Annotated in this window: 36 protein-coding genes and 1 pseudogene (1 of these 37 running past the window's edge); 19 read left to right on the top strand and 18 right to left on the bottom strand. The window is 74.6% G+C overall.

The genetic code is table 11. The features are described from left to right. Positions 1 to 342, bottom strand: the 5' portion of a protein-coding gene (locus tag C229_RS31640) for a DUF1707 SHOCT-like domain-containing protein (RefSeq protein WP_240487379.1). 318 nt of this gene lie to the left of the window's left edge; only the first 342 of its 660 coding nucleotides appear in the window; the start codon lies at positions 340 to 342; the stop codon falls past the left edge of the window. Between the two features lie 189 nt (positions 343 to 531). Between C229_RS31640 and C229_RS0123895 the strand changes: the two genes are divergently transcribed. The 7 genes and pseudogenes from C229_RS0123895 (at position 532) to C229_RS31635 (ending at position 5,348) form a co-directional block, all read left to right on the top strand. Next, positions 532 to 1,131 (top strand): TetR/AcrR family transcriptional regulator, encoded by a 600-nt coding sequence (locus tag C229_RS0123895; protein ID WP_018657642.1) that lies wholly within the window; start codon positions 532 to 534, stop codon positions 1,129 to 1,131. Continuing rightward, positions 1,128 to 2,756, top strand: a complete 1,629-nt coding sequence (locus C229_RS0123890; protein ID WP_018657641.1) for an acyl-CoA dehydrogenase family protein — start codon at positions 1,128 to 1,130, stop codon at positions 2,754 to 2,756. Before C229_RS0123895 ends, C229_RS0123890 begins: the two co-directional genes overlap by 4 nt. A gap of 603 nt (positions 2,757 to 3,359) precedes the next feature. Further along, positions 3,360 to 3,665 (top strand): ArsR/SmtB family transcription factor, encoded by a 306-nt coding sequence (locus C229_RS0123880; RefSeq protein ID WP_240487383.1) that lies wholly within the window; start codon positions 3,360 to 3,362, stop codon positions 3,663 to 3,665. Continuing rightward, positions 3,662 to 4,147 carry an SRPBCC domain-containing protein gene (locus C229_RS0123875; protein ID WP_018657638.1) on the top strand — a complete coding sequence of 162 codons (486 nt, stop codon included), beginning with the start codon at positions 3,662 to 3,664 and terminating at the stop codon, positions 4,145 to 4,147. The genes C229_RS0123880 and C229_RS0123875 overlap by 4 nt, the downstream gene beginning before the upstream one ends. Continuing rightward, positions 4,144 to 4,767 carry a dihydrofolate reductase family protein gene (locus tag C229_RS0123870; protein WP_018657637.1) on the top strand — a complete coding sequence of 208 codons (624 nt, stop codon included), beginning with the start codon at positions 4,144 to 4,146 and terminating at the stop codon, positions 4,765 to 4,767. Before C229_RS0123875 ends, C229_RS0123870 begins: the two co-directional genes overlap by 4 nt. A gap of 231 nt (positions 4,768 to 4,998) precedes the next feature. Next, positions 4,999 to 5,241: pseudogene (locus tag C229_RS36100) on the top strand (hypothetical protein); the annotation flags it as partial. Further along, a complete protein-coding gene (locus tag C229_RS31635; protein ID WP_420804680.1) occupies positions 5,163 to 5,348 on the top strand; it encodes a pentapeptide repeat-containing protein in 186 nt (61 codons plus the stop codon). The pseudogene C229_RS36100 and the gene C229_RS31635, both read left to right, overlap by 79 nt. 115 nt (positions 5,349 to 5,463) lie before the next feature. On the opposite strand, the gene C229_RS0123860 is transcribed toward C229_RS31635, so the two are convergent. Further along, positions 5,464 to 5,793, bottom strand: coding sequence for a histone-like nucleoid-structuring protein Lsr2 (locus tag C229_RS0123860; protein WP_018657635.1), 330 nt, complete (start codon positions 5,791 to 5,793; stop codon positions 5,464 to 5,466). Positions 5,794 to 6,209: 416 nt separating this feature from the next. Then, positions 6,210 to 6,707: a GNAT family N-acetyltransferase gene (locus C229_RS31630; protein WP_033424756.1), complete on the bottom strand. Its 498-nt coding sequence runs from the start codon at positions 6,705 to 6,707 to the stop codon at positions 6,210 to 6,212. A gap of 337 nt (positions 6,708 to 7,044) precedes the next feature. On the opposite strand from C229_RS31630, the gene C229_RS35875 reads away from it, so the two are divergent. Genes C229_RS35875 through C229_RS33160 form a run of 6 tightly spaced genes read left to right on the top strand, consistent with a single transcriptional unit; the run spans position 7,045 to position 28,239 of the window. Beyond that, positions 7,045 to 12,057, top strand: a complete 5,013-nt coding sequence (locus tag C229_RS35875) for a non-ribosomal peptide synthetase (protein ID WP_051109077.1) — start codon at positions 7,045 to 7,047, stop codon at positions 12,055 to 12,057. Then, the gene (locus C229_RS34740; protein ID WP_018657633.1) at positions 12,054 to 20,120 is read left to right on the top strand and encodes a type I polyketide synthase; all 8,067 of its coding nucleotides are present in this window, start codon (positions 12,054 to 12,056) and stop codon (positions 20,118 to 20,120) included. Before C229_RS35875 ends, C229_RS34740 begins: the two co-directional genes overlap by 4 nt. 44 nt (positions 20,121 to 20,164) lie before the next feature. Continuing rightward, positions 20,165 to 21,673, top strand: a complete 1,509-nt coding sequence (locus C229_RS0123840) for an ABC transporter substrate-binding protein (protein WP_026314109.1) — start codon at positions 20,165 to 20,167, stop codon at positions 21,671 to 21,673. After that, positions 21,670 to 22,611, top strand: coding sequence for an ABC transporter permease (locus tag C229_RS0123835; RefSeq protein WP_018657631.1), 942 nt, complete (start codon positions 21,670 to 21,672; stop codon positions 22,609 to 22,611). Before C229_RS0123840 ends, C229_RS0123835 begins: the two co-directional genes overlap by 4 nt. Then, complete coding sequence (locus C229_RS33165; RefSeq protein ID WP_018657630.1) at positions 22,605 to 25,646, top strand: ATP-binding cassette domain-containing protein; 3,042 nt, start codon at positions 22,605 to 22,607, stop codon at positions 25,644 to 25,646. Before C229_RS0123835 ends, C229_RS33165 begins: the two co-directional genes overlap by 7 nt. Further along, a complete protein-coding gene (locus tag C229_RS33160) occupies positions 25,630 to 28,239 on the top strand; it encodes a methyltransferase (protein ID WP_018657629.1) in 2,610 nt (869 codons plus the stop codon). Before C229_RS33165 ends, C229_RS33160 begins: the two co-directional genes overlap by 17 nt. A 59-nt stretch (positions 28,240 to 28,298) precedes the next feature. Here the strand turns inward: C229_RS33160 and C229_RS0123815 are convergent, their stop codons facing one another. After that, on the bottom strand, positions 28,299 to 29,225 hold the full coding sequence (locus C229_RS0123815; RefSeq protein ID WP_018657628.1) for an NAD(P)/FAD-dependent oxidoreductase: 927 nt from the start codon (positions 29,223 to 29,225) through the stop codon (positions 28,299 to 28,301). 27 nt (positions 29,226 to 29,252) lie between these two features. On the opposite strand from C229_RS0123815, the gene C229_RS0123810 reads away from it, so the two are divergent. Further along, complete coding sequence (locus C229_RS0123810) at positions 29,253 to 30,017, top strand: thioesterase II family protein (RefSeq protein ID WP_018657627.1); 765 nt, start codon at positions 29,253 to 29,255, stop codon at positions 30,015 to 30,017. On the opposite strand, the gene C229_RS33155 is transcribed toward C229_RS0123810, so the two are convergent. From C229_RS33155 to C229_RS0123735, 14 genes are all read right to left on the bottom strand, one after another. Continuing rightward, the gene (locus C229_RS33155) at positions 29,968 to 30,708 is read right to left on the bottom strand and encodes a class I SAM-dependent methyltransferase (RefSeq protein WP_018657626.1); all 741 of its coding nucleotides are present in this window, start codon (positions 30,706 to 30,708) and stop codon (positions 29,968 to 29,970) included. The two genes, C229_RS0123810 and C229_RS33155, sit on opposite strands and share 50 nt — an antisense overlap. Positions 30,709 to 30,725: 17 nt before the next feature. Next, positions 30,726 to 31,790, bottom strand: coding sequence for a saccharopine dehydrogenase NADP-binding domain-containing protein (locus tag C229_RS0123800; protein WP_018657625.1), 1,065 nt, complete (start codon positions 31,788 to 31,790; stop codon positions 30,726 to 30,728). Then, positions 31,787 to 33,799: a phosphopantetheine-binding protein gene (locus C229_RS0123795; protein ID WP_026314107.1), complete on the bottom strand. Its 2,013-nt coding sequence runs from the start codon at positions 33,797 to 33,799 to the stop codon at positions 31,787 to 31,789. The genes C229_RS0123800 and C229_RS0123795 overlap by 4 nt, the downstream gene beginning before the upstream one ends. A gap of 14 nt (positions 33,800 to 33,813) precedes the next feature. Continuing rightward, a complete protein-coding gene (locus tag C229_RS31595) occupies positions 33,814 to 34,914 on the bottom strand; it encodes a class I SAM-dependent methyltransferase (protein ID WP_018657623.1) in 1,101 nt (366 codons plus the stop codon). Further along, a complete protein-coding gene (locus C229_RS0123785) occupies positions 34,911 to 36,245 on the bottom strand; it encodes an NAD(P)/FAD-dependent oxidoreductase (RefSeq protein ID WP_018657622.1) in 1,335 nt (444 codons plus the stop codon). Before C229_RS0123785 ends, C229_RS31595 begins: the two co-directional genes overlap by 4 nt. After that, complete coding sequence (gene rpsR, locus C229_RS0123780; RefSeq protein ID WP_018657621.1) at positions 36,242 to 36,499, bottom strand: 30S ribosomal protein S18; 258 nt, start codon at positions 36,497 to 36,499, stop codon at positions 36,242 to 36,244. Before rpsR ends, C229_RS0123785 begins: the two co-directional genes overlap by 4 nt. Beyond that, a complete protein-coding gene (locus C229_RS0123775; RefSeq protein ID WP_155885018.1) occupies positions 36,496 to 37,638 on the bottom strand; it encodes a GTP-binding protein in 1,143 nt (380 codons plus the stop codon). Before C229_RS0123775 ends, rpsR begins: the two co-directional genes overlap by 4 nt. Before the next feature lie 121 nt (positions 37,639 to 37,759). Further along, positions 37,760 to 38,731: a purine-nucleoside phosphorylase gene (locus tag C229_RS0123770; RefSeq protein ID WP_018657619.1), complete on the bottom strand. Its 972-nt coding sequence runs from the start codon at positions 38,729 to 38,731 to the stop codon at positions 37,760 to 37,762. Positions 38,732 to 39,254: 523 nt separating this feature from the next. Further along, positions 39,255 to 39,656, bottom strand: coding sequence for a Fur family transcriptional regulator (locus tag C229_RS0123760; protein WP_026314106.1), 402 nt, complete (start codon positions 39,654 to 39,656; stop codon positions 39,255 to 39,257). A 217-nt stretch (positions 39,657 to 39,873) separates the two neighbouring features. After that, entirely contained in the window at positions 39,874 to 40,038 is a 165-nt protein-coding gene (gene rpmF, locus C229_RS0123755) for a 50S ribosomal protein L32 (RefSeq protein ID WP_018657616.1), read from the bottom strand. Positions 40,039 to 40,047: 9 nt separating this feature from the next. Next, positions 40,048 to 40,353, bottom strand: coding sequence for a 30S ribosomal protein S14 (rpsN, locus tag C229_RS0123750; protein WP_018657615.1), 306 nt, complete (start codon positions 40,351 to 40,353; stop codon positions 40,048 to 40,050). After that, entirely contained in the window at positions 40,353 to 40,589 is a 237-nt protein-coding gene (rpmB, locus tag C229_RS0123745; protein WP_026314105.1) for a 50S ribosomal protein L28, read from the bottom strand. The genes rpsN and rpmB overlap by 1 nt, the downstream gene beginning before the upstream one ends. After that, positions 40,589 to 40,753, bottom strand: coding sequence for a 50S ribosomal protein L33 (rpmG, locus tag C229_RS0123740; RefSeq protein ID WP_018657613.1), 165 nt, complete (start codon positions 40,751 to 40,753; stop codon positions 40,589 to 40,591). The genes rpmB and rpmG overlap by 1 nt, the downstream gene beginning before the upstream one ends. A gap of 752 nt (positions 40,754 to 41,505) precedes the next feature. Beyond that, positions 41,506 to 41,835: a histone-like nucleoid-structuring protein Lsr2 gene (locus C229_RS0123735; protein ID WP_018657612.1), complete on the bottom strand. Its 330-nt coding sequence runs from the start codon at positions 41,833 to 41,835 to the stop codon at positions 41,506 to 41,508. A 581-nt stretch (positions 41,836 to 42,416) separates the two neighbouring features. Between C229_RS0123735 and C229_RS0123730 the strand changes: the two genes are divergently transcribed. The 5 genes from C229_RS0123730 to C229_RS31580 all read left to right on the top strand — a co-directional run. Further along, positions 42,417 to 42,677 (top strand): MbtH family protein, encoded by a 261-nt coding sequence (locus tag C229_RS0123730; RefSeq protein WP_018657611.1) that lies wholly within the window; start codon positions 42,417 to 42,419, stop codon positions 42,675 to 42,677. Between the two features lie 22 nt (positions 42,678 to 42,699). Then, positions 42,700 to 43,113: an aspartate 1-decarboxylase gene (panD, locus tag C229_RS0123725; RefSeq protein WP_018657610.1), complete on the top strand. Its 414-nt coding sequence runs from the start codon at positions 42,700 to 42,702 to the stop codon at positions 43,111 to 43,113. Beyond that, positions 43,113 to 44,744: a (2,3-dihydroxybenzoyl)adenylate synthase gene (locus C229_RS0123720; protein WP_018657609.1), complete on the top strand. Its 1,632-nt coding sequence runs from the start codon at positions 43,113 to 43,115 to the stop codon at positions 44,742 to 44,744. Before panD ends, C229_RS0123720 begins: the two co-directional genes overlap by 1 nt. Positions 44,745 to 44,761: 17 nt before the next feature. Further along, the gene (locus C229_RS31585) at positions 44,762 to 51,769 is read left to right on the top strand and encodes a non-ribosomal peptide synthetase (protein ID WP_018657608.1); all 7,008 of its coding nucleotides are present in this window, start codon (positions 44,762 to 44,764) and stop codon (positions 51,767 to 51,769) included. 34 nt (positions 51,770 to 51,803) lie between these two features. Next, positions 51,804 to 57,671: non-ribosomal peptide synthetase (locus C229_RS31580; RefSeq protein WP_155885016.1), on the top strand; the 5,868-nt coding region annotated here is incomplete at its 3' end.

Here is a 57,671-nt window from a genome sequence, read left to right as displayed (position 1 = left end):
CAGCGCTTCCAGCTTGCGGTCGACGCGGCCGGACACGCGCTCGCGGCAGTCACCGAGGATGGCGGTGAACCGCTGGGCCGACTGCGAGGGCGCCGGGCCCGCCGAGGGGGCGCCCATGGCGGGCAGATCCTGGGTGACCCGGTCGAGTTCGGCGCGGGTGCGAGCGGCGTAGGCGGCGTCGGTGCGCTCGCTCAGCTCCTCGAACGTGAGCCGTCCCTCGACCGACGCGACGCGAAGCCGCTCCACCACCGCTTCGCGTTCGGCGTCCGACACGCGCACGGACGACTCGTCCAGATGCGGAGCCGACGGCCTCGGCTCCTGCTGCGGGGTGGGTTGGTTCATGATTCAAAGGTATGCCCGCCGCCGTCCACAACAATCCGCCCTCCGGATGAGATGAGCATCCTCCGCAGGACGCGTCGCGCGGGCGTTCCCGTCCTTCCCGGAGAATGCCGAAACGACCGGCGCCCGCGTGCCCGCCGCCGGGCGGTCCGGGGGTTGCGCGCAAGGAGTGAACCGGGATTCAATCCTTGCATGGCCTACCGGAGGACCCCCGGCGTCGAGGCGCGGCTGACCGCCTCGCGCGACCGCGTCGTGCGCGCCGCGCTGGAACTCGTCGCCGAGCACGGCTACCGGGGGTGCGTCGTGAGCGCGGTGGCCGAGCGGGCGGAGATGGCGACCGGCAGCGTCTACCGGCACTTTCCCGGCAAGGCCGACCTGATGGCCGAGGTGTTCCGGACGGCGTCGCGGCGCGAGGTCGACGCCGTCGCCCGCGCCGCCGCCCTGGAGACCGACGCGCGAGCGCGCGCCGCCGCCGTCGTCGAGACGTTCGCGGGCCGCGCCCTGCGGGCGCCGCGCCTGGCGTACGCGCTGCTGGCCGAGCCCGTCGACCCCGCCGTCGAGGCCGAGCGCCTGGTGTTCCGCCGCGCCTACGCCGACGTCTTCACCGCCTTCATCGCCGCCGGCGTCGCCTCCGGCGAGCTGCCCCCGCAGGACGCGGCGCTCACCGCGACCGCGCTCGTCGGCGCCATCGGTGAGGCCCTCGTCGGCCCGCTCGCCGCCGGGACGGCCGACACCGGCACCGTGCCCGACCTGATCGCCTTCGTCCACCGCGCGCTGGGAGTGCCCCGATGACGACCCACACCGTGTTCAACCAGGTCCCCCCGCTCGTCGGCCACGACCTCGCCGACGACCCCGCGCTGCTCGCTGGCCTGGCCCGCGAGGGCGCGGGCTGGGCGGCCGACGAGGTGCACGCCCTCGGCCGCCTCGCGGGCACCGAGCAGGCGCAGGAGTGGGGGCGGCTCGCCAACGAGTACCCGCCCGTCCTGCGCACCCACGACCGCGTCGGCCGCCGCGTCGACGAGGTCGAGTTCCATCCGGCGTGGCACGAGCTGATGAACGTCGCCGTCACGCACGGCCTGCACGGCGCGCCGTGGGCCGACGACCGTCCGGGCGCCCACGTCGCCCGCGCGGCCAAGTTCTACTCCTGGCGGGTGGACGCGGGCCACGGCTGCCCGATCTCGATGACGTACGCGGCCGTCCCGGCGCTGCGCCGCTCCCCCGAGCTGGCCGCGCAGTACGAACCGCTGCTCACCCGCCGCGAGTACGACTTCGGCCTCCGCGCCCCGCTGGGCAAGACCGCGCTGCTGGCGGGCATGTCGATGACGGAGAAGCAGGGCGGCTCGGACGTCCGCGCGAACACCACACAGGCGACACCGCAGGCGGACGGCACGTACCGCCTCGTCGGGCACAAATGGTTCACCAGCGCGCCGATGTGCGACGTGTTCCTCACCCTGGCCCAGGCGCCGGACGGCCTGACGTGTTTTCTCGTCCCCCGCGTCCTCCCGGACGGCGCCTTGAACCCGATGCGGTTGATGCGGTTGAAGGACAAGCTCGGGAACAAGTCGAACGCGTCCTCGGAGGTCGAGTACGAGAACGCCATGGCCTGGCGCGTCGGCGACGAGGGGCGCGGCGTCCGCACCATTATCGAAATGGTCAACATGACCCGGCTGGACTGCGTCATCGGCGCCGCCGCCGGCATGCGCCAGGGCGTCACGACCGCCGCCCACCACGCGACGCACCGCCAGGCGTTCGGCAAGTACCTCATCGACCAGCCGCTCATGCGCAACGTTCTGGCCGACCTCGCGATCGAGTCCGAGGCCGCCACCGTCCTCATGACCCGTCTGGCGGGCGCCACCGACCGGGCCGTCAACGGCGACGCCGAGGAGAACTCCTTCAAACGCCTCGCCCTGGCCGTCTCCAAGTACTGGCTCTGCAAGCGCTGGCCCGCCCACGCGGCAGAATCCCTGGAATGCCTGGGCGGCAACGGCTACGTCGAAGAATCAGGAATGCCCCGCCTCTTCCGCGAAAGCCCCCTGAACGGAATCTGGGAGGGCTCAGGAAACGTCGCCGCCCTCGATTCCCTGCGCGCCATGATACGCGAACCTCAGACGATCGAGGCGTTCTTCACCGAGGTGGAACTCGCCCACGGCGCCAACCCCGCCTTGGACGCCGCCGTCCAGGAGGTAAAGGACTCCCTCACCGACGTCACCACCCTGGAGGTCCGCGCCCGCCGCGTCGTCGAACGCATGGCCCTCACCCTCCAGGCATCGCTGCTGGTCAGACACGGCCACCCCGCCGTAGCCGACGCCTTCTGCACCACCCGCCTGTCCGGCGACTGGGGCCACGCCTACGGCACCCTCCCCACGGGCTTGGACCTCTCCTCCGTAATTGAGCGAGCGACCCCGAAAACTCCATGACGAGTCGACTGGAGAAGGGAGCACAGCCCTCACCCGGTCCACATCGCCACGCTCAATCAAAATCATCGGTTGAATAGCTCGTCAAAACAGCCCTTCGACCGAACCGGTACGGTCCTGTGGCGTCCTGCGCACTGGCGTGGAGGGTGACTCTCTTTCGTCAGGCGGCGAGAGCCGATGGCACGCCCACCCAAGCGAGGCCGCCAGAGCCCCTGGCGCGGTGAGGTACTGACAGCCCAAGCCCTTTATGTCACCACCATCCCCCGACCCACCGCTCCCGGCGCACGCCGGTCGATGAGGGGTGTCGCGTACTCCAGGAGAAGGTCGAGGGGGCGGGGGTCTCGAAGAAGCTGGGGAGGTCGTCGCCCGCGCCGCGCGCGGACAGCAGTGTCGCGAAGGCCGCCTGGACGCCGAAGCGCACGACCTCACCTACGTCACTCCGAGTCGCGCTCGCGCGACAGCGGCCGTCGCCATGACGGGCCGGCCTTCGGTCGGTGACCGCAACTCCAGGACGGGACGGTGACGCCGACCAACACTTTCCTCTTGCGCTAAGTGTTACGCCGTGCGATGCTATGCCTTGTGGCAAAGTATGGTGCATTGGACGAGGTGTTCGTCGCTCTCGCTGATCCAACCCGGCGTGCGGTGATCCGACGGCTCGGGGAGGGCGCCGCGAGCGTGGGCGAGCTGGCCGAGCCGTTCACGATCACGTTGCCGTCGTTTATGAAACACGTGCGCATGTTGGAGAGGAGCGGCCTGATCCGCACGAGCAAGTCCGGCAGAGTGCGTACCTGCGTGCTCAACCGCGACCGTCTCTCGCTCGTGGACGACTGGCTCGCCGAGCAACGTCGCCTCTGGGAAGAGCGCACCGACCGCCTTGACCAGTTCGTCACCCATCAACAGGAGGATCAATGACCTCGATCAACCCCCGGCTCGACCTCACGCTCCAACGGATGATCCGCGCACCACGGTCCGCGATCTGGCGGGCGTGGACAGAGCCGACCCAACTACAACAATGGTGGGTGCCCGCGCCGACCGTTGCCCGCATCGACCGGCTCGATGTGCGGCCGGGCGGCGGTTTCGTCTCCAGCATGAGCGATGATGGCCAGGCGTTCGTCCCTCACACGGACTCGATCTTCCTCGTCACGGAGCCGGAAACCCGCCTCGTGTTCACCAATGCCATCAACAGCGCGTGGCGGCCCGCTGCTCCCGCCCCTGTCGCGATGACGGCTGAGATCACGCTTGCCGATCACCCCGAGGGCACCGACTACAGGGTCGTTGTACGACATGGCGACCCCGCCAACCGTGACCGTCACGAACAACTCGGCTTCTTCGACGGATGGGGTTCGGTGACCGCCGCCCTCGCCGCCCTCGTTGAGGGAGAGGAGACGACATGAAGGTCGTCATCACGCAGTTCGTGACGCTCGACGGAGTCTCCCAAGGGCCGGGATCGGCCGAGGAAGACCCGAGCGGCGGCTTCACCCATGGCGGTTGGTTCGTGCCGTACCTGGACGAGGCGTTCGTGCGGCAGGCATCGGACTGGCTCGACCGAGCCGACGCGCTCCTGCTCGGGCGACGCACCTACGAAGCATTCGCCCGCGACTGGCCCGGGATCACCGAACCCGATCCCTTCACGGTGCGTATGAACACGCTGCCGAAGTACGTTGTGAGCAATACCCTCGATCACGGGAACTGGAACCCGACCACCGTGTTGCGCGGTGAAATCTCCCAGACGGTCAAGGCGCTCAAAGAAGCGCCGGGGCGAGAAGTCCAGGTGCATGGCAGCTCCCGCCTTGCCGCTTCACTCCTCGACGCGGGCCTCGTCGACGCACTCCGGCTCGCCATCGCTCCCGTCATCGTCGGCCAGGGCAGACGGCTTCTCACCGGCCAGGCCGACGCCGGACTGCGGCTCAGCGAACATCGGACAACACCATCAGGGATCACCATCCTTGAATTCGAGGTCACCGGAACCGCACCCCTCGCCGACTATCAAGGCGTTGAACCACCTGCAAAGTGACACTGGGCTTCTCGATCGTCCAGGTATCGCACTGTCGAGTCGAGGCCAGTTCACCTCCGATCCCGTCGTTGGGCGCTGTCACCGCGTCATCGCCCACACCGTGCCCCGGTGAACCCGAACTGACGTGCCGGCGTCTTCACGCCGATCCCTTGCTCACGGGCTGTTCGCATAGCGTCCACTTCCTCGTCCGCGATCGGCGAAGCACCCGCGAATCCGACTCACGCCGACATCGTGCCCGCCCATCCGAGCACCGGCCCGGAGCCCACGCCGTGCCCGAGGGACGCGGACTGGTTTCGGTGGTCGGAACCGACTTGGCCTGGCCCATGCCGCGCCCGCTCGTCGCTGCCTTGTTCAGCGCGCACCTATCCGGCGTGGACCCACGCGGTGACGCGGACCTGCCCGGCGCGGATCTGCCCGGCGCGGACCTGCCCGGCGCGGACCTGCCCGGCGCGGACCTGCCCGGCGCGGATCTGCCCGGCGCGGATCTGCCCGGCGCGGACCTGCCCGGCGCGGACCTGCCCGGCGCGGACCTGCCCGGCGCGGAGCCGCGCGGTGTTGTGCGGGATGGATTTCGGGCGTGAACGGCACGGCTCGGCCGACGGGGCACTTTGGGGAAGTGTCCTGTCGGCCGAGCCGTGCCGTGCCGTGCCGTGCCGTGCCGTGCCGTTGGAGGCCGTCCGCGCGTCGCGCGGGTGGCTAGTGCGCCGCCTCGAACCGTTCGATGACGATCGCGGGGATGCGGCCACGGTCGTTGAGGTTGATCCCCTGCCGTCTGGCCCACGCGCGGATGTCGGCCGACCGCTCGCGGTTGTCCTGTGTCCGGGCGTTTCGCGCGCTCTTCACCGCACCGGGCCGGGCGCGGCGTCCGGCCCGGACGAACGGCTTCAGGCCGGCCCGAAGCCGCTCCGCGTTCTCCTTGTTCAGATCGATCTCGTACGAGACGCCGTCCAGTGAGAACGTGACGGTCTCGTCCGCCTTTCCACCGTCCATGTCGTCGACAAGGAGGACCTCGACCCTCTGCACCATGCGGGAGCTCCCTTTGTCATGTATCCGGCTTGATCCGTAATCCGCTTTCGATGAACGCGTTCCCGACCTTACCAATGGTTTCCGCCCCCGGAGGCGTCACCACCGAAATTCACCCGCACCGCCACCCCCGACCCCGGCGCGACCCGGATAACAAGCCCCTCTTGCGGGCAGATTATCCCGATTAATACTCCCACGGTGATCAAACCCGCCCATCCCAGCGGCACCAGATGACGAGGACGCCCGAGTAGCTCAAGCAGGTCGCACCGGGCATCCCGCACACCATCGGCAAACCACCATGGGCCCCACCACCGGCACGACCCGGCCCCGCCCGAATCTCCGTTCCCAGCGGTGCCCCGTCGCCTTCCCGACCCGCGACCCGGCGCCGCCCGGCCCGCGATCCGGCGCCGCCCGGCCGCCTACCGGGCCTCTGCCGTGAGGTCGATGTACGCCGTCAGGGCGTCCGCATCACGAACGAGACTCACGCCCCTGCGGGCCATCAGCGCGCGCACCGCCGCGTTCTGAGGGTCGGTGCTCACATACAGCGAAGTGAACCCTTCTTCGCGGGCTTCGGCCAGGAGAAGTTCCAGCACCGCGCCGCCGACGCCGATCCCGCGATGGGAACGCCCGATCCACACTCCCGCTTCGGCCGAACCCGCACGCTCCAGCGGAAACAGGCGCGCGGCTCCCACCACTTTCCCGGCCGCGACGATCGTAAAAGTGATCTCCACCGGGTCGGCCGCGAGCGATCGCGAGCGGTGGAACCGCAAGAATGCCGCCTGACGGTCGGCCGTCCAGCCGTCGGGCCCCTCGACGGGCGGCATGACCTCCGGCGGATCGGCGTCCTGGATCGCGGTGTGCAGCAATTCCGTGAGCGAAACCTGATCAAGTCGGCGCAACGCGACGTCAGAGCGCATGACCGCATTCTGCCGCACACTCCGCGCGGACCGAGGCCCGACGAAGACGCGCGCGACCCGGACGCGGAGCCCGTTCCGCCCTTCGTCCCGGTTCGTGCCGAGCCGGTCAAGCCCGCCCACGCCGTTCGCCGCCGCGTACGAGGTGCTGGACGTGCTGCCGCCCGCCGCCTCTCGACCGGAGGCCGCCCGTGGCCGACCCGGCCCTGAGCCAGACCTCGCGGCCTCCCCTCCCGCACGGCCCGCCATCGTCCGCCGCCACGGACCGCCCCCCGCTCTTCCAAATGATTATGATTACCGTTATCTTCGAGACTCCTGATCCTTCCCTCCGAGGAGACTCATGCGTGACGTGCCGTCCACGCCCCTGACGGTCGATGACGTGGGCAAGGTGGTGGCCGAGGTGCTGGGGCTGCCGTCCGTGCCCGACGCCGACGCGACGCTCACCGTGCTCGGGCTGGAGTCGTTCACCGCCGTGCGGTTGCGGCGGCGGTTGCTGGAGCTCGGGGTCGACCTGCCGATCTCGGAGTTCCTCGGTGCGGCGACCGTGCGCAGCGTCGTCGAGGCCGGGGTGTCCGGGGCCGGGGCCGGGGGTGACGACGGGTTCGCGTTGACGCCGCTCCAGACCGCCTACTGGATCGGGCGCGACGCGGCGTTCCCGCTCGGTGGCGTCGCGACGTTCTACTACCGGGAGTACGACCGGGTGCCGGAGGGCGAGCCGTCCGGCGACCTCGCCCGTCTGGCCGACGCGTGGAACCGGCTCGTGGCGCATCACGCCATGCTGCGGATGGTCGTCGACGGCGACGGGAGGCAGCACGTCCTGCCGTCGGTGGAGCCCTACGTCATCGACGTGACGGACCTGCGCGAAGCGGGCGACGATGCGGCCGCCGCGCGGCTGGACGAGATGCGCCGCGTCTGCTCGCACCAGGTCCGCGACGCGTCGCGATGGCCGCTGTTCGACATCCGCGCCGCGTTCCTGCCCGACGGGCGCACCCGGCTCTTCCTCGGCATCGACGTGCTCGCGCTGGACCTCGCCGGATGGATGCAGGTCCTCGCGGAGTGGGGCGCGCTCGTCGCCGATCCCGGCACCGCGCTCCCGGCCGCGCCGCTGACGTTCGCCGAGGTGGTGGAGCGCCGCGCCGCCGACCCCGAGGAGGCGAAGCGCCGCGAGCGCGACCGCGCCTACTGGGACCGGATCGGCCCGGACCTGCCCGCCGGACCCGCGCTCCCGTGGGCCGCCGACCTGGCCGGACTGCGCTCCCACCGGTTCACGCGCCGCTCGTCCGAGCTGGACGCCGAGAGCTGGCGCGCGCTGCGGGAACGGGCCGCCGAGCACGGGCTGAGCGCCACCGGCGTGCTGCTGGCGGCGTTCGCCCTGGTCCTGGCGCGGTGGGGCGCGGACGCGCCGTTCGCGCTCAACACGACGCTGTTCGACCGTCCGGACGACCCGGACCTGGCCCACCTGGTCGGTGACTTCACGTCCACGATCCTCGTGGAGATCCCCGACGCCGATCCGGCGGCCGGTTTCGCCGCCTACGCGGCGCGGGTGAACCGGCGGTTCTGGACCGACATGGACCACCGCACCGTGTCCGGCGTCGAGGTGCTGCGCGAGCACGGCGACGGCGGGCTCGTCCCGACGCATCCGGTCGTGTTCACCAGCGGCCTCGGGCTCTCCGAGCCGGGGTCGGCGCCCGCCGCCTGGCTCGGAGAGGAGGTGTTCGGCGTCTCGCAGACACCGCAGGTCGCGCTGGACCACATCGTGCACGACGAGGGCGGGCGGCTGCGCGTCGCCTGGGACACCGCCGACGGCGCCCTGCCCGGCGACTACGTGGACGCGCTGCGCGACGCGCACCTGCGGCTGCTGCGCCGCCTCGCCGCCGACCCGGACGCCTGGACCGATCCGGCGTTCGGGGCCGACCCCGCCTTCCTGCCGGACGAGCCCCTCACCGCCCGCCCGTTCGGCGACGTCGGCCCGCTGATGGACGCGCCGCTGCGCGCCGCCGCCCGCGAGCACCCCGACGCCCCGGCCCTCCTGGACGCCGCCACCGCCCTGACCCACGCCGAACTCGACGAGCGCGCCCGCCGCATCGGGCGGCTGCTGTCCGGGCTCGGCACCGGCCCGGGCGACCTGGTGGCGGTGGCGTTCGAGAAGGGCGTCGAGCAGGTCACCGCGCTGGTGGGCGTGGCCGCGAGCGGCGCCGGATACGTGCCGGTCGAGCCGTCCTGGCCCGCCGAGCGGATCGCGTCGGTGTGCGAGCAGGCGGGCGTCGCGCGGGCGCTCGTCCCGGCGGGCTCGGCCGTTGCCTGGCCGGACGGCGTGACCGTCCACGCCGTGGACCCGTCCGGCGCGCTCGACGGCGCGGACGACGAGCGCGAGCCGCAGAGCGCGGCGCCGGACGACCTCGCCTACGTCATCTTCACGTCCGGCTCGACCGGCCGCCCGAAGGGCGTGGCCATCGAGCACCGCGCCGTCCGGACCACGATCGACGACCTCGTCGACCGCTTCCCGGTCGGCCTGGACGACCGGGTGCTCGGCCTGTCCGCGTTCAGCTTCGACCTGTCCGTGCACGACGTCTTCGGCGTCATGGCCACGGGCGCCGCGCTCGTCCTGCCGGACGCGGACCGGCAGCGCGACCCCGGGCACTGGCTCGACCTGATGGAACGGCACCGTGTCACCGTCTGGAACACCGCGCCCGCGCTGATGGAGATGCTCGTCGAGTACGCCGAGATCGAGCCCGAGCGGGCGCGCGCGGTGCTGGCGCCGCTGCGGGTGGTGTTCCTGTCGGCGGACTGGATTCCGGTGACGCTGCCCGACCGGGTCCGCGCGCTGGCGCCCGAGGCGACGCTCGTCAGCCTGGGCGGCGCGACCGAGGCGTCGATCTGGTCGATCTGCCACCCCATCGGTGACGTGTCGCCGGACTGGGCGAGCATCCCGTACGGGCGGGCGCTGCGCGGGCAGTCGTTCCACATCCTCGACGCGGCCGGGCGGCCCGTCCCGGCGGGCGTGCCCGGTGAGCTGCACATCGGCGGGGCCGGGCTGGCGCGCGGCTACATCGGTGACGAGACGCAGACGCGGGAGCGGTTCGTGCACGACCCGCTGCTGGGCCGCCGCGTCTACCGGACCGGCGACCTGGGCCGGTGGCGGACGGACGGCACCATCGAGTTCCTGGGGCGGCTGGACCGCCAGGTGAAGATCCGTGGGCACCGGATCGAGCTGGGGGAGGTCGAGTCGGCGCTGAACCGGGCGCCGCGCGTGCGGCAGTCGGTGGCGTCGTCGGTGCGGGGGCCGGACGACCGACCGCGCCTGGTGGCGCACCTGGTCGCGTCCGACGCCGGTCGGCCGCCGTCGGACGACGAGCTGATCGGGCACCTGCGCGAGCGCCTGCCGGACTACATGGTGCCGACCCGCCTGGTGTGGCTGCCGGAGTTCCCGGTGACCGACAACGGCAAGATCGACTACAGGGCACTCGGCAACCCGTTCCGACGCGCGAACGACCCGACGACCGCGCAGCCCGCCCCGACAGCGCCCGCGACTCTGACCGAGCCACGGCGCGCGACGGCGGCCACGGACTCGACCGGCCCGTCACGCGCGGCGGCGACCAAGGACCTGACCGACCCGCTCCCCGCGACCTCGGCCGGGAACCTGACCGGCCCGCCTCCCGCAACGGCGGCCACGGACCTGAACGCCGCGCTCCCCGCGACGGCGACCGGGAACCTGACCGACCCGTCGCACCCGGTGGGGACCAGGAACCTGACCGACCCGCTGCGCGCGGCGGCGGCCAACGGCGTATCCGACATGCTGCCCGCGACCTCGGCCGAGGATCTGGCCGACCCGCTGCCCGCAACGGCGGCCACGGACCTGAACGCCGCGCTCCCCGCGACGGCGGCCGGAGACCTGACCGACCCGTCGCACGCGGTGGCGGACGAGGATCTGACCGACCTGTTGCGCGCGGCGGCGGCCGAGGGACTGGACGTCTCGCTGCGGCTGTCGGGCGGCGCGCTGGCGGCGGTCGAGGCGCTGGACGCGGCCGGGACGTGGGCGTCCCGACTCACGAGGTTCGCGGAACGGCAGGGCCTCGCCGTTCAGCCACTGCTCCCGGCCGACGCGCTCGTGGAATTCACCGTGCTCCCCGACCCGAGCCCAGGCGTGACCCCCCACCCACGCCCGCTATCGGCGGCTACGCCCGCGCCGGACACGTTCGGCCCGAGCGCGACGAACGTCCCCGGCTCGGACGCGATACCCGGGCCGGACGCGATGAGCACGCCCGGGTCAGGCGCGATGCCCGCGCCGACACCAGGCACGGTGAACACCACCGGCTCGGACGCGATGAACACGAGCGGATCGCGCGCGATGCCCGGACCGCGCGCGGCGCATCCCGCTGGCCCGGGCGCGATGGACACGGCCGGAGCGGGCCCCACGTCCGCGCCGGGCGCGGTGAACACCACCGGGCCGGACGCGAAGCACCTGACCGGGCTGGGCCCGATATCCGCGCCGGGCGCGATGAACACCACCGGGCCGGGCGCAGTGGACACCGCCAGGCCGGGCGCGGTGGGCACCGCCAGGCCGGGCGCGGTGCACGCCGCCGGGCCGGGCGCGACGGACGCCGCCAGGCCCGGCTCGACGGACGCGGGCGGGGCGGGCTCGACTTCCGCGCCGGGCGCGGTGCACGTCGCCGGGCCGGGCTCGATGGGCACGGCCGGGGCGGGCTCGATGTCCGAGCCGGGTGCAGTGGACGCCGCCGGTACAGGGGCGACGAGCGCGGCCGGGGCGGGCTCGATGTCCGAGCCGGGTGCAGTGGACGCCGCCGGTACAGGGGCGACGAGCGCGGCCGGGGCGGGCTCGATGTTCGCGGCGGGTGTGGTGGGCGGTGTCGGGTCGGTCGGGATGGATTCGGGTGAGGGTGGCGCGCTGGGGGGTGGACTGGCCGGAGTCGGGGCCGGAGTCGGGGCCGGAGTCGGGGCCGGAGTCGGGGCCGGAGTCGGAGTCGGGGCCGGGGTGGGCGGGGGTGGGGTTGATGTGGCGATCGAAAGGTTGGTCGTGCGTACGTTGAGTGAGTTGCTCGGGGGTGCGCCTGTCGATGTCAGCACGCCTTTTCTGCGGCTCGGTGCGACCTCGTTGACTCTGGTGCGGGCTCACGCGCGGATTGTCGCGGCGCTCGGGGTCGAGCTTTCGGTCGTCGAGTTGTTCACGCGGCCCACCGTGCGGCAACTGGCGGAGTTCCTGACCGGGCTCGTCCACGGCGCCGCGCCGCCCGTCGACGCCGCGCCCGAACCCGAACCCGTCGAGGACGGCTCCGCCCGCCGTGCCGACGCGCGGCGTCGTGCGCGCCGGCGTGCCGAGGAGGTCGCCCGATGAGCGGAGCCGACGAGAACGCGGTGGCCGTCGTCGGCCTGGCGTGCCGTTTCCCCGGCGCGCCGGACGCCGAAGCCTTCTGGGACCTGCTGACCGAGGCCCGCAGCGGCCTCACCCGGCTCACCGACGACGACCTGGCCGCGCGCGGCGTCGCGCCGGGCCTGCGCCGCGACCCCGCGTACGTGCCGGTCGCCGGGCTGATCGACGGGCAGGACCTGTTCGACCCCGTCCCGTTCGGCCTGACCGACGCCGAAGCGGCGCTGCTCGACCCGCAGCACCGGCTGTTCCTGGAGTGCGCCTGGCGGGCGCTGGAGCAGGCGGGGCACGGCGGCGGGCGCGGCGCCGGGGCGGTCGGGGTGTTCGCGGGCGCGTCGCAGAGCGCGTACCTGGCCGCGAACCTGGCCGGACGCTGGGACACCACCGGCGGCGGCGCCGACCCGGCGGGCAGCCTCCAGACGGCGATCGCCACGCAGACCGACTACCTGCCGTTGCAGACCGCGTACCGGCTCGACCTCACCGGCCCGGCCGTCGCCGTCAACACGACGTGCTCGACGTCGCTGGTCGCGGTGCACATGGCCGCGCAGTCGCTGCTGTCGGGCGAGTGCGACACCGCGCTCGCGGGCGGCGTCTCGCTGATCGTCCCGCAGGGGCACGGCTACCTGTCCACGCCGGACGGCATCTACTCCGCCGACGGCACGGTCCGGCCGTTCTCCGCGCGCGGCACCGGCATCGTGTACTCGCAGGGCGTCGGCGCGGTCGTGCTGCGCCGCCTGGGCGACGCGCTGGACGACGGCGACCCCGTGCTGGCCGTCGTCCACGGCTCCGCGATCAACAACGACGGTGCCGCCAAGGCGGGCTTCACCGCGCCGTCCCTCCCGGGGCAGGCGCGGGTGATCGCCGAGGCGCACGCGGTCGCGGGCGTCGAGCCCCGGCAGGTCGGCTACGTGGAGGCGCACGGCACGGCCACGCGCATCGGAGACCCGATCGAGGTGGCCGCGCTGCGCCGCGTCTTCGGCGGCACCGGCCCGGCGTGGTGCGGGCTGGGGTCGGTGAAGAGCAACATCGGCCACGCCAACTCCGCCGCCGGGATCGCGTCGTTCATCAAGACGGTGCTGGCGGTGCGGCACGCGACGCTGCCCGCGTCCCTGCACGCCCGCCCGGTGAACGACCTGCTGGGGCTGGACGGGTCGCCGTTCGAGGTCGTGGCGGAGACGCGGCCGTTCGACGGGCCGCCGTTGGCGGGCGTCAGCTCGTTCGGCATCGGCGGCACCAACGCGCACGTCGTCGTCGGGCCCGCGCCGGAGCGAGCGCCGTCGCCACCGGACCGGCGTCCGCACCCGGTCGTGCTGTCCGCGCACAGCGCCGCCGCCCTACGACGCGCCGCCGCCGACCTGGCAGCCTGGCACGACACCGCGCCCCACCAGACGCCGACCGCCGCCACCGCGCCGCCCGGCGCGCAACCCGACCTGGCGCACACGACGCAGGCGGGCCGGACGGAACTACCCCACCCGACCTCGATCGCCGCCGGGGGCGGGCTCGCGGAGACGCAGCGCACCGCCGGCGTCACCGGGCCGCCATCGGTGGCGGCCGAGCCGGCGCGCAGCACGCGGGCGGGCCGTGCCGAACCGGTCCACCCGACGTCGATCGCCGCGATCGAGGGCGGCGGCCTCGCGGAGGCGCAGTGCGCCGTCCCCTTCACCGGGCCGCCGTCGGCGGCGGGGGCGTTGGCTGATTTGGCGTATACCTCGCAGATAGGGCGCGCGGAGTTGCCGTATCGGATGGCGGTCGTGGCCGCTGAGGGCGCCGATCTCGCGGAGGCGCTGCGGACGGGGTCCGTCACCGGCCCGGTGACCGGCCCGCCGCGCGTGGTGTTCGCGTTCCCCGGCGGCGGCAGTGCCCGGCCCGGCATGGGCGCGGGACTCTACGCGGCCGAGCCGGTGTTCGCGGCCGTCGTGGACGAGTGCGCGAAGCTGTTCGACGACCTGCTCGGCCTCGACCTGCGCGACGTCGTTCAGGGCACCGCCGGTCCCGAGCGGGCGCACGGGCCGGTGCACGGGCTGCCCGCGCTGTTCGCGGTGTCGCTCGGCACGGCGCGGCTGCTGGAGTCCTGGGGCGTCGCGCCGTCCACCGTGCTCGGCCACAGCCTCGGTGAGTACACGGCGGCGGTCGTCGCCGGGGTGCTGCCGCTCACCGACGCGGTCCGCCTCATCGCCGCGCGGTCCACCGCGATGCGGGACGCCGCCGGGGACGGCGCGATGCTCGCCGTCGCGCTGCCCGAGGACGACGTCCGCGCCCTCCTGGACCGGCACCCGGACGTGGACCTGGCGGCCGTGAACGCGCCCGCGTCGTGCGTGGTGTCGGGGCCGCGCGCCGCCGTCGCCGCGCTGGACGCCGCCGCCCGCGCGGCCGGTGCCGAGACGACCCGGCTGCGGTTCGACGGCGCCGCGCACTCGCGGCTCATCGACGGCGCGCTGCCCGCGATGCGGGCGGCGGCGCGCGGGCTGGCGACCGGTGCCGCGCCCCGCGTCCCGATGATCAGCACGGTCACGGGGGCGCCGATCGGCGCGGAGGCGGGCACGGGCGAGCACTGGGTGCGGCAACTCCGCGACCCCGTCCTGTTCTCCCCCGCCGTGCGCGCCGCCGTCGGGGACGCGCCCGCCGTGCTCGTCCAGGTCGGGCCGGGCGCCGCGCTCGCGACCCTCGCCCGCGCGCACGGCCTGCCCGCCCTCGCCGGGACCGTGCCCGCGCTGGCGGTGGACGACGGCGACGACCTCACGGCCGTCCGCGCCGCCGCCGGGCGGTTGTGGGCGCACGGCGTCCCGGTCGAGTTCGGCGCGCTGCACGCGCCCGGCCGCCGCCGCATCGCCGCGCCCGGGTACGCGTTCCAGCGCCGCCGGTTCTGGATCGACCCGCCCGGACCGGCCGCCGACACCGGCGGCCCGGTGCCCGACGCCGCCGAGCCGTTGCAGGTGCCCGTCTGGCGGCAGGTGCCGCCGCTGGACGCGCCCGGACGGTTCACCGGCCGCTGGCTCGTCACCGGCGCCGGCGCCGAACCGGTCGCCGCCGCGCTGCGCGCCGCCGGGGCGCGGGCCGAGACGGCCGTCGAGCCCGGTGAGTGGACGGGCGTCGTCGTCCTGATGGGCGAGGACGCGGACGTGACCGAGGACGTCCTCGCCCACGCGCGCCTGGCCGCCGCGCTGACCGTCCCGCCGGACGTCCTGCTCCAGGTGACCCGTTCGGCGCAGCGGGTCGAGAGCGGCGACCGCCCGGACCCGGCCCGCGCCGCCGCGCTCGCGCTGCCGCGCGTCCTGGCCCAGGAGCATCCCGGCCTGCGGTGGCGCACCCTCGACCTGGACGGCCCCGCCGACCCGGCGACCGTCCTGACGGAACTGTCCGACCTGCACCGCGCGGGCTCGGGCCAGGACGTCGCCCTGCGCGGCGGCGTCCGCCGGTTGCGCGGCCTCCGGGCCTGGCAACCCGCACGCGAGGCGCCCGGAGACGGCGCCGCAATGAGGGACGCCGCGACCGCAGAGCACGACGCGGCAACCGAGCACAGCACGACGGCCGGGCGCAGCGCGGCGGCCGGGGGCGGCACGGCAGCGGAGCACGGCGCGGGAACCGAGCACAGCACGCCAGCCGGGGACGGCCCGGCGGCCGGGCACAGCGCGGCAACCGGGCACGGTGCGGCGGTCGGGGACGGCGCGGCAGCGGAGCACGGCTCAGCAGCCGGGCACAACACGACGGCCGGGCACGGCGCGGCAGCGCCGGACCCCGACGCGCTGCGGGCGCTGCGCGTCGCGGACGAGCGGCACCCCGGCGCGGAGCACGGCGCAGCAACCGGGCACAGCATGGTAAGCGGCCACAGCGCAGCGGCCAGGGAAGGCACGGCAACCGGGCACAGCACGCCAGCCGGGCACAACACGACGGCCGGGGAAGGTACGGCGGCCGGGCACAGCACGCCAGCCGGGCACAGCGCGGCGGCCGGGGACGGCACGGCAGCGGAGCACGGCTCAGCAGCCGGGCACGGCGCGGCGGCCGGGGGCGGCGGGGCCGGGGAGATCGCGTTGGTCACCGGTGGGCTCGGGGACGTGGGGCTGACCGTCGTCGCGCATCTCGCGCGGCGGGGGTTGCGGGTCGTGGTCACGTCGCGGGGCGGCGTGCCGCGTGCGGGCGCGCGGGCCGAGGCGTTGCGGCGGCTCGGGGCGGAGGGGCTGGACGTCGAGGTCCGGCGGGTCGACGCCGCCGACGCCGGGGCGACCGGCGCGCTCGTGCGGGAGCTGGACGCCGCCGGGCGGATCGCCGTGGTCGTGCACGCCGCCGGGGTCGTGGCGTCCGCCGACCTGCAACCGCTGCGGCGCGTCACGGCCGAGCACGTCGCCGGGCACGTCGCGTCCAAGATCGGCGGGGCGCTCGCGCTGCGGGACGCGCTGGCCGCGCTGCCGCCCGGACGCGAGCCCGCGACGGTCGTGCTGATGTCGTCGGCGGGCACGCTGCTCGGTGGCATCGGCATGGGCCCGTACTGCGCCGCCAACCGCTACCTGGACGCGCTCGCCGAGGCGTCCACCGGCACGACGCGCTGGGTCAGCGCCGTCTGGGACGCGTGGAAGGTCGGCCCGCTGGGCGGGGAGCGCCAGGTCCGCCTGACGTTCGCGCTCGACGCCGCCACCGGAATGGACGCGCTGGACCGCGTCCTGGCGGCGAACGGCCCCGGCACCCCGCCGGTCGTCGCCGTCTCCACCACCGACCTGCGTGAGCGCGCGGCGGCGTCGGCGTTCACCGAGCCCACCGCGCCGGGCGCCGCCGACGACGCCCTCGACGGCGACCAGCGCGCCGTCGCGCGGCTGTGGAGCGACCTGCTCGGCGTCCCCGTCACCTCGCCCGACGCCGACTTCTTCGCCCTCGGCGGCCACTCCCTGCTCGCCACGCGCATGCTCACCCGGCTCCGAGCCGCCTTCGGCGTCGAGCTGCGGCTCCGGGACCTGCTAGCCGCCCCCACGCTCGCCGGGCTGGCCGCCCTGCTCACCCACGGCACACCGGCGCCGCCGGACGCCCCCGCCCCGACTAACGACACCACCCTGACCGGTGGCGGCACCCCGACCAACAGCGCCACCCCGGCTAACGGCACCGCCCCGGCTGACGTCCCGGCCCCGACCGACAGCGCCACCCCGACCGGTCGCGCCGACCAGGCCGACGTCCCCGCCCCGACCGAAGGCACCGCCCCGACGAGCGACACCACCCCGACCGACGGCACCACGCCGACCGGCGTCCCGGCCCCGACCGGTGGCACCACCCCAGCCGACGGCACCGCCCTGACTGGCGTCCCGGCCCCGACCGACGGCGCCACCCCGGCCGGGGGCGCCGCCGGGGACTCGTTCCCCATGACGCGCGTCCAGCACGCCTACTGGGTCGGGCGCGGGGGCGGCTACGCGCTCGGCGACGTCGCCTGCCACTTCTACCTGGAGTACGACTGCCCCGACCTGGACCTGTACCGGTACGAACGCGCGTGGCGCACGGTCATCGACCGGCACCCCATGCTCCGCACCGTCACCACCGCCGACGGACGCCTGCGCACCCTGGCCGACGTCCCGCCCTACCGCGTCCGCGTCCACGACCTCACCGAGATGCCCGGCGACGCCCGGGAACGCCGCCTCGCCCGGCTCCGCGACCGGATCTCCCGCGACCCGGGACCGTCCGACCGCTGGCCGCTCGTCCAGATCCAGGCCGCCCGGCTGCCCGGCGGGCGGACGCGGCTGTTCCTCGGCGTGGACGTGCTGATCTGCGACGCCGGAAGCTACTGGATCATCGACCGCGAGGTCCGGCGCCTGTACGAGGACCCCGGCGCGGAGCTGCCGGAGATCGGCATCGACTTCGCCGCCTGCGTCCGCGCCATGGAGCCCGACCGCGGCGGCGACGCGTGGCGCTCGGCCGCCGCCTACTGGCGGGACCGGCTCGACACACTCCCCGGCCCGCCCGCCCTACCGGTCACCGGGGCGGCCGTACGCGCCGACGCCGGGGCTCCCGCGACCGAGCCGCACGAGCGGGACCGACTCGACACACTGCCCGGCCCGCCCGCCCTACCGGTCACCGGGGCGGCCGTACGCGCCGACGCCGGGCCTGCCGTGACCGAGCCGCACGAGCGGGACCGGCTCGACACGCTGCCCGGCCCGCCCGCCCTTCCGGGCACCGGCGCGGCCGTGCGTGCCGGTGCCGTGACCGAGCCGCACGAGCCGCCGGTGTTCGTCCGGCGCACCGCGCGGCTGACCGCGCCCGAGTGGGACGCGCTGCGCGCGGAGACCGCCCGGCGCGGCGCGACCCCCACCGCCGTCCTGCTGACCGCCTACGCCGAAGCGCTCGCCGGGTGGTCCGAAAGCCCGCACTTCACGCTCACCCTCACGCTGTTCGACCGTCCTCCCGTGCACCCCGACGTGGACGCCGTCGTCGGCGACTTCACCTCCCTCCTGCTGCACGAGGCGGACCGGCGGACGCCGGGCACGTTCGCCGACCACGTCCGGGCCACGCACACCCGCCTCTTCGACGACCTGGACCACCGCGCGTACTCGGCCCTCGACCTGCTCGCCGAACGCGCGACCCGGACCGGGCGGGTGGACGGCGTCCCGGTCGTGTTCACCAGCGCGCTCGGCCTGGAGGACCTGGTCGGCGGCGACCCCGACCTCCAGTGGATCGGGGAGCAGACGCACGCGCTGAGCCAGACGCCGCAGGTGTGGCTCGACCACCAGGTCCTCGTCCAGCGCGGGGAACTGCTCGTGCAGTGGGACGCCGTGGACGGCGTGCTCCCCGCCGCCGAGGTCGACCGGGTGTTCGCCGGGTACGCCGAGCGCCTGCGAACGCTCGCCACCACCCCCACCACCTGGGACGCGCAGCCCCCCGGAGACGATGCCCTCGCCCCCCAACACAACAACACCGACGACCACACGCCCCCGCCCAACGACGACGCACTCATCCCCACCGACGACCACACGCCCCACCTCTCCAGCCCGCCCAGCGACGACGACACCCTCGCCCTCCGACACGACAGCACCGACAACGGCACGCCCCACCACGCACACCCGCCCAACGACGCCCTCATCCCCCCGCACAACAACACCGACGACCACACGCCCCACCTCCCCAGTCCACCCGGCGACGACGACACCCTCGCCCTCCGACACGACAGCACCAACAACCACAAGCCCCACCCCCCACACCCGCCCAGCGACGACGACGTCCTCGTCCCCCTGCGCGACGGCACCGGTGACCGCACGCTCTACCTGCTGCACCCGTCCGGCGGCGACGTGATGTGCTACGCCGACCTGGCGTCCGCGCTCGACGCGTCCGTGTCCGTCGTCGCCGTCACCGATCCCGGCCTGCTCGGCGCCGCCGCGCCGGAGGGCCTGCCGGAGCTGGCGGCCCGGTACGCGGCGGCGCTGACGCGGCGCTCCCCCGGCCCGTACGCGCTCGGCGGCTGGTCGATGGGCGGCAGCCTGGGCCAGGAGGTCGCCCGGCGGCTCGTCGCCGACGGGCACCGCGTCGACCTGCTGGTGATGCTCGACGCCAACGACCCGACGTACATCACGCCCGTCGACGGCGACGGGGAGACGACCGTCCGGCTGCTCGCCGCCTACGAGGCGTTCGGCGGCGTCGACCTCGGCGTCGGCACCGAGGCCGGTCGCGCCGCGCTCCGCGCGCTGGACCGGGACGCCCGCGAGGCGGAGGTCGCGCGGCGGCTCAGAGCACGGCGGCTGCTCGGCCGCCGCGACGACGTCCGCGAACGCGTCGCCGTCTTCGCCCGGCACCTGCGCGGCCTGGCCGCGCACACCCCGGCGCGGATCGACGATCCGCGCGTGCGGACGCTGCTGGTCCGCGCGGACCGTCCCGCGTCCCGCAACTCCGGCATCGGCATGGGCGTGGACGACACCCCGCCCGGCCTGCCCGACCTCGGCTGGTCCCGCCACCTGGCCGGGCCGCTGGACGTCCACGGCGTCGACGCCGACCACTACGGCCTGCTGCGCCCGCCCGCGCTGGCGCGGCTCGCCGCCCTCATCGACCGCGCGCCGGGCCTCGCCTGACCCGCGGCACCCCCATCCCTTCCGGCACCGAGAGAAAACCGATCATGAAACTCCTTCACGCCCCCTCCGGCGTGCTCGCGCTCGGCCTGGCCGTGTCGCTGTCCGCCTGCGGCGGCGACGAGCCCGCCGCCTCCGGCGCCGCCCTGCGCTACGTCACCGTGGGCGCGCCCGCCACCGCGACGCACGATCCGCACGGCGGCATCATCAACCAGTCCGACCTGGTCCGGTTCGGCCTGCTCTACGACGTCCTCACCAAGCCCCGGCCCGACGGCACCACGGAGATGCGGCTCGCCACCTCGTTCACGCCGGACGCGAAGCTCACCACCTGGACCGTCAGGCTGCGCACGGACGCGACGTTCTCCGACGGACGCCCCGTCCGCGCCGCCGACGCGCTGTTCTCGCTGCGCCGCGTCCACGCCAAGGCCGCCGAGAACTTCGGCCGACTGCTGATGTTCGACGTCGCCCGGTCGCGCGCGGTGGACGACCACACCCTCGAACTGCGCACCACCGCGCCCTACGCCGAGGTGCCGCGCGCGCTGGAGTCGATCAGCTTCGTGGTGCCGGACGGCACGCGCACGTTCGACCGGCCCGCCCCCGGGTCGGGGCCGTACGCGATGACCGGCGGCGACCTCCAGAACACCGTCCTGGAACGCAAGGACGCGTGGTGGGGCGAGCGTCCGCCGACGCGCCGCATCGAGGTGCGCGCCGTCATCGACCCGGGGGCCCGCGCTCAGGCGGTGCTGTCCCGGCAGGCGGACGTGGCGATCGGCGTCAACCCCGCGACGGCCCGGCAGGTCAAGGGGAACGAGGACGTCACGATCGTGCACCGCCCGGCGATGACGATGTACCCGTTCGTCATGCGGCTGGACCGCGAGCCGTTCGACGACCCCCGGGTGCGCGAGGCGATCAAACTGGCCACCGACCGGCGGGAACTGCTGGACAAGGTCTTCCTCGGCTACGGGAGGCTCGGCAACGACCTGCTCACCCCGGCGGACCCGAGCAGCCCCGGCGACGTCCCGCAGCGCACCCGGGACCTCGCCCAGGCCAGGGACCTGCTCCGCCAGGCCGGGCACGGCGACGGGCTGACCCTCACGCTGTCCACCACGACGTCCTACCCGGGCATGGACACCGCCGCGACCCTGTTCGGCCGCCAGCTCGGCGAAGCGGGCATCACGGTCAAGGTCGTGAACGAGCCGCCGGACACCTACTGGACCGAGGTGTTCGCCAAGAAGGACTTCTACACCGGGTTCTTCGGCGGCATCCCGTTCCTGGACGTCGCCCGGGTGTCGCTGCTCGGCTCAGCGCCGACGAACGAGACCGCGTGGAAGCGTCCCGCGTGGGACGAGGGCTTCGCCGCCGCGCTGGCCACCGCCGATCCCGCGAAGCGGCGGGCCGCGCTCGGCGCGCTCCAGCGCGAGATCCACGACGAGGGCGGCTACGTCGTCTGGGCGGCCGGCGACGGACTGGACCTGACGTCGGCCAAGGTCGCGGACCTGCCCACCGGGGCCGGGTTCGGCAGCAACTTCATCGAGAGGACGCGGCTCCTCCCGTGACCGTTCCGCGCATCCTGGCGCGCCTGTCGGCGGTGGCGGCGCTCGCGTCGGTCGTGGTGTTCGGCGCGACCGCGCTGCTGCCGTCCGACGCGGTCGACGCCCGCACCGGCGGGCGCGCCACCGCCGCCGAGCAGGACCGGCTCCGCGCCGAACTGGGCCTGGACCGTCCCGTCTGGCGCCGCTACGCCGACTGGGTGACCGGGCTGGCGCGCGGCGACGCGGGACGGTCGCTGCTCACCGGCCGTCCGGTCGGCGACGTGGTGGCCGAGCGGCTGCCCGCGACGCTGACGCTGGCCGGAGCCGCGATGGCGCTGACGGTGCCGCTCACGGTGGCGCTGGCGTGGCTGCTCGGCGCGACGGCCGGACGGCGGTCGCGCGCCGCCCGGCCGGTCGGCGGGCTCGTCACCGTCGCGGCGGCGCTGCCGCAGGTGGTGCTGGCCGCGCTGCTCGTCACCGTGTTCGCGGGCCTGCTGCGGGCGCTGCCGCCGGTGTCGCTGCTCCCGGCGGGCGGGTCGCCGCTGGACGATCCGGCGCTGCTCGTGCTGCCGGCGCTGACGCTGGCGATCCCGTCCGCCGCCTACGGCGCGACGATGCTCGGCGGCGCGGTCGCGGACACGCTGCGCCGTCCGCACGTCGCCGCCGCCGTGGCGCGCGGCGTGCCCGCGCGGCAGGTCGCGGCGCGGCACGTCCTGCCGTTCCTGCTGGCGCCCGCGCTGCGGATCTTCGCGCTGCTGGCGGGCGGGACGCTCGCCGCGACGGCCGTGGTGGAGACGTTCTTCGGCTACGCGGGGCTGGGCGAACTGCTGGCCGGGGCGGTGGCGTCCCGCGACGTCCCGGTCGTGCAGGCGATCGCGCTGGCGGCGACCGGCGTCGTTCTGGCCGGGTTCCTGGCGGCCGACCTGGCGGCGGCCCTGACCGACGAGGAGCGCCCGTGCTGAGACGGCCCGCGCTCGCCGTCCCGGCCAGACGGCTCGGCGGCTCCTTCCGCGGGCGGCCGGGGTTCCTCGTGGCTCTCGCCGTGCTCGGGGTGGCGCTGTTCGGCGGATGGTTCGCGCCGCACGATCCGGGCGTCTCGCTCGGCATCCCCTGGGAGCCGCCCGGCGGCGCGGCGGTGCTCGGCACCGACGACGCCGGACGCGACGTCCTGTCCCGGGTGCTCGCGGGCGGCCGCGACCTGACGCTGCTCGCCCTGGTCGCGGCGCTGGCCGCCGCCGTGCTGGGCACGGTTGGCGGGCTCGTCGCGGGCTGGGCGGGCGGGCGGACCGACCGGGTCCTCACCGGTGCCGCCGACGTCCTGCTCGCCACGCCGTTCCTGCTGCTGGCGCTGGTGCTCGCGGTGTCCCTCCCGGCGGACGCGGCGGTGGTCGCCGCGACGGCCTGCGGGGGCGCGCCGCTCGGCCTGCGGCTGACGCGGGACCTGACGCGTCGGGCGCGCGGCACCGGGTACGTCGAGGCGGCGCGCGGGCGCGGCGAGACCACGGCGTCGCTCCTGGTCCGCGAGGTGCTGCCGTCGCTGGCGGGCGCGGCGGCGGCCGACCTGGTGGCGCGCTTCGTCATGGCGCTCCAACTCACGGCGGCCTTCGCCGTCTTCGGCCTCGGCCCCGACACCCACTCCCCCGACTGGGGCGTGATGCTCCACCAGAACCTGCCGGGCACCCCACTGAACCCGGCGGCAATGGCCGCCCCCGCAACCGCCCTCGCAACCCTCGCAGCAACGGCAGCCCTACTAGCCCACACCCTCCCCAACACAAACCGACCCCGCCCACCCGACAACGACCCACGCCACCACGCCCCGCCGCTCACAGCCGCCCTCCCCCACACGCGACCAGGCGCCGCACCCGGCGACCGCACGCACGAGCAGCGCACCGCCTCCCTCGGCACGAGACCGGACCACGCCCACCGCGCGCCCGGCGACCGCCCACCCCGCCGCGCCGCGCTGCTCGCGGCCGTCCTCCCGCACACGCGACCGGGCGCTGCGGGACCCACGCCCCGCGACCGCGCGGCCGTCTTCCCCCGCACGCGACCCGGCGCCGCCGGGGCCGCACCCGACGACCGCACGCGCAGGCGGCGCGCCGGCCTCCTCGGCACGAGACCGGAGCGCACCCGCCGCGCCGCGCTGCTCGCGGCCGTCCTCCCCCGCACGCGACCAGGCACCGCTGGGGCCGCACCCGGCGACCGTGCGCGTCAGCGGCGCGGCGCGCTGCTCGCGGCCGTCCTTCGCCGCACGCGGCCGGGCACCGCCGGGGCCGCGTCCGGCGACCGTACGCGCAGGCGACGCGCCGACCTCCTCGGCACGAGACCGGGGCGCACCCGCCGCGCCGCGCTGCTCGCGGCCGTTCTTCGCGGTGCGCGAGTGGGGTCGCTTGGGCGGGTGCGGTGTGAGTCGGGGCTCGGGGGTGGGCTTGTCGTGAACGGGTTGACGGTGTGGGACGGGGGTGGGCGGGTGCTCGTCGCCGGGGTCGATCTGTGTGCCGCGCCCGGGGAGGTCGTCGCGGTCGTCGGGGCGTCCGGGGGTGGGAAGACGACCGTGTTGCGCACCGTTCTCGGGCTGCTGCCGCCGAACCTCGCCGTGGACGGGACGGTGTGCTGGCACGGTGCGCCGGTTCCGGGCGGACGGGCGGGGCGGCGCTGGCGGCGGGCGCACGTCGCGCTCGTCGAGCAGGACCCCGTCGCCACCCTCGACCCGCTGCACACCGCCGAGCGGGCCGTGCTCGACGGCCGCCGCGTCCCGGTGGAGCGGGCGCGGTCGGCGCTGGCGGCGCTCGGCCTGCCCGCCGACGCGGGGACGCGCCGGACGGGCCGCCTGTCCGGCGGCCAGGCGCAGCGCGTCGCCGTCGCCCGCGCCCTGCTGGACGACCCCGACCTGCTCGTCCTGGACGAGCCGACCACCGGCCTGGACGCGGGCGCGCTGGAACACGTCGAGGCGGCGGTCCGGTCCCGGCGCGGAGGAACCGGCGTCACACTGCTCGTCTCGCACGACCGCGCGTTCGTGGAGCGCGTCGCCGACCGCGTCGTGGACGTCGGCCCCGAGCCCGTCCCCCGGCCCGCGCCCCGCGCCGCCACGCCGACCGGCGCACCGGTCCTAGAGGTCACCGGCCTCACCCTCGCGCGCGGCACCGCCACGCTGCTGGACGACGCCTCGTTCACCATCGCGCGCGGCGAACTCGTCGCCCTCACCGGCATGTCCGGCAGCGGAAAGACCACCCTCCTCCGCGCCCTGGCGGGCCTGGACCCTCCGGCCACCGGCCGCGCCCACCTGAACGGCCGCCCCCTCCCCTGGGCACTACGCGACCGCGCCCGCGCCGACCTGCACGCCGTCCAACTCGTCGCCCAGGACCCGGCGGGCGCGCTGAACCCCGCCCACCGCATCCGAACCACCCTCACCCGCGCCCTGCACGCCGCCCGCGTCGCAGACGCACCCAAGCGACGGCCGCCGGGCCGCGACCCGGCGGGCGCCTTGAAACCCATCCGCCGCATCCCGACCACCCTCGCCCGCGCCTTGCGTGCCAGCCGCGCAGCAAGCACCCGTGAGTCCGAACGTCAGCGCGCAGGCCACCGCGTCCGGGCCGTGCTCCGCCCCCTGGGCGCGGTGGGCGGGCGGGGGCGTGTTGCGCGCGTGGACGCCGACGTGGCCGGGCTTCTGCGGCGGGTGGGGCTCGATTCGGGGGTGGCGGGGCGGTGGCCCGGGGAGCTGTCGGGTGGGCAGCGGCAGCGGGTCGCCGTGGCGCGTGCGCTGGCGGCCGGGCCCGTGCTGCTGCTCGCCGACGAGATCACCTCCGCGCTGGACGCCGCGTCCGCCGCGTCCGTCCTGGACCTGCTCGCGGAGCTGCGCGCCGCCGGGCTCGCGGTGCTGCTCGTCACCCACGACCCGGCCGTCGCCGCCACCGCCGACCGGGTCCTGCACCTGCACGACCAGGCCCTCGTCCCCCAGGCCCCGCCTCGAACGGAGAAGTCCCATGTCCGTCCCCGTTGACCCCGCCGTCCTGCGCGCGCACCCCTGCATCGACGACGCCCGCCTCGACCCCGACGGACGCACGCTCCGGATCTCCCCCGCCCCCGCCGCGACGGCCGTGGTCCCGGAACCGGGCGCGCTGGTGCGGGAGTTCCTGGAGAGCTGGAGCGAGGTCTACGACTGGACCTACGGCAAGGCCGAGCACCGCCACGCCGCCGACCTCGACCTGTCCGGGTGGCGCGCGTCCGACACCGGGCGGCCCCTTCCCGCCGAGCACATGCGGGAGTGGGCCGACCACACCGTCGCACTCATCCTCGCGGCCGAGCCGTCCTACGTCCTCGAACCCGGCTGCGGGACGGGCCTGCTCGCGCACCGGCTGCGCGGCCGCGTGTCCGGCTATGTCGGCACCGACGTGGCCGAGACGGCGGTCCGGCGGCTCGCGGACGGCGCGGCGCCCGGCACCGCGTTCGTCCGCGCCGCCGCCGACGCGCTGGCGTCCGGGCCCGTCCGGGCGGCCATGACCGAGGCCGGGTTCCCGGACGGGCGGCCCGACTGCGTCGTCCTCAACTCGATCACGCAGTGCTTCCCCGGCGTCGCCTACCTCGACGCGGTGCTGCGGGCCGCGATCGGGCTCGTCTCCCCCGGCGGCACCGTGCTGGTCGGGGACGTCCGCGACGCCCGGCTGCTGCCCGCCTTCGCACGCTGGATCGAGCGCTCGGCCGCCCCCGGGCCCGGGATCGACGCCCGCGCGGCCGAACGCGCCGCCCGCGACGCCGAGTTCCTGTTCGACCCCCCGCTGCTGGCCCGCCGCGCCGCCGCGATCGGCGCGTCCCTCGGCCGCGACGTCCGGATGAGCGTCCACCCCAAGACGATGCGCGCCGACACCGAACTCACCCGCTACCGCTTCGACGCCGTCCTGTACGTGGACACCCCCGAACCACCCACCCCCGAAAACATCGCCTGGACCGACCTACCCACCGACCAGGCCGCCGTCCCGGCCACCAGCCCGCCCGCCGACCGGCCCGACGACGCGCCCGACGACCAGGCCGCCGCCCGGACCACCCACCTGCCCCACGACCCGCCCGCCACCCGGGCCACCGACCAGCCCACCAGCCCGTCCACCGGCCCGCCCGACGACCGGGCCGTCGGCCTCGCCGTCGACCGGGGCGCCGTGTTGGCGTCGTTGCTCGGCAGCGGCCCGGTGCGCGTGTGCGGTATCCCGCTCGCGCCGCTGTCGGATGTCCCCGGTGCCGTCACGGCCGCGCGCCTGCGGGCGATCGCCCCGGATGCCGCCGTCGTCGCTGATCCGCGCGATCCGGCGCGCGCCGAAGTCGTGCGGCCCGCCGGGGCCGCCGCCGTGCCCGTGGCGCGGATCGCCGGCGCGCCCGGGACCGTCCACGATCCGTTCGCCGCCTTCGTGGAACGTCGCCTCACCGAGATCGCCCGGCTGACGTTGCGGCGTGCCGGGCACCCCGGCGACGTCGCCGTCACCGTGGAACCGGGCCTCCCGCAGCGCGCGGCCCGCGCCTACGAGGCGGCGGCGACTCCCGACCCCGCGCCGCTGCTGACGTTCCTGCGCCGCCTGGACGAGACCGCGCTGGACGCGATGTGCGCGGCGCTGCGCACGGCCGAGATCGCCCGCCGCGACCGGGGCTTCGACGCCGCCGCGCTCGCGGACGCGCTCGGCGTCGCGGACCGGCACCGCTGGCTCCTGCGCCGCTGGCTCGACGCGCTGGTCCGGCACGACCGGCTGCTGCGCCTGGACGGCGACCGCTACACGGGCCTGCGCCAGGGCGCCCGCAGGCGGCTCGGGGCCGCCCGCGCGGGCCTGGCCGACGAGGGCGAGGCGGTCGGCTACCCCGCCGCGACCACCGACTTCCTGCTGAACGCGATGGCGCGGCTGCCGGAGATCCTGCGCGACGAGCTGCCGGTGCAGAGCCTGCTGTTCGACGACACCGCCACCGCCGACGGCGCCTACCGGGAGAACCCGGTCAACCGGCCGCTGAACGCCGGGGTCGCGGAAGTGCTGCGCTGGGCCGAGGCCGGTGCCCCGCCGCGCGTCCTGGAGCTCGGCGCGGGCGTCGGCGGGACGACGGCCGCCGCGCTGGACGCGCTCCGGGGCCCGGTGAACTACCTGTTCACCGACGTCTCCCGCTACTTCCTGTCCCTCGGCCGCGCCCGGTTCGGTGACCGGCCCGGCACGCGGTTCGCGCCGTACGACGTCAACGACCCGGCCGAGCAGGGCGTGCCGCCCGGTTCGATGGACGTCGTGCTGTCGGCGAACGTCCTGCACAACGCCCGGCACACCGGCGACATGCTGGCCCGGCTGGCGCGGCTGCTCGCGCCGGGCGGGCTGCTGGTGTTCGTGGAGACCGGGCGCGAACTGCCGTCGATCCTGGCGTCGATGCAGTTCCTCATGTCCGGCCCGCCCGGCGAACTCCGGCTGGACCCGCGCGACCCGCGCGCGGCGCGCGACCGCGTCTTCCTCACTCCGGACGAGTGGAACGACGGGCTGCGCGCGGCGGGCCTGGAACCGTGGTTCACGCTGCCCGACGCGCACCACCCGCTCGCCGCGGCGGGCCTGCACCTGTTCGTCGCGCGCCGCCCGCGATGACGTCGCGCGGACGGGACCGGTCCGGGGGCCGGGTGCTCGGAAGACCCCCGGACCGGCGTTCAGGGGGCGGCGGCCAGGTCCGCCCGGAACAGGTCGCCCTCCATCCACAGGGCGGCGCGGACGCCGTCGGCGGCGCCGAGCGACACGAGCGTCGCCGCGTCCGGCACGGCGGGCAGCTTGGCGGTGTCGCCCGCGGCGGCCACACCGGGCACGGTGGTCTCCTGGAGTTCGTTGACGCGGACGGTGCCGTCGTCGAGGATCTCGCAGCCGAGCTGCGCGGCGAGGCCGGAGTGCTGCCGCGTCGGCGCGCGGTGGTAGATCGCCTCGCGGTCGAGCGTGCCGCCGTCCGCGAATTCGAGGCGCAGCGCGCCCGCCTCGCCGGTGACGGCGGTGATCGGCGCGGAGCGCACCTCGACGCCGCGCGCGGTGAGCTTGGCCGCGATCTCCGCCGGGATCTCCCGGGGGCCGTGGGTGCACAGGACGACGTCGTCGCTGAACCGGTCAGCGACGTAGAGGGCGAGCATCGCCTCCTGCGGCACGGTCGTGACGACGGCGAGCGTCTGGCCCGAGGTCTCCCAGCCGTGGCAGAACGGGCAGTGGAAGACGCTGCGGCCGAACCGCTCGGCCAGGCCGGGGACGTCGGCGTACGGCTCGTCGACCTGCCCGGTCGCCAGCACGAGGCGCCGGGCCTTCTCCACGGCGCCGTCGGCCAGCTCGACGGTGAAGTCCTCGCTGGCCCCGCGCGCGGCGACGACCACGCCGGGGCGGATCTCCACGGACGGGTACGCGGCGATCTCGTCGCGGCCGAGGGCGAGGAGCCGGGCGGGCGGGAAGCCGTCCCGGCTGAGGTACATGTGCATCGCGTCGGCGGGCTCGTTGCGGACGCTGCCGCCGTCCACGAGCAGCACGCGGCGGCGCTGCCGCCCGAAGACCAGCGCGGCGCTGAGCCCGGCCGGGCCGCCGCCGATGACGATCACGTCGTACATGTCGACCTCCTCATAGGAATGATTATCATGCCGGAAAACGGATGGCTATGGCGTCCGGACCCGAATCCCGCCGCCGCGCTGCGGCTCGTCTGCCTCCCGCACGGCGGCGGCGGGGCGTCGTTCTTCGCGTCGTGGGCGGCGCTGCTCCCGCCGTCCGTCGAGCTGGTCGCCGTGCGGTACCCGGGCCGGGAGGAGCGCGCCGGGGAGCCGCCGCCCGCGAGCATGGACGCGCTCGCGGACGCCGTGGCCGCCGCTCTCGCGCCGCTCACCGCCCGCCCGTACGCGCTGTTCGGGCACAGCATGGGCGCGACCGTCGCCTACGAGGCCGCCCAGCGTCTTGCCGCGCCGCCCGTCCACCTGATCGCCTCCGCGCGGGAGGCCCCGCACGACGAGCGCGGCGGCGACGTGCACCGCCGCGACGACGCCGGGCTGCACGCCGAGCTGACCCGCCTCGGCGGGACCGACCCGGAGGTCCTGCGCGACCCGGACCTGCGCGCGCTGATCCTCCGGTACGTGCGGGCCGACTACCGCGTCATCGAGACCTACCGGCCCGGCCCGCACCCGCCGCTGCGCTGCCCCGTCACGACCTTCATCGGTGATCGCGACCCCGACCTCACCCCGGCCGAGACGCTGCGCTGGCGGCACGCGACCACCGGCCGCGTGGAGGCGCGGGTGTTCCCCGGCGACCACTTCTACCTCGTGCCGCAGCGGGCCGCGGTCCTCGCCGCCCTGCGCCGGATTCTCACCGCCGCCACACGTGCAGACCGGGCGGGGCGGACGGGACGGCGGTGAGCCCGGCGGCGGTCAGCTCCCGCGCGAGCACGGCGTCGGAGACGACGTGGCAGTCGAACGTCGCCGTCTCCGCGCGGATCAGCCGGTCGCCCTCGAACGTCCGGTAGGTGTTGGTCCAGCGGACCCGGCCGGCGTCCAGGACGTCGGCGCGGGACAAGGTCTCGTAGCGGTGGCGACCGAGGGCGCGGCCCGGCAGGACGACGGGCGCGACGGGCTCGGCCGTCTGCGGGTGCTGCGCCTCGACGACCAGCAGGCCGCCGGGGCGCAGCGCGTCCGCCCACCGGCGCCACAGGCGGGCGCGCTCGTCCGGGCCGAAGTGCATGACGAGGTTGAGCAGCAGCACCGCGTCCAGATCGGTGCCGGGGTCGGCGGTCAGGGCGTCCTCGGGCAGGACGGTCACGGCGCGCTCGGCGGCGGGGTCGGCCGCGAGGCGGGTGACGAGCGCGGCCCGCATGACGCGGGCCGGTTCGATCGCGCGGATCTCGGCGTCCGGGCCGAGGGCGCGCAGCAGCGCGGCGGTGAAGTGACCGGTCCCGGCACCGATCTCCGCGACCCGGCGGGCGCCTTTGAGCAACCCGGTCACGGCGTCCGCCACGGAGTCCCAGTGCTCGCGGGGGATGATGAGGTCGTAGTAGGGGGCGTTGACGGCGTAGCCCTCGCCCCGCTCGGCCCGCGTGCTCTCGTCGGTCATGGTCGTGCCCTTCTCGGTCAGGTCAGTTCGACGCCGGTCACCAGCGGGTCGCCGCGCAGCGCGGCCAGGGTGGCGGCGGGGTCGAGGACGTCGGCCGCCAGGTGCGCGCCGGGCGGGATCGCGCCGTCCGCGAGGGCTCGGGCGGTGAGCGCCGCGACGACGCCGCTGAGCGCATAGGAGTCGGGGGTGCGCAGGACGAGCCGCCGCGGCCGCCCGGGGACGTGCTCGCGCGGGACGGCCTGGAACAGCAGCGTGTAGTACGGCCCGGTGGCGGCCAGGTCCGCGTCGGCGGCGGCCACCACGGCGGGGACGTGCGCGTCCACCGGCCCTTCCTCGTCGGCCCACGCCGCCGCGAGGGCGCGCGGGATCTCCTCGGTGACGTAGACGGTGTGGTTGCGCAGTTCGTCCACGCCGAGGGCGGCGGCGAGCCCGGCCGCCTCCGCCGACAGGAACGGCCACGCGTGCACGCGGCCCCGGAACCCGGGCAGCGCGACCGACCGCAGCGGGCGCAGCGCGTTCGGCACGACCGCGCCGCCGCGCCAGGCGGCGAGCGCGGTGCCGAAGCGGGGGCCGCGCGTCAGCAGCGCGTCCACGGCCGACAGCGGGCCGATCGCCGCCGCTCCCCCGACGTAGACGTCGAGCCGGGCGAGCGGACCGGCGGCGGCGAGCACCCGGGGCAGCAGGCCGGACAGCCCCGGCATGAGCCCGGCGGAGAACACGGCCGCCCGGTCGGCCAGGCGCGCGGGCGGGCCGTCCGCGAGAGCGTCGAGCGCGACGACGTCGCCCGCCGCGTCCACGTAGTGCGCCCCGGCCGCCAGGGCGGCGCGCGCCACCCGGTCGAGCACCCGGTAGGACGGCCCGGCGCAGTTGACCACGACGTCGCAGCCCGCGCAGAACGCGGCCAGGCCCGCCGCGTCGGCCAGGTCCGCGCGGACCGGTTCCGCGCCGGGGTGCGACGCGCAGACCTCCGCCGCACGGCCCGCGTCGCGTCCGCCCACCCGCAGCGGCCCCGCCCCGGCCAGCCGGTCCACGACGACGCGGCCGACGGTGCCCGAGCCGCCCAGCACCCCGAACCGCGTCACGCCGTCCCTTCCCGGACGGCGTCGGCCAGGCCCGCCACGGTCGGGACGTCCAGGAAGCGGCGGACCCCGACCGCCCGGCCGGTCTCCTTCGCCAGCCGCGCCACGGCGCGCACGGCCAGCAGCGAGTCGCCGCCGAGGGCGAAGAACGTCTCGGCGCGGTCCAGGACGGGCGCGTCGAGCAGGTCCTCCCACAGCGCCGCGATGCGCTGCTCCAGCTCGTCGCGCGGCGGGCCGGGCGCCACGGCGGCCTCGGCGCGCGGCTCGTCACCGACGCGCAGGCCCTCGGCCGGGCCGGGATACGCGGCGTCCGGCAGCGCGAGCGCGCGGTCCCGTCCGTGGCCGTCCGCCGGGCCGGGGCGCGCGGCGTCCGGCAACGGCAGGACGCGGTCCCACCCGTAGCCGTCGGCCAGCGCGCCGATCAGCTCGACCAGCTCCGCGAAGGCGTAGTCGACCTCGCTCGGGTCGAACAGCTCCCCCACCAGCGAGAACGCGACGGCCATCTCGTCGTTCATCTCCCAGAACCGCGCCTCCAGCGCGACCTGCGGCGTGCGGAGCTGGTGGTAGAAGTCACCGAAGTCCAGTTCGCCCAGCGGACCGGCGGCGGTGGCCTGCCGCTGCCCGATCGCGGCGTCCATGCCGAGCGTGCTCTGGAAGACGATCGGCGCGACCGGGCGGACCGTGCCGCGCCGCCGCGCCAGCTCGCGGGAGACCTCCACGCCGGTGACGAGGTTGTGCGCGGCGTGCTCGGTGAACGTCCGCTGCTGGGCGCGGACGAGGTCGGAGAAGGCGGCGGCGCCGTCCAGGTCCACCGGCACCAGCATCGTCGCGGCGAACGCGCCGATCGTGCGGTGGATGTCGGGGTGCAGCGGCAGCCGGTTGAGCTGGAGGGTGTTGAGCAGCATCGCGCGGTGCCCGGCCCAGCGCGCGAGGACGACGGCGAACGCGGTGAGCATCGCCGCCGACGGGGTGACGTCGTGCTCGGCGCAGCGGCGTTTCAGGGCCGTCCAGCGGTCGGCGGCCAGCCGCGCGTCGCGGGTGTCCATCAGGTCGGGCGCCACGTCGCGGGGGTCGGCGAGCAGCGGCAGCGCGGGCGGCGGCGGGAACGCGTCCAGCCGGTCGTGCCACCAGTCGCGGTCGGCCTGCCACGCGCCGGTGTGCCGCAGCCGCTCGATCGCGGCCACGTAGTCACCGAAGTCGACCTCCAGCGGGGCCGGGACGGCGTTCCAGTCGGTGGCGAGGGTCAGCAGCTCCCGGTTGAGCACCGTCGCGGACCAGCCGTCCATGGCGATGAGGCTCATCGCGGTGTGCAGGCGGCCCCGGCCGCCGGGCAGCAGCGTCAGGCGGACGTCCACGCCCGGCCCGGTGAGCGGGTTCGGGCCGGACGTGCTCATCTCGGCGCGGGTCGCCGCCAGCGCCGCCGCGATCTCGGCGTCGGCGGCGTCGCGCAGGTCGAGGACGCGCGGCCCGGGGATCGCGCCCGGCGCGTCCGGCGGCAGGACGTACTGCTCGCCCTCGGGCGTGATGCGGGCGCGCAGCGTCGGCTGGTGCAGGGCGAGGCGGTGCAGCGCGTCGGCCAGCGTCTCGGCGGCCTCGTCGGCGTCCATCCGCGACAGCGCCAGGTCGCCGTAGAAGTGGGCGGAGGCGTAGGACAGCTCCCAGCCGTCGTGCTGGCCGACGAAGTAGCCCTGCTGGAGCGGCATCAGCGGGAACGGCGCGGACGGGTCGGGGCGGCGGACGATCTCCACCGGCAGGGCGCGGGCGCCCGCGCCGTCACCGGAGGCGCGGTCGCGGACCAGGTCGGTGAGGGCGGCGAGGCTGATCTCCACGGTGACGTCGGCGAGCGCCAGTTCGACGGCGAGGCGGCGGCGGACCAGCGCGGACATGCGCACGGCGAGCACCGAGTCGCCGCCGAGCCGCAGGAACGTCGCGTCGGGGGCGATCGACGCGGGGTCGAGGTCGAGCAGTTCGGCCCAGATCGCGGCCAGGTCGCTCTCCAGGGTGGGGGGCACGGTCAACGGTTCTCCTAGGTCGTCCGGACGGCGGCCAGCAGGCGCTGCGAGAAGGCGGCGAGGGGGTGGCCGGGGTCGGGGAGGTCGTGGGCGACGGCGAATCCGGCGCGGCCGAGCGCGGCCGTCCACTCGGCGCGGGTCAGGTAGGTGCGGCCGGTACCGGCGCGCACGTCGGTGCGGACCGTCCGCTGCCCGCCGGGCGGCGCCGACAGCAGGAACGGCATCGAGGCGAGCGACTGGTGGTGCTCGTGGCAGGTCTCGACGAGCAGCAGCGTCCCGCCGGGACGCAGCGCCGCGCGGACCCCGGCGAGCAGCGCGCCGGTGTCCCGGGCGTTGTGCGCGGCGTTCACGGCGACGACGAGGTCGAACGGCTCGGCGCCGCAGGACGCGGCGAGCGGCGCGTCGAGGTCCGCGACGGCGGTGCGCAGGAACGGGTGCGCGGTGAAGCGGCGCCGCGCCGCGTCGAGGAAGAACGGCGACAGGTCGGTGAACAGGTACGCGTCGGTGTGCCCGTGCAGGACGGGCAGCAGCGCGGCGGTCAGCGACCCGGTGCCCGCCCCCAGCTCCAGCACGCGGCGCTTGCGCGGCAGCGCGCAGACGACCTCCACCGCCGCCGCGTTCAGGTACCGGTTGACGAGATTGTCCCGGTAGGCGGCGTCCGCCGTGGCGAAGTCGCCGCCGGGGAACAGCAGCGCCTGCGCGCTCACCCGGTCGGTGAGCAGGCCGGGCAGCTCGCGCAGCGAGCCGAGGAGGTAGCGGGTCAGCGCGTCGGGGTAGCCGAGGCGCGCGCGAGCGGCGTCCAGGTCGCGGCGCAGCGCGATCAGCTCGCCGCGCCGCCGACGGACGGGCCGCTCATACCGCCCGTCCGGACGGCGGGCCGTCAGACCCTCGCCCTCCATCGCGGCGAGCCAGCGCCCCACGATCCACCGGTGACGCGGCACCGCACCCAGCTCGGCAGCGAACTCGGCGGCGGTGCCCGGGCTCGCGAGCGCGTCAGCGAGGTGGGCGGCGATGCCGTTGAGGACTGCCAGGTCCAGGGTGTGGACGGCGGCGGGGACCGCGTCGAGTGGCGCGTCGCCGAGTGCGGCCAGGCCCGCGCGGTGCGCGGCGGTCATCCGGCGGCCGGGCGGGCCGGGCCGCGCGCGACCCGCGCGGTCAGCTCGGGCGCGAACAGCGCGCCGGGCTCGTCCAGCATCATCATCACGTCGAAGAACGTCCGGTTGACGTCGGCATCGACCAGGGCCAGTTCTAGGAGCCGCTGCATGTACGCGGCCGTCTCCGCCGCCGCCTCGTCCGCCGCCCCGGTGCCGAGGTGGGCCAGGTCGGCGCCGGTGGCGACCTGCCAGGCGCGCTCGTTCCCGGCCGCCAGCCGCTTCTGGAGCGTGCGGCCGTCCGCGCCGCCCTCGGCCAGGAGGCGGTCCAGCAGGACGGCGGTCATCGCGGCCATCGACATGCCCTGCGCGTACACGGGGTTGACGGCGCACAGCGCGTCGCCCGCCACGAGCAGCCCGTCCGGCCACGCGGGCAGGTCCTCGCCGTGCCAGCGGCGGTTGGCCATGTTCCGGAAGCCGTGGATCGGCCCGGCGGGCTCGGCCGACCGCAGGACGTCGTGCAGCACGGGATGCCGCAGGCTCGCCGCGAAGGCGAGGAAGCCGTCCTCGTCGGTCGGCGGGTGGTCGTCCAGGTAGCCGTACAGCGAGACGAGCCGGCGGCCGCCCTCCACCGGGACGAGCGCGCCGCCGCGCGTCGGCTGCCCCGGACCCGGCTGGATCGAGATCACCCGCCACTCGTCGGCGGACCCGCCGGGGATCTCGTAGAGGCGGCTGCTGTAGCCCGCGCGGGAGTCCACCACCGTGGTCTCGGCCGTGCCGTGGCCGCGCTCGGTGAGCCACGCCGGGACGCGCGACCGGCGGCCGGACGCGTCCACCACCAGGTCGGCGGGCAGCCGCTCGGGGGCGCCGCCGTCGCGCGGTGCCGCGTGGACGCCGGTGACGGCGCCGCCGGGCTCGCCGTCCAGCCCGGTGACCTCGGTCCGGTGCCGGACCGCGACGCCGTGCCGCTCGACCGCCGCGCGCCGCACGACGGCCTCGATCAGCTCGCGCGACGCCGACGGCACGGTGTGCGAGGGCGGGAAGCGGTGGCACCATCCGGCGGGGCTGAACCACAGGTGGTCGTAGGGCGTGCGCAGCGGGATCGCGCCCGCGTCGTACAGCCGCCCGGTGAAGCCGGGGACCAGCTCGTCCAGCGCGCGCTGACCGGCGCCCATGAGGGAGTGCAGGTGCCTGCTCTGCGGGACGCCGGGCCGGAAGACCGGTTCGTCCGGGAGCGCGTCCCGTTCCAGCACGGTCACGCGGTCGAAGTGACCCGCGAGCGCGACGGCGGCGGTCAGCCCGGCCATTCCGGCGCCGATGACGACGGCGTGCCGTCGAGCTTCCAGGTCCGTCACTGCGCGCGCCTCCTCGGCTGCTCGGCCGCGCGGGAGGTGTACGGCAGCAGGGCCATCTCGCGGGCGTTCTTGATCGCGCGGGCGAGCAGCTTCTGCTGCTGGACGGTGACGCCGGTGACGCGGCGGCTGCGGATCTTGCCGCGGTCGGAGAGGAAGCGGCGCAGCAGGTCGGTGTCCTTGTAGTCGACATAGGTGACGCCCTGGAGCGGGTTCGGCCTGCGACGGCGGTCCGGGCGCGGACGCGGCGAGGTCACGCGGCCTCCTTGGCGTCCAGGAGCGGCGCGAACGGGTCGTCGGCGATGGCCTCGCCGTCGTCGAGCAGGCAGCCGTCCAGCAGCGCGTGGATGCGGGCGCGGTCGAGTTCGGAGCCGGTGAAGACCAGGTGCTGGACGCGGTCGCCGTGCTCGGCGTGCCAGTCCAGCGCGGCGGCGGCCCGGCGCAGCGGGGAGATCATCTCCCAGGCCGCCGACGGCAGGGACACCAGCCACGGACCGGCGTCCTCGACGGTCACGACCCCGGCCGCCGCGTCCCACACCAGCATCCGGTCGGGCCGGTTGCCGAGCCAGAAACGGCCCCGGCTGCGCACCGACTCGGACGCCAGCGCGTCCACGACGTCGAAGAAGCGCGCCGGGTGCAGCGGCGCCGTCCGCCGCCACACCACGGTGTCGGCCGCCGGGGTGCTGGCCTCGGGCGGCAACTGGGCGGTGGCCGGATCGACCCGCGCCGCCAGGTCGTGCGGGCAGATCGCCGCACCGGCCAGGACGGGAAGGGGGTCGCCGGGCAGATGCACGGGCGTCATCGGCGCCAGGTGGCCCATCAGCTCCCGGCACAGCTCCACGTCGTCGGGATCGACCGGCGGCAGCGGGGCGGGCAGCAGATCGGGCACCACCAGCGCGGTGGCGTACTCGATCTGACGGGCCAGCACCTCGGCGAGGTACCGCTCGTCCCCGGCGGCGCCCGGCTTGCCGATATCGGCGAGCGGTTCGCCCCGGCACAGGTCGAGCGGCGTCAGTTCGGCGTCCAGGGCGGTGAACACGCCCGCGAGCCGCAGTTCCCCGCCGGACTCGTGCGCCAGCACCTCGGCCACCGACTGCGGCTCGACGGTGTCCCACAGCTCGACGATCAGCAGTTCGGCCCTGGGCGCGTGCCGCAGGAGCTGCGGCAGCAGGTCGTAGCGGACGGTGCACGTCACGCAGCCGTGCTCCAGCCGGACCACCGCGCGGTCGCGGACCGCCTCGGCGTCGCGCACCACCCGCACGACCGCGCCGCCCGCCACCGCGCGCAGGTCGTGGTGCACGGCCAGCGCGCCGGGATGTTCGCGCAGCAGCCGGTCGACCACGACGCCGCGCGCCGGTCCATGGAACCCGGCGACCAGAACCACGGGGACGGACATCCCCACCTCCATGTAGAAATGAAAATCATTCCCAACATGGATACCACGCCGGACGCGCCGACGTCGAACCGGCCGCGCCCGGCGGTGACGGGGCGCCGCGCGTGGCGCCCCGTCACGCGGTTCAGCGGCGCAGCAGGTGGTCGACCACCGGGGAGCCGACGAGGTAGGCGTTGGTGACCGACGTGGCGAAGCCGCCCGAGTTGGAACTGAGATGCTGGGCGACCGTCTGCCCCGGATAGGGCTGGTCGAAATTGCTCGCCGTGCGCAGGTTGAGGTAGCGGCCGAGACGGCCGAAACGGTTGAGGACCGTCGCGGTGGCGTTGTCCTCCATCTGCGTCGTGCAGTAAGTGCCCTTGCCCTTGGTGCGCAGATCGGTGATGTACTGGGCGCGCCGCGACTGCCCGGCGCCGGACCAGTAATTGTCCCCGGTGACCGTGTCGCACACGGCGACGAAAGGCTTGCGGCGGGCGTTCTTCTCGGTGTACCGGCTGCGGACCTGCTGCGAGATCTCGCTGTCGGTGAGCTTGACGTTCCGCGTCAGGCGGTAGGCGAGGTCCACGAGCCGGTCGTCGAGCCGGAACACCGCGCTCTCCGCGCCCATCTCCTGGTAGCCGTACGGGACGTCGGGCGCCTCCTCGGTGAGCAGGTGGTGGCCGAGGTCGTAGTCGACCACCCACCGCGCCCACGCGGCGAAGCCGAGCGTGCCCTGGCCGGGCGGCGTTCCGGCGATGCCCGCGGACAGGAAGTACGCCCGGCGCAGGTCGAGCCGGGTGCTGTTGAGCACGGCGGTCATCGTCGCGGCGGTGGCCGACTTGCCCATGCCCGTCGTCAGGACGCACAGGCCCCTGCGGTCACAGCGGACCGGCTTGTACGCCCCCGGGACCTCCACGGTGAGCGGCAGCTTCCGCCGCTCCAGCCACGGCCGGGTCTCGGCCTCGAACATCGTCAGGACCAGCACCTTGACCTGCACCGCCCGGTGCCCGGGTGCGCGGTCGGTGGCCGTCGCGGTGGACGACGCGACGAGCCCGGCGAGCGATCCGGCCGCGACGAGACAGGCGACCAGCACCGCCGGCCGCCACCGCCCTGCGCGCATGCGAGAGAACATGAGGGGTTCCCCTTTGTGATGAGCGGCGCAGACCTTTTTCGGCGCCACACAAAACCCTAATAAAGGGGATTTCACACACGTTCCCGCCAAGTAAATCGCAGATCTCACTTCGCCCGCACCAGCGGTTATCCGCTCCTTCGATTGAGTCGTCCGCATGTCGCCGAAGTAACACCGCGATGCCGCAGCGTCCTTATTGTGCTTTCCTACGAATCCGCGCACGACGCGAGGCGTCCGGGCGGACGATTCCGCGCGGACGCCTCGCGGGGCCGCTCAGACGCCGGCGATCTCGTTGGGCGCCTGCGGCAGGTCCACGGTCGTCTCCACCTCGCCGGACTCGATGTCGACGGCGTGCAGCTTCTTGGCCGCCGGGTCGGTCACGTAGGCGGTGTCGTCGACGTCGTCCGCGACCGTGCGGCGGCGGGCCGCGCGGCCCGCCGTCTTCTCCGGGGGGCAGGCCGGGCACGCCGTCTCTGGTGTCAGGGCCGAGGCGGGTGGGGCTTGGTCGTGTCGGTCACAATTTCTTGGCCGAGCAGGTCGCGCACTTGCCGAAGATCTCGACGGTGTGCTCGGTCTCGGTGAAGCCGTGGCCGGTGCCGACGCGGGCGACCCAGTCCTCCAGCTCCGGGCCCTCGACCTCGACCGTCGTGCCGCAGGAGCGGCAGACCAGGTGGTGGTGATGGCCGGGGCGGCACTTGCGGAAGACGGCCTCGCCGCCCGGCAGGTACGTCATGTCGATCTCGCCCGCGGCGGCCAGGGACTGCAACGTCCGGTACATGGTGCTCAGGCCGACCGACGAGCCCTGCGTGCGCAGCCGGTGGTGCAGCGTCTGGGCGCTCTGGAACTCCGGCGTCTCGGCGAGAAGCCGCTGCACCGCCAGGCGCTGCTTGGTGGTCCTCACCTGGGTGCCGCTCAACGTCTCTCCTCCTGATCCGCCGTCGCCCTGTCCTCTCTGGAACAGCGCGGACCCGGCGGGACTTCCCGGCGTGGGGAATCGCCCGCCCACCGGCCCGCGCGCCTCGAGATGAGCCGCGTCCATTCTGACGCACACCGCGTGAACGCGCGCGCAGGGGCCGACGGGCGGCCCGGCCTCGCCGTCGAAGCCGGGCCGCCCGCACGCCGGGCCGGGAGGGCTAGTCGCGGATCAGGCCCCGCTCGTACGCGCGGACCAGGCGGCGCGGCACCCGGCGCTCGCGGCCGTCGACCACGACGGGCACGAGGCCGGGCGCGGACGCCTTCCACTGCGCACGCCGCTTGCGCGTGTTGCTGCGCGACATCTTCCGTTTCGGAACGGCCACCGGAACCTCCTACCAGCTCGACTTGGTGACGCCGGGCAGCTCGCCGCGGTGCGCCATCTCCCGGAACCGGACGCGCGAGAGCCCGAACTTCCGCAGATGCCCGCGAGCGCGCCCGTCGACGGCGTCCCGGTTGCGGACCCGGGTCGCGCTGGCGTCCCGCGGCTGCCGCCGCAGCTCCCGGACGGCCGCCTCGCGCGCCTCCGCGCCGGTGTCCGGCGCGGCGATGACGGCCTTCAGCTCGGCGCGCCGCCGCGCGTACCGCGCGACGACCGCCTTGCGTCGCTCGTTCGCCGCGATCTTGCTCTTCTTGGCCATCAGACCTTCTCTCCACGGGCACGGACGCGCGCCACCGCCGCCTCGATCCCGATCTTGTCGATCGTCTTGATCGCCCGTGCCGACAGCGTGAGCCGCACGGTCCGGCCCTCGCTGGGCAGGAAGTACCGCTTGGTCTGGATGTTGGGATCGAACCGGCGCGACGTGCGCCGGTGCGAGTGCGAGACCCGCCTGCCGAACGCGGGCGCGGCCCCGGTCAACTGGCATCGCCGCGCCATCACCGCTCCTCTCGGTACAGGACGTGCCTGCGCACGACCGGGTCGTACTTCCGCAACGTCAGCCGGTCCGGATCGTTGCGCCGGTTCTTCCGCGTCACGTACACGTGCCCGGTCCCCGCCGTCGACCGCAGCTTGATCACCGGCCGCAACTCGTTACGCGCCATCCGCCCTCCTCACTCCATCCATAATGGGAACGGTTATCATTATAGCCACGAGGACGGCACGGGGCGCGCAAGCACGGCGGGATGTGCGTGATCTACGCCCGCACGAGCACGCGGGCCAGCCGCACCGCTACCTCGGCAACCCCGGTGCTCAGCCCCACACCCACACGGGACACGAACGACGGCGACGAGCCCGACAAGTCACCGAGCGCGCAATCCACGCCCGCACGGCGACGCGCTATCGACGCCCCGGTGGCCGACCCGACCGCGCGAGCCATGCCCCGCACGGCGACGCGCTAGCGACGCCCCAGTGATCGACCCGGCCGAGCGCGCAAGCCACACCCCCACACGGGGGCGCGCTATCGACGCCCCGCTGGTCGACCCGGCCGCGCACGAGCCACGCCCGCGCGGGGGCGCGGGTCAGGTGTCGTTGGTGCGGCGGAGGCCGGTGTTTTTGCCTCGGTCCGCCGCGTGCGTGGGCCATTCCCTCATCGGGTCGGTGCCGTCTGGGCGGGGGCCGCATTTCGGGCTCGTCGGTGGGCGGGACAAGAAAGTCTTCGAGGGGGCGAGGCGCCGGAAGTGTTCGCCGGGCGCCTTCGGTCGTGCCGCCGGCGGAGGCGGCGGCCGGATGGGCGGGCCGCTTACTCGGTGAACGCGGCGCTGGGAAATGCGGGTGACATGGTGGGGGCGGCGGCCCCGCCTCGTCGCATTCCGAACTCGCGACAAGGCGGGGCCGGTTCGCCTCCGCCGCCGTTCTAGTGGGCGGACTCGTACTGCTCAAGGACGGTACTGGGGATGCGGCCGCGGTCGTTGACGCTGATGCCCTGCGCCTTCGCCCACTCGCGGATCTCGGCCGACCGCTCACGGGTGTCCTGGGTCCGGGCGAGACGGGCGCCCCTCCCCGGCCTGGGCCGCGCGCGGCGGGCGGCCTGGACGAACGACTCCAGGTCGGCACGCAACTGCGCCGCATTCTTCGTATTGAGGTCGATTTCGTACGCTACGCCGTCCAGCGAGAAGGTGACCGTCTCGTCCGCCTTCCCGCCGTCGATGTCGTCGACGAGCAGAACCTCAACCCTCTGTGCCATGCGGGGACTCCCTCAGCGGTGCATTCGACTTCTTCCGAATGAGTCTACGCCGAAGGCATCATAGGCGTTACCGAACAGCACTAAATTCTGCCGCCCCCACGCCCGGCGAACTCCGTCTTCGCAGTTGTCCGCGTCTTTCTTGGCCCAGTCGGCACGACGAGGACCGGCACCCAGAGCGGAGCGACGGCGACCGGCGGACGCCCGCCGGTCCACAAAGCGAGGCCGCCCGTCGCGCCACCGCGCCCGGCCACCGCCCGATCCCGGAAGGCCGGACGCCGGGGCGCGGCAGAGGTTCACGCATTCCGAACCACAGCGGCCCGAAAAGATCACCACAGGGCCGGTGATCTCCGTCTCACCCCGGCCGGACGGTCCGCGCGGACGGCGGTACAAGGCCAGCTCGGCGCCACATTTGACGCGATCGTAACCCCTGCGACACAGGAAAAGTCGGGGCTTGACGGTGCGACACCGGCATCCCAAGATAGGCAAGGCTTACCTAACTATGGGAAGCCAAGGCGCCCCGGTCCTGTGACCGTCTTCCTCGCTGCCACCGAACCCCCCGCACAAGTACACAGGGAGGAACCATGTCCCGGAACCCCTTCGACGACGACAGCGGCACCTTCTACGCCCTCGTCAACCAGGAGGAGCAGTACTCCCTCTGGCCGACCTTCAAGCCGGTGCCCGGTGGCTGGACGATCGCCTTCGGCGGCCCCGAGGGAGCGCCCCGCCAGGACGTCCTCGACTGGATCGACCGGACCTGGACCGACCTGCGCCCCAAGTCCCTGCGCGACTTCATCGCCGAGCAGGAGGGTGCGCCGCAGCACGCGGCCCCCGCCGGCAACTGACCCCCCACACCAGGAGAACCCCATGTTCCGCACCGTCCTCGGCGGAAAGATCCACCGTGCCACCGTCACCCAGGCCGACCTGCACTACGTCGGTTCGATCACGATCGACGAAGACCTGCTCCGGGCCGCGGGCGTCGTCGAAGGCGAGAAGGTCCAGGTCGTCGACATCACCAACGGCGCCCGCATCGAGACCTACGTGATCACCGGGCAGGCGGGCGGGGGGCAGATCTGCATCAACGGCGCCGCGGCGCACCTGGTGAACCCCGGCGACCTGGTGATCATCATGTCCTACGTGATCGCCGAGGAGGCCGACCTGATCACGCACGAGCCGCGCGTCGTGCACGTCGACGGCGACAACCGGATCGTCGCGCTGGGCAACGACCCGGCCGAGCCGGTGCCGGGCGCGGTCGACCAGATCTCGTCCAGGCAGCTTTGATGCCGGTCCTCGAACCGCTCGACCTCGACGGTTTCGTGCCGTATCCGGCCGAGACCGCCGCCCGCTACCGCGACGCCGGGTACTGGACCGATCAGACGCTCCCGGAGCCGCTGTTCGCCACCGTCGCCCGGATTCCCGGGAAGACGGCGCTCGTCGCGGGCGAGGCCGAACTCACCTACGGGCAGCTCGGCGACCGGGTCCTCCGGGTCGCCGCGGGCCTGCGCCGTCTCGGCGTCGGCCGCGGCGACCGGGCGGTGGTACACCTGCCGAACATCCCCGAGTTCATCGTGTTCGTCTACGCGTGCTGGGAGATCGGCGCGATCCCCGTCTTCGCCCCGGCGGCGCACCGGCGGACGGAGATCGAGCACTTCGTCGAGGTGACCGGCGCCCGCCTCTACGTCACCGTCGCCAAGCACGACGGCGCCGACCTGGCCGCGCTGGCGGCGGAGCTGAAGGCGGCGTGGCCGAGCCTGGAGCACACCGTGGTGCTCGACGCCGACGGCGGCGGCGCCGACCTCGACCGGCTGCTGGCGCATGACCCGCTCCCCCACGAACGGCGGTCCCTGCCGGCCGACGTCGCCCTGCTGCAACTGTCGGGCGGCACGACGGGACGGCCCAAGCTGATCCCGCACACGCACGAGACCTACCTGCACTCGGTGCGGCGGAGCATCCCGCTCTGCGGCATCACCGAGGCGTCCGTCCAACTGACGGCGGTGCCGCTCTGCCACAGCATGTCGGTCCGGTCCCCGGGCTTCCTGAGCGTGCTGAGCGTCGGCGGAACCGTGGTGCTCGCGCAGGACGGCAGTCCCGACACGGTGTTCCCGCTCATCCAGCGGCACCGGGTCACCCAGTCGTCGATCGTCCCGCCGCTCCTGCTGGCCTGGCTGAACTCCTCGCTGCGGGACCGCCACGACCTGTCGAGCCTGGAGAGCCTGCACGTCGGCGGGGCGCGCCTCAGCGTCGAGGCGGCGCGGCGCGTGCGGCCCGAGCTGGACGTCGTCCTGCAACAGGGCTTCGGCATGGCCGAGGGGCTCGTCAACTACAACCCGTTCGACGTCGACGCGGAGACGAGCGTCCGGTGCCAGGGCCGCCCCATCTCCCCCGGCGACGAACTGCTCATCCTGGACGACGAGGGCGAACCCGTGCCGCCCGGCGTGCCGGGGCACCTGCTGACGCGCGGCCCGTCCACCATCCGCGGCTACTTCCGCAATCCGGAGGAGAACGCCCGGAGCTTCACCCCCGACGGCTTCTACCGCACGGGCGACATCGTCGAACGTGACGAGAACGGTTTCCTGGCCGTGGTGGGCCGGTCGAAGGACCAGATCAACCGGGGCGGGGAGAAGATCGCGCCCGAAGAGGTGGAGAACCTCATCCTCGGGCACGCGGACGTGCACGACGTGTCCGTCATCGGCATCCCCGACGCGGTGCTGGGCGAGCGCGTCAAGGCGTTCGTGGTCCCGCGCGCGGACGCCGACCCGGCCACGCTCAAACTCCCGGCGATCCGCAGGTTCCTGCGCGACCGGGGCCTGGCCTCGTACAAGCTGCCGGACGCGCTGGACGTCGTCGCGGAGTTCCCGCAGACGGCGGTCGGCAAGGTGAGCAAGCGCCTGCAACGGGCCCCGCAGAACTGAGAGGACGAACATTCCCGGTGGACGCTGACGAGCGGGTGGCCCTGTCCGCCAGCCAACGTGGCATCTGGGCCGCGCAGAGGTTGTTCGCCGCACCGGCGTTCCGCGCGGCCGAGATCACCTGGCTGCCGGGCCCGGTGGACACGGCCGCCTTCGCGGCCGCCGTCGACCGCGCCTTCGCGGAGACCGACGCGCTGCGCGTCCGGTTCCACGAGGACCAGGGCACCCCGTTCCAGCGCGTCGACGCCGCGCGGCGCCTCGGCACGACCGTGGTCGACGAGCCGCGCGGCGACGCGGAGATCCGCGCCCTGGTGCGCGGCTCGTTCGACGCCCCGCCCGCGCCCGCGGAGCTGTCCACGGTCTCGTCGCTGCTGCGGCGCGCGGACGGGACGTGGGCGTGGTTCTTCGCGGCGGACAACGTCCTGCTCGACGGCTACAGCGTCACGATGTTCATCCGCCGCGTGGCGGAGATCTACTCGGCGGCCGTCCGCGCCGAACCCGTCCCCGAGGCGTGGTTCGGCCGGCTGGTCGACGCCCTGCCGCCGTCGCACGACTCCGAGCCCGGCGCGGTGGAGTACTGGCGCCGGGTCCTGGACGTGGACGTCGCGCCGGAGCGGTCTTCGGGCGTCGCGGATCTCTTCGCGTTCTCCTACCGTCCCGTCCGGCTCGCGCTGGCCGAGGACGCGTTCGACCGGGTGCGGACGTTCGCGCGGGGCGTCCGCACGAACTGGACCGACGCGCTGATCGCCCTGTGGGGCCTCTACACCGCGCTCGCCGAGCGGCGGGACGACGTCGCGCTGCGGGTGCCGTTCATGATGCGGGACACCCCCGCCTCGCTGCGGACGCCCAGCGCGCTGTCGCGGGTGCTGCCGGTGGTGGTCCCGCTCGATCCGCGCCGCACGCTCGCGGAGCTGGTGGGCGCCGTGGGCCGGGGCATGCGGGACGCCAAGGCGCACGCGGCGGTGGAGGACCACCACATCGCCCGGAGCTGGCCGGGGAGCGAGGAGTCCTTCTTCACGCTGCCGTCCGTCAACGTCAAGCTGTTCGAGTTCGTCGCCCGGTTCGACCGGCTGGTCTGCCCGGTGGAGACCGTCAACCCCGGCCAGATCGGACGGCTGGACCTGTCGGTCTACCGCGACCCGGAGGCCGGGCTGCGGCTGGAGCTGGCCGGGCACGAGTCGGTCATCCCGGTGGCGGACGTGGAGCGGCACGCGTCCGCGTTCGTCGCGTTCCTCAACCGGGCGCTCGGCGCGGGCGCGGACACGACGCTGCACGACCTCGCCGACGCGGCCCTTCCCGTGCGGAGCGTCCCGGCCGGTGCCGGACGGACGCCGGACGTCGCCGGGACCTCGGTGGACGGGCTGTTCCGGCGGCAGGTCGCGGCGCGTCCGGACGCGACGGCGGTGCTGGCGGACGACGGGACCGCGTGGTCGTACGCGGAGTTGGACGCGCGGGTGCGGGCGTTCGCCGGGGCGCTGCCGGACGTGCGGGGCGGCCGGGTGGCGCTGGTGCTGCCGCGCTCAGTGCACCGGGTCGTTGCGGTGCTCGGCGTGCTGCGGGCGGGCGCGGTGTGCGTGCCGGTCGATCCGGCCTATCCGGCCGAGCGCATCCGGCAGATTGTGGAGGACTCCGGCGCGGCGGTTGTGGTGACCGGTCCGGACGAGTTCCGGGTGACCGGCCGGACTGCGCCGCCGTCCGGAGACGCGGCCTTCGTCATCTTCACCTCCGGGACCACAGGCCGTCCCAAGGGCGTCGTCCTGTCGCACCGGGCCATGACGAACCGGCTGGCCTGGGGCGCCGAACCGCTCGGACCCGGGGACCGCGCTCTGGCGAAGAGCGGCGTCGGCTTCGTGGACGCGGTGACCGAACTGCTCACGCCGCTGGTCGCGGGCGCGGCCGTGGTCGTCGCGGACGACGACGCGGACCCGGCGGCACTGGCCGCGATGGTGGAGCGCCATCAGGTCACGCACCTGCTGACGGTGCCGAGCCTGGCCGACGTCCTGGCCCGTATCCCGGACGCGGACAAGGCTCTGGCGTCGCTGCGGCAGTGGGTGTGCTCGGGCGAGATCCTGGCCCCGGCCACCCTCGACGCGATCCGCCAAGCAGCACCCGACGCGCAGGTGCGCAACTTCTACGGCTCGACCGAGGTCACCGGCGACGCCACCGCCGACACCGACGGAACCACCATCGGCGGCCCGGTCCCCGGCGTGCTGGTCCGGGTGCTGGACACCTGGCTGCGGCCCGTGCCTACAGGCGTCGTCGGCGAACTCTACGTCGGCGGAACACAACTCGCGGAAGGCTACGCCGGACAAGCCGCCCTCACCGCCGACCGCTTCGTCGCTGACCCGTTCAGCGACACCGGCGAACGGCTCTACCGCACCGGCGATCTGGTCCGTTGGAACGGCAACGGCACCCTGGACTTCCTCGGCCGCACCGACGATCAGGTGAAGATCCGCGGGTACCGGATCGAACTCGAAGAGGTCCGCAACGTCCTGGAACGGCACCCGGCCGTCACCGGCGCAGCGGTCGTCGCGCTCGACCACCCGGCCGGGGGTCACTACCTCGCCGCCTACGTCACCGGCACCACCGACGACCTCCGCGCCCATGCCGCCGGGTTCCTCCCCGACTACATGGTCCCCACGACCTTCACGGCACTCGACGCGTTCCCCCTCACGCCGAACGGCAAGCTCGACCGGCGGGCGCTTCCCGTTCCCGCGCTCGGTGACGCGGGCGGGCGCGCGCCCGAGAGCGCGACCGAACGCGAGCTGGCGGAGCTGTTCCGGGACGTCCTGCACCTGGACCGCGACCCGTCCGTGGACGACGACTTCTTCCGCCTCGGCGGGCACTCGCTCCTCGCGACCCGGCTGATCGCGCGGCTGGGTTCGGGGCTGTCGCTGCGGGACCTGTTCGACGCGCCCACGATCGCCGGTCTGGCGCCGCTCGTCGAGGCCGGGCGGACCGTCCGTCCGGGAGACGTGCGGGTGGGTGAGATCGCGCGGCCCGACGCGCTGCCGCTCTCCCACGGGCAGCAGGCGCTGTGGGTGGTCGACCGGCTCGGCGGGCCGGGTTCGCGGTACGTGGTGCCGCTGGTGCTGCGCATCTCGGGGAACCTGGCGGAGGCCGCGCTGCGGGCAGCGGTGCGGGACGTGGTGTCGCGGCACGAGTCGCTGCGGACGCTGCTGCTGGAGCGGGACGGGGACCTCCGCCAGGTCGTCGTGCCCGCCGAGGACGCCGCCGCGCGGCTCCCGGTGACGGTGGAGGATTTCAGCGAGGCGCGGCTGACGCAGATCGTGCAGGCCGGGTTCGCCCTGGGGTCCGAGCTGCCGATCCGGGCGGCGCTGCTGCGCGTCTCCGACTCCGAACGGGTGCTGGCGCTGGCCGTGCACCACTCCGCCGTGGACGAGTGGTCGTTCCCCGCGTTGCTGGGCGATCTGTCGTCGGCGTACCGGGCGCGGCTCGACGGCGACCCGCCGGAGTGGGCGCCGCTGCCCGTCCAGTACGCGGACTACGCACTGTGGCAGCGCGCGGTGCTCGACGGTACGGAACTGGACCGGCTGCTCGGCTACTGGCGCCGAGCACTGGCCGACGCACCACCCGAATCGAGCATCACCCCCGACCGGACACCCCTCGCCGCACCCTCCCACATCGGCGCCGACATCGAGTTCGAGGTGGACCCGGTACGGGTCGCCGCGTTGCGCGAGCTGGCCCGGACGCGGGGCGTGACGATGTTCATGGTCGTGCAGGCCGCGGCGGCGCTGGCGGTCTCGGCGCTCGGCGGCGGGCGGGACGTGGTGGTCGGCTCCCCGGTGGGCGGCCGGACCGAGGACGGCCTGGAAGACCTGGTCGGCTACTTCGTCAACACCCTGCCCTTCCGGCACCGCCTCCGGCCCGCCGACCGGCTGACCGACGTCCTCGCCCGGACCCGCGACCTCGTCCTGGACGGGCTGGCCCACCAGGCCGCTCCCTTCGAGCAGATCGCGGCGGCCGTGGGCGGCGAACGCGCGACGGGCCGGAACCCCGTGTTCCAGGTGTTGCTGACGTATCGGCACCTGGCGGACCGTTCCGTGCTGGAGCCGGAGTTCCCGGGCGTGCGGGCGCGGCTGGAGCGGGCGTCGCTGGGCGCCGTCAAGACGGATCTCGACCTCTACCTGACCGAGACGCCCGACGCGCTCACCGGCTTCCTCTCCTACGCCGTCGACCTGTTCGACGCGGCCACGGCCGAACGTTTCCTGACGGTGTTCCACGGAGTCCTGACGGCGCTCGCGAGCGACCCGCAGACCCGTGTCGCGGACCTGGACCTGCTGCCCGCGCCCTCCCCCGCCGTGTCCCCCGCCGTCTCCTCGGAGGCGTCCGTGGACGGGCTGCTGCGGGAGCGGTGCGCGAAGACGCCCGATGCCACGGCCGTGATCGGGGACGGGTTCGCGCTGTCGTTCGGGGAGCTGGACGTGCGGGTGCGGGCGTTCGCCGGAGCGTTGCCGGACGTGCGGGGCGGACGGGTGGCGCTGGTGCTGCCGCGCTCGGTGGACCGGGTGGTCGCGGTGCTTGGTGTGTTGCGGGCCGGTGCGGTGTGCGTGCCGGTCGATCCTGCGTATCCGGCCGAGCGCGTCCGGCAGATCTTGGAGGACTCCGGCGCGGGCGTCGTCGTCACCGGTCCGGACGAGTTCCGGGTGACCGGCCGGACTGCGCCGCCGTCCGGAGACGCGGCCTTCGTCATCTTCACCTCCGGGACCACGGGCCGTCCCAAGGGCGTCGTCCTGTCGCACCGGGCGATGGCGAACCGGCTGGTCTGGGGCGCCGAACTTCTGGGGTTCGGTCCCGGGGACCGGGCCCTGGTGAAGAGCAGCGTCGCGTTCGTGGACGCGGTGACCGAACTGCTCACGCCGCTGGTCGCGGGCGCGGCCGTGGTCGCCGCCGACGACGACGCGGCCACGGACCCGGCGGCGCTGGCCGAGGCGGTGGAGCGTCACCGGGTCACGCACCTGCTGACCGTGCCCAGCCTCGCGGACGTCCTGGCCCGTATCCCGGACGCGGACAAGGCCCTGGCGTCGCTGCGGCAGTGGGTCTGCTCGGGCGAGATCCTCGCCCCGGCCACCCTCGACGCCATCCGCCAAGCAGCGCCCGACGCGCAGGTGCGCAACTTCTACGGCTCGACCGAGGTCACGGGCGACGCCACCGCCGACACCGACGGAACCACCATCGGCACCCCGGTCCCCGGCGTGCTGGTCCGGGTGCTGGACACCTGGCTGCGGCCCGTCCCCACCGGCGTCGTCGGCGAACTCTACGTCGGCGGAACACAACTCGCGGAAGGCTACGCCGGACAAGCCGCCCTCACCGCCGACCGCTTCGTTGCCGACCCGTTCAGCGACACCGGCGAACGCCTCTACCGCACCGGCGACCTCGCCCGCTGGACCACGCACGGCACCCTCGACTTCCTCGGCCGCACCGACGACCAGATCAAAATCCGCGGGTACCGGATCGAACTCGAAGACGTCCGCAACGCCCTCGAACAGCACCCCAACGTCACCGGCGCCGCCGTCCTCGCCCTCGACCACCCCGCCGGGGGCCACTACCTCGCCGCCTACGTCACCGGCACCACCGACGACCTCCGCGCCCACACCGCCGCACTCCTGCCCGACTACATGGTCCCGGCGACCTTCACGGCGCTCGACACCTTCCCCCTCACCCCCAACGGCAAGCTCGACCGCAAAGCCCTCCCCGCACCCGAACTCACCACCACGGACGGACGACCCCCCGAAACCACCACCGAACACGCACTGGCCGACATCTTCCGCGACGTCCTCCACCTGGACCGCGACCCGTCGGTGAACGACGACTTCTTCCGCCTCGGCGGTGACAGCATCCTCGCCGCGCGTCTGGTGTCCGCCGCCCTGGCCCGTGAGCTGACGCTGACGCTCCAGGACGTGTTCGAACACCGGACCGTGGGCGGGCTGGCCGCCGCGCTGCCCGCCGCCGAGCCCGCCCGCGCCGCCCAGGAGCCCGTCCCCGCCCCTGCCTCCGCCGCCCTGGACCGTCTCCGCGAGTCGGGCGCCGACCCGAACGCCTGGGTCTACACCGAGACCTTCGACGTCCCGGGCCATCCGCCGCTCCGCGCCGCCTACGCCGCCGTCGTCGCGGGGACGGACGCGCTGCGCCTGTCCGTGCAGTGCGTGAACCGGCGGCTCTGGCTCGGCCACGTCCTGCCGGTGGCGTCGGCGGCGCCGGCGGTCACCGAACTCGAACCGGCCGGTGCGGCCGACCCGGCGGCGCTGCGGGCGGCGGCGACGGAGCTGGTGGACATCACGGCGGGGAAGCCGTCCGCGCTGGCGTTCGTCCGGACGCCGACGCACACGGTCGCCGTCCTCGCCGTCCACGCCGGAGCGGCGGACCGCGCCTCGATCCACCGCCTCACCGTCGCCCTGCGGTCCGGCGGGACGGCGGAGCGGACGGGCACCGGCCTGGCGCCCGCCCTCGAAGCCGTCGAGCAGGCCGGTGCCGCCGCCGACACCGCGCGCCTGGACGACTGGGCCGCCCTGCTGAACCGTCGCACGGACGTCGCCCCGGACGTCTTCGAGCCGGGCCGCGCCGAGACGTTCGCGCTGACGGGCCCGGGCACCGAGGACACCGTCCGGAACGCCCTCCGCCGCGCACTGACGGTGAACACAACCGGCGGCCTCATCGATGCCGAGGTCGCACTGGCCGAGACCGCGCCGCCGGGGCCGTTCACCGCGACCGTGCCCGTGCCCGTGGACGGCGAGGACCGGACGGTGACGGCCGAGTTCCCGCTGTTGCGCCACCACAGTAAGGCCGGGCGCCGCGCCCTGAAGCGCGCCCCGACCCCGCACGTTCTCGTCACCCGCGTCCACGGTCCGGCGCCGGACCGGCCGGAAGGCCCCGAGACGCTGTACCGCGCGGTGATCCGCTATCACCTCGCCCCGGACGCCACGACGATCACGATGCTCGGTTTCGCCGCCCCGGTCAGCGCGGCCGTGCGCGACGCGCTGACCGGAACCGCCGGGACCTCGCGCTGAGCGCCCCCGGCACCGCTTCAACCCTGGAGGATTCATGTCTGGCCGACTTGTCCCGCTGACCCGGGCGCAGCACGGCGTGTGGGCGGCGCAGCGGCTGGTCCCCGAGGCGACGGCGTTCCGGATCGGCCAGCTCGTGTGGCTGGACGGCCCGATCGAGCCCGCGGTCCTCGCGGCGGCGGTCGAGCGGGCGTTCGCGGAGTCCGAGGCGCTGCGCACGCGGTTCACCGAGGCGGACGGCATCGCGTACCAGCGCGTCGACGACGCCGCGACGCTGGCGACGACGGTCGTGGACGAACCGGCCGACGACGCCGCCATCCGGAGCCGCGCCCGGGATCGCTACCGGCGGGTCGTGGACGTCACCGCGCCGTCTCGCACCGAGTCCGCCCTGTACCGGCGGGACGGCGGCGGCTGGGCGTGGGCGTTCACGACGCACCATCTCGTGCTGGACGCGTACGGGCTGTCGCTGTTCACCCGCCGCGTCGCCGAGATCTACACGGCCCTGCTGGACGGCGCCGCGCCCGTGGCCCGCTGGTTCGGGAGCTGGCCGGACGTGGTCGAGGCCGAGCCCGCACCGGCCGCCGCCCACCGGCTGCCCGACGAGTGGACGGCCCTGTTCGCGGAGGCCGAACCCCTAGGGCACGCGGCGAACGTCGGCGTGGACGAGCTGTTCACGCTGTCGCAGCAGCAGGTCGCCGTGTCACTGCCGGCCGACGCGTGGGGACGGATGCAGGACCGCGCCCGGCGGTCGCGGGTGAGCTGGGCGGCCTACCTGACGGCGCTGTGGGGCGTCTACGCGGCGCTCGGCGCGAACCGCCGCGAGCTGATCGTGCGGGTGCCGTTCATGATGCGCGACGGCGCCGCCGCCCTCCGCACCCCGGGCATGCTGGTGAACTCGCTGCCGGTCGTGGCGCGGCTGTCCGCGTCGTCGTCGCTGGACGAGATCGTGCGCGGTGTGGCGGAGGGGCTGCGCGCGGCGGGCCGCGACCGGAACCTGACCGAGGAGCAGGTGGCCCGCGCCTGGCCGGGCGGCGAGTTCGACTTCCTGTGCCTGCCGGTCGTCAACATCAAGGCGTTCGACTACACGGCCCGGTTCGGCGCCGTGACCGGCCTCCAGGAGACCGTCAACGCGGGCCCGGTGGGACGGCTGGAACTGGTCGTCTACTCGGACCCGGTGCACGGCTCCCGGCTCGAACTCGCCGGTCACGAAGCCCTGATCGGCGCGGCCGAGCTGGCCGAGCACGCGGAGCGCTTCGCGGCCTTCGTGGCCGCCGCGCTCGACGCCGACCCCGCCGCACCGCTCGTCGCATTGCCCGCCGGGGTGACGCCCGCCGAACGGGCACTGCTGGACGTTTCCGGCGCGGGTGCAGAGCTGGCGGTATCCGATCTGACGCTGGACGGGCTGATCCGGCGGCAGGCGGCCGCGACGCCCGACGGCGTCGCGGTGGTGGACGACGACGGCGCGGAGCTGACGTATGCGCAGTTCGACGCGCGGGTGGACGCCACGGCGCAGGCGTTGATCGAGCGGGGTGTGGGCATCGGGGACCGGGTGGCGGTGATCCTGCCGCGATCGGTGGACCTCGTGGTGACCCTGGCCGCCGTCGTGCGGGTCGGCGCGGCGTTCGTGCCCATCGACACCGCCTATCCGGCGGGGCGGGTTCAAGCCATTCTGGAGGACGCCTCCCCGGCCCTGGTGGTCGATGCGCCGCTGGAGGGTGCGGCGGGGAAGCCGATGTTGTCCCGGGCGTTGTCGTCGCGTGACGCCGCCTATGTCATTTTCACGTCCGGGACGACCGGGCGCCCCAAGGGCGTGGTGGTGCCGCATCAGGCGATCGTGAACCTGATCGCCTGGCGGCAGAAGACGTTCCCGATCGCGGCGGCCGAGCGCGTCTTGCAGAAGACGTCGGTGGGCTTCGACGTCGCCGTTCCGGAGTTCTTCTGGCCGCTGACGATCGGCGCGGCGGTCCGCCTGATCCGGCCCGAAGGTGAAAAGGACCCGGAGTACCTGTCCGCAGTTCTGCGTGACGAGCCGATCGGCTTTGTCGAACTGGTGCCGACCGTGTTGCAAGCCATGCTGGACGGCGGATTCGACCTCGTGGCGTCACCGTTGCGGCATCTGTCGGTCGGCGGCGAAGCCCTCCCCGCAGGGCTGGGCCGCCGCTTGCAGAACGTGCCCGGCGTGAACGTCTGGAACACCTACGGCCCCACCGAAGCCGCCGTGGACGCCACCGGAATCGACCTCACCCACGTGGACCTGACCCACGTTCCGGTCGTGCCGATCGGCGGGCCGGTCGCGAATGTGCGGGCGGTCGTTCTCGACGCCTGGCTGCGACCGACCGCGCCCGGCGTCGCAGGAGAGCTGTATCTGGGCGGCGTACAATTGGCCGATGGCTATATCGGCCGTCCCGGCCTGACGGCCGAACGGTTCATCGCCGACGATTCCGGTGAGCGTCTTTACCGCACCGGTGACCTCGCCGCCTGGAATCACCGGGGACAACTGGAATTCCTCGGCCGCGTCGACGACCAGGTGAAAGTCCGTGGCTACCGCATCGAGCTCGATGAGATCCGCAACGTCCTGGAAGACCACACGGACGTCTCCGCCGCAGCCGTCGTCGCGCTGGACCACCCCGCAGGCGGCAAGTTCCTCGCCGCCTATGTGATCGGCGCGGCTCCGGCCGAAGCCCTGCGCGCCCACGCCGAAGCGCGGCTCCCCGAGTACATGGTCCCCACCACATTCACCCGCCTGGAGGCCCTGCCGGTCACCGCGAACGGCAAGCTCGACCGCCGCGCCCTCCCGGCCCCCGACCTGGGCGACACCACCGGACGAACCCCCCGAACCGCGACCGAACACGTCCTCGCCGAGGTGTTCGCGGACGTCCTCCAGGTGCCCTCGGTGTCGGTGGACGACGACTTCTTCCGCCTCGGCGGGCACTCACTCCTGGCCACCCGCGCCGTCACCCGCGCCAACGCGCGCCTCGGCGCGTCCTTCACCCTCCGCAACCTGTTCGACCACCCCACCATCGCCAAGCTCGCCGCGCTGCCGGAGGCGTCGGCGGCGATGGCGTCGCGCTTCACCGGGGTCACGCGCCCCGACGTCCTCCCGGTCTCCTACGGGCAGCAGTCGCTCTGGTTGATCGAGCAGCTCGGCGGCCCGGGTTCCCGGTACGTCGTGCCGCTGGTGCTGCGCCTCACCGGCGCGTTGGACGAAGCCGCGCTCGGCGACGCACTGCGGGACGTCGTGGCCCGGCACGAAGCGCTGCGCACACTGATCACCGAGCGGGACGGGCAACTGCGGCAGGTGATCGTTCCCGCCGCCGACGCGGTCTCCCGCGTCACGCTGCCCGTGGACGCCTTCACCGAAGCGCGGGTCACCGACGTCCTCCAGGGCACGTTCGAGCTGGCGACCGACCTCCCGGTCCGCGCCGCGCTGCTCCGCGTGACGGACGCCGAGTGGGTCTTCGTGCTGGCCATCCACCACCACGCGGTGGACGAGTGGTCGTTCCCTCTCCTGCTGGGCGACCTGTCGGCCGCCTACCGGGCCCGGCGTGCGGGCGAGGCGCCCGCCTGGGAGCCGCTGCCGGTGCAGTACGCCGACTACGCCGTCTGGCAGCGCGAGGCGCTGGGCGACGCCGCCGACCCGGAATCGGAACTGGCCGCGCTGCTCGGACACTGGGGCGCCGTGCTGGACGACGCCCCGGCGGAGTCGACCATCGCGCTGGACCGGCCCCGCCCGGACGAGCCGACGCACCGGGGCGCCGACGTCCGGCTGTCCATCGCCCCGGACACCGTGACGGGTCTCCGGCGGGTCGCGGACGAGCTGGGCGTCACCATGTTCATGATCGTCCACGCGGCGACGGCGCTCACCGTGTCGGCGCTCGGCGGCGGCGACGACCTGGTGATCGGGTCACCCGTCGCGGGCCGGACCGAACACGAGCTCGAAGGCGTCGTCGGCTACTTCGTCAACACGCTGCCGGTGCGGCACCGGCTCAAGCCCGCCGACACCCTCACCGACCTTCTCCTGCGCACCCGGCAGACCGTTCTGGACGGCTTCGCCCACCAGGCCGCGCCGTTCGAGGAGGTGACGCGGGTCGCCGGGGTCGAGCGGGCCAAGAGCCGCAACCCCCTCTTCCAGGTCATGCTGACCCACCACGCCGACGCGCAGACCGACGACGTCGCCCTGGACGGCGTGACCGTCGAGAACATCGACGCGACCCTCGCCGCCGCCAAGACCGACCTCGAACTCGACCTCGTGGAGACCGGCGGCGGCCTCGACGGCCACCTCACCTACGCCACCGACATCCTCGACCGCGCCACGATCGACCGGTTCATCGCGGCGTTCGACCGGGCGCTCGCGGCCATCGCCGCGACCCCGGCGCTGCCGGTCGCGGACCTGGCGTTGCTGCCGACCGGCACGACCGGCGCGGTGGCCGGAGCGGCGCTCGACGTCCCGGACCTGACGCTGGACGGGCTGATCCGGCGGCAGGTCGCCGCGACGCCCGAGGGCATCGCGGTGGTGGACGACGACGGCGCCGAGCTGACGTACGCGCAGTTCGACGCGCGGGTGAACGGCGTCGCCCGGGTCCTGCTGGACCGGGGCGTGGGCATCGGTGACCGGGTGGCGGTGATCCTGCCGCGATCGGTGGATCTGGTCGTGACGCTCGCGGCCGTGGCGCGGGTCGGCGCGGCGTTCGTGCCGATCGACACTTCCTATCCGGCGGGGCGTGTCCAGACCATTCTGGAAGACGCCGCCCCGGCCCTGGTGATCGACGCACCGCTGGAAGGCGTGCCGGGCGAACCCGTGCTGCCGCGACGGTTGTCGCCGCTCGACACCGCGTACGTCATCTTCACGTCCGGGACGACGGGCCGTCCCAAGGGTGTCGCGGTCCCGCATCGGGCGATCGTGAACCTCATCGCGTGGCGGCAGGAGACGTTCCCGATCACGGACACGGAACGCGTCTTGCAGAAGACGTCGGTGGGCTTCGACGTCGCCGTTCCGGAATTCTTCTGGCCGCTGACGATCGGCGCGGCGGTCCGCCTGATCCGGCCCGAAGGCGAAAAGGACCCTGAGTACCTGTCCGCGATCCTGACCGGCGAGCCGATCGGTTTCGTCGAGCTGGTGCCTACCGTTCTGCAAGCGATGCTGGACGGCGGGTTCGACCTCGTCGCGTCGCCGCTGCGGCACCTTTCGGTCGGCGGCGAAGCCCTGCCCACAGGGTTGGGCCGTCGTCTTCAGGACGTGCCCGGCGTGAACGTGTGGAACACCTATGGCCCCACCGAGGCCGCCGTGGACGCCACCGGAATCGACCTCACCGACGTGGACCTGACGCACGTTCCCGTCGTGCCGATCGGTGGGCCGGTCGCCAATGTGCGGGCCGTCGTGCTGGATTCCTGGCTGCGTCCGACCGCGCCCGGTGTCGTGGGAGAGCTGTATCTCGGCGGCGTGCAATTGGCCGACGGCTATGTGGGGCGCCCCGGCCTGACAGCGGAACGCTTCATCGCCGACGATTCCGGTGAACGCCTTTACCGCACCGGCGACCTCGCCGCCTGGAACCACCGGGGACAACTGGAATTCCTCGGCCGCGTCGACGACCAAGTGAAAATCCGCGGATTCCGCATCGAACTCGACGAGATCCGCAACGTCCTGGAGCCCCACGAAGACGTCTCCGCCGCAGCCGTCATCGCCCTCGACCACCCCGCAGGCGGCAAATACCTCGCCGCCTACGTGATCGCGTCGGTACCGCCGGAGACACTGCGCGCCCACACCGAGGCGCGCCTCCCGGACTACATGGTCCCCACCACGTTCACCTCCCTCGCCGCCCTCCCCGTCACCGCCAACGGCAAGCTCGACCGCCGCGCCCTCCCCACCCCCGACCTCGGCGGCACCACCGGACGAACCCCCCGAACC

Origin of the sequence: Actinomadura flavalba DSM 45200 (assembly GCF_000374305.1) — a bacterium.
Taxonomy (GTDB): domain Bacteria; phylum Actinomycetota; class Actinomycetes; order Streptosporangiales; family Streptosporangiaceae; genus Spirillospora; species Spirillospora flavalba.
Note: the sequence above shows the minus strand (reverse complement) of the source record. Positions and strands in the feature narration are given on the sequence as shown.

Coding starts and splice junctions, on each gene's coding strand:
- C229_RS0123895 (WP_018657642.1), top strand. CDS start 532: ATGGCCTACCGGAGGACCCCCGGCGTCGAGGCGCGGCTGACCGCCTCG.
- C229_RS0123890 (WP_018657641.1), top strand. CDS start 1,128: ATGACGACCCACACCGTGTTCAACCAGGTCCCCCCGCTCGTCGGCCAC.
- C229_RS0123875 (WP_018657638.1), top strand. CDS start 3,662: ATGACCTCGATCAACCCCCGGCTCGACCTCACGCTCCAACGGATGATC.
- C229_RS0123870 (WP_018657637.1), top strand. CDS start 4,144: ATGAAGGTCGTCATCACGCAGTTCGTGACGCTCGACGGAGTCTCCCAA.
- C229_RS0123860 (WP_018657635.1), bottom strand. CDS start 5,793: ATGGTGCAGAGGGTCGAGGTCCTCCTTGTCGACGACATGGACGGTGGA.
- C229_RS31630 (WP_033424756.1), bottom strand. CDS start 6,707: ATGCGCTCTGACGTCGCGTTGCGCCGACTTGATCAGGTTTCGCTCACG.
- C229_RS35875 (WP_051109077.1), top strand. CDS start 7,045: ATGCGTGACGTGCCGTCCACGCCCCTGACGGTCGATGACGTGGGCAAG.
- C229_RS34740 (WP_018657633.1), top strand. CDS start 12,054: ATGAGCGGAGCCGACGAGAACGCGGTGGCCGTCGTCGGCCTGGCGTGC.
- C229_RS0123840 (WP_026314109.1), top strand. CDS start 20,165: ATGAAACTCCTTCACGCCCCCTCCGGCGTGCTCGCGCTCGGCCTGGCC.
- C229_RS33160 (WP_018657629.1), top strand. CDS start 25,630: ATGTCCGTCCCCGTTGACCCCGCCGTCCTGCGCGCGCACCCCTGCATC.
- C229_RS0123815 (WP_018657628.1), bottom strand. CDS start 29,225: ATGTACGACGTGATCGTCATCGGCGGCGGCCCGGCCGGGCTCAGCGCC.
- C229_RS0123810 (WP_018657627.1), top strand. CDS start 29,253: ATGCCGGAAAACGGATGGCTATGGCGTCCGGACCCGAATCCCGCCGCC.
- C229_RS33155 (WP_018657626.1), bottom strand. CDS start 30,708: ATGACCGACGAGAGCACGCGGGCCGAGCGGGGCGAGGGCTACGCCGTC.
- C229_RS31595 (WP_018657623.1), bottom strand. CDS start 34,914: ATGACCGCCGCGCACCGCGCGGGCCTGGCCGCACTCGGCGACGCGCCA.
- C229_RS0123775 (WP_155885018.1), bottom strand. CDS start 37,638: ATGTCCGTCCCCGTGGTTCTGGTCGCCGGGTTCCATGGACCGGCGCGC.
- C229_RS0123770 (WP_018657619.1), bottom strand. CDS start 38,731: ATGCGCGCAGGGCGGTGGCGGCCGGCGGTGCTGGTCGCCTGTCTCGTC.
- rpsN (WP_018657615.1), bottom strand. CDS start 40,353: ATGGCCAAGAAGAGCAAGATCGCGGCGAACGAGCGACGCAAGGCGGTC.
- rpmB (WP_026314105.1), bottom strand. CDS start 40,589: ATGGCGCGGCGATGCCAGTTGACCGGGGCCGCGCCCGCGTTCGGCAGG.
- rpmG (WP_018657613.1), bottom strand. CDS start 40,753: ATGGCGCGTAACGAGTTGCGGCCGGTGATCAAGCTGCGGTCGACGGCG.
- C229_RS0123735 (WP_018657612.1), bottom strand. CDS start 41,835: ATGGCACAGAGGGTTGAGGTTCTGCTCGTCGACGACATCGACGGCGGG.
- C229_RS0123730 (WP_018657611.1), top strand. CDS start 42,417: ATGTCCCGGAACCCCTTCGACGACGACAGCGGCACCTTCTACGCCCTC.
- panD (WP_018657610.1), top strand. CDS start 42,700: ATGTTCCGCACCGTCCTCGGCGGAAAGATCCACCGTGCCACCGTCACC.
- C229_RS0123720 (WP_018657609.1), top strand. CDS start 43,113: ATGCCGGTCCTCGAACCGCTCGACCTCGACGGTTTCGTGCCGTATCCG.